56 protein-coding genes and 1 pseudogene (2 of these 57 running past the window's edge) are annotated in these 57,242 nt (G+C 60.9%); 36 read left to right on the top strand and 21 right to left on the bottom strand.

Annotation, left to right across the window (positions count from 1 at the left end):
- The 4 genes from K7G82_RS24645 to K7G82_RS24660 form a co-directional block, all read right to left on the bottom strand.
- Positions 1 to 613, bottom strand: the 5' end (the start) of a protein-coding gene (locus K7G82_RS24645) for a recombinase family protein (protein WP_222992616.1). The gene continues 1,058 nt to the left of window position 1, outside the view; the window shows 613 of its 1,671 coding nt (coding positions 1-613); its start codon is at positions 611 to 613; the stop codon falls past the left edge of the window.
- Positions 610 to 1,035, bottom strand: coding sequence for a DUF2924 domain-containing protein (locus K7G82_RS24650; RefSeq protein ID WP_222992617.1), 426 nt, complete (start codon positions 1,033 to 1,035; stop codon positions 610 to 612). Before K7G82_RS24650 ends, K7G82_RS24645 begins: the two co-directional genes overlap by 4 nt.
- Entirely contained in the window at positions 1,035 to 1,559 is a 525-nt protein-coding gene (locus tag K7G82_RS24655) for a DUF3489 domain-containing protein (protein WP_222992618.1), read from the bottom strand. Before K7G82_RS24655 ends, K7G82_RS24650 begins: the two co-directional genes overlap by 1 nt.
- Before the next feature lie 177 nt (positions 1,560 to 1,736).
- On the bottom strand, positions 1,737 to 1,943 hold the full coding sequence (locus K7G82_RS24660; protein ID WP_222992619.1) for a DUF5818 domain-containing protein: 207 nt from the start codon (positions 1,941 to 1,943) through the stop codon (positions 1,737 to 1,739).
- A 335-nt stretch (positions 1,944 to 2,278) separates the two neighbouring features.
- On the opposite strand from K7G82_RS24660, the gene K7G82_RS24665 reads away from it, so the two are divergent.
- A complete protein-coding gene (locus tag K7G82_RS24665; RefSeq protein WP_222992620.1) occupies positions 2,279 to 3,361 on the top strand; it encodes a carbohydrate kinase family protein in 1,083 nt (360 codons plus the stop codon).
- A 189-nt stretch (positions 3,362 to 3,550) separates the two neighbouring features.
- On the opposite strand, the gene K7G82_RS24670 is transcribed toward K7G82_RS24665, so the two are convergent.
- Genes K7G82_RS24670 through K7G82_RS24690 form a run of 5 tightly spaced genes read right to left on the bottom strand, consistent with a single transcriptional unit; the run spans position 3,551 to position 11,639 of the window.
- On the bottom strand, positions 3,551 to 4,612 hold the full coding sequence (locus tag K7G82_RS24670) for a hypothetical protein (RefSeq protein WP_222992621.1): 1,062 nt from the start codon (positions 4,610 to 4,612) through the stop codon (positions 3,551 to 3,553).
- A complete protein-coding gene (locus tag K7G82_RS24675; RefSeq protein WP_222992622.1) occupies positions 4,612 to 8,037 on the bottom strand; it encodes an Hsp70 family protein in 3,426 nt (1,141 codons plus the stop codon). Before K7G82_RS24675 ends, K7G82_RS24670 begins: the two co-directional genes overlap by 1 nt.
- 3 nt (positions 8,038 to 8,040) lie before the next feature.
- Positions 8,041 to 9,597, bottom strand: coding sequence for an FtsZ/tubulin family protein (locus K7G82_RS24680; protein WP_222992623.1), 1,557 nt, complete (start codon positions 9,595 to 9,597; stop codon positions 8,041 to 8,043).
- A 3-nt stretch (positions 9,598 to 9,600) separates the two neighbouring features.
- Positions 9,601 to 10,149 (bottom strand): hypothetical protein, encoded by a 549-nt coding sequence (locus K7G82_RS24685; protein ID WP_222992624.1) that lies wholly within the window; start codon positions 10,147 to 10,149, stop codon positions 9,601 to 9,603.
- 41 nt (positions 10,150 to 10,190) lie between these two features.
- Entirely contained in the window at positions 10,191 to 11,639 is a 1,449-nt protein-coding gene (locus tag K7G82_RS24690) for a hypothetical protein (protein ID WP_222992625.1), read from the bottom strand.
- Positions 11,640 to 11,828: 189 nt separating this feature from the next.
- Here K7G82_RS24690 and K7G82_RS24695 point away from each other — a divergent pair, with 189 nt between their 5' ends.
- The gene (locus K7G82_RS24695) at positions 11,829 to 13,211 is read left to right on the top strand and encodes a hypothetical protein (RefSeq protein WP_222992626.1); all 1,383 of its coding nucleotides are present in this window, start codon (positions 11,829 to 11,831) and stop codon (positions 13,209 to 13,211) included.
- Between the two features lie 76 nt (positions 13,212 to 13,287).
- Positions 13,288 to 14,643, top strand: coding sequence for a hypothetical protein (locus K7G82_RS24700; RefSeq protein ID WP_222992627.1), 1,356 nt, complete (start codon positions 13,288 to 13,290; stop codon positions 14,641 to 14,643).
- A 133-nt stretch (positions 14,644 to 14,776) separates the two neighbouring features.
- Here K7G82_RS24700 and K7G82_RS30245 read toward each other — a convergent pair whose 3' ends face one another.
- From K7G82_RS30245 to K7G82_RS24740, 8 genes and pseudogenes are all read right to left on the bottom strand, one after another.
- Positions 14,777 to 15,478, bottom strand: coding sequence for a sensor histidine kinase (locus K7G82_RS30245; RefSeq protein WP_222992628.1), 702 nt, complete (start codon positions 15,476 to 15,478; stop codon positions 14,777 to 14,779).
- A complete protein-coding gene (locus tag K7G82_RS24710) occupies positions 15,450 to 15,998 on the bottom strand; it encodes a hypothetical protein (RefSeq protein ID WP_222992629.1) in 549 nt (182 codons plus the stop codon). Before K7G82_RS24710 ends, K7G82_RS30245 begins: the two co-directional genes overlap by 29 nt.
- Entirely contained in the window at positions 15,995 to 16,747 is a 753-nt protein-coding gene (locus K7G82_RS24715) for a PP2C family serine/threonine-protein phosphatase (protein WP_222992630.1), read from the bottom strand. The genes K7G82_RS24710 and K7G82_RS24715 overlap by 4 nt, the downstream gene beginning before the upstream one ends.
- Positions 16,748 to 17,428 (bottom strand): vWA domain-containing protein, encoded by a 681-nt coding sequence (locus K7G82_RS24720; protein WP_222992631.1) that lies wholly within the window; start codon positions 17,426 to 17,428, stop codon positions 16,748 to 16,750.
- Between the two features lie 342 nt (positions 17,429 to 17,770).
- Positions 17,771 to 18,613 (bottom strand): hypothetical protein, encoded by an 843-nt coding sequence (locus K7G82_RS24725; RefSeq protein WP_222992632.1) that lies wholly within the window; start codon positions 18,611 to 18,613, stop codon positions 17,771 to 17,773.
- 162 nt (positions 18,614 to 18,775) lie between these two features.
- Positions 18,776 to 19,882 (bottom strand): hypothetical protein, encoded by a 1,107-nt coding sequence (locus K7G82_RS24730; RefSeq protein WP_222992633.1) that lies wholly within the window; start codon positions 19,880 to 19,882, stop codon positions 18,776 to 18,778.
- Positions 19,882 to 20,652 carry a hypothetical protein gene (locus K7G82_RS24735; RefSeq protein ID WP_222992634.1) on the bottom strand — a complete coding sequence of 257 codons (771 nt, stop codon included), beginning with the start codon at positions 20,650 to 20,652 and terminating at the stop codon, positions 19,882 to 19,884. The genes K7G82_RS24730 and K7G82_RS24735 overlap by 1 nt, the downstream gene beginning before the upstream one ends.
- A gap of 150 nt (positions 20,653 to 20,802) precedes the next feature.
- A pseudogene (locus tag K7G82_RS24740) lies at positions 20,803 to 21,171 on the bottom strand (IS3 family transposase); the annotation flags it as partial.
- 170 nt (positions 21,172 to 21,341) lie between these two features.
- Between K7G82_RS24740 and K7G82_RS24745 the strand changes: the two are divergent.
- The 6 genes from K7G82_RS24745 to K7G82_RS24770 all read left to right on the top strand — a co-directional run bounded on the left by K7G82_RS24745 (position 21,342) and on the right by K7G82_RS24770 (position 27,805).
- The gene (locus tag K7G82_RS24745) at positions 21,342 to 21,845 is read left to right on the top strand and encodes an insulinase family protein (RefSeq protein WP_222992635.1); all 504 of its coding nucleotides are present in this window, start codon (positions 21,342 to 21,344) and stop codon (positions 21,843 to 21,845) included.
- A 149-nt stretch (positions 21,846 to 21,994) separates the two neighbouring features.
- Positions 21,995 to 22,843, top strand: coding sequence for a hypothetical protein (locus K7G82_RS24750; protein WP_222992636.1), 849 nt, complete (start codon positions 21,995 to 21,997; stop codon positions 22,841 to 22,843).
- Positions 22,837 to 24,219, top strand: coding sequence for a hypothetical protein (locus K7G82_RS24755; RefSeq protein ID WP_222992637.1), 1,383 nt, complete (start codon positions 22,837 to 22,839; stop codon positions 24,217 to 24,219). The genes K7G82_RS24750 and K7G82_RS24755 overlap by 7 nt, the downstream gene beginning before the upstream one ends.
- Positions 24,219 to 25,400 (top strand): hypothetical protein, encoded by a 1,182-nt coding sequence (locus K7G82_RS24760; RefSeq protein WP_222992638.1) that lies wholly within the window; start codon positions 24,219 to 24,221, stop codon positions 25,398 to 25,400. The genes K7G82_RS24755 and K7G82_RS24760 overlap by 1 nt, the downstream gene beginning before the upstream one ends.
- Complete coding sequence (locus tag K7G82_RS24765) at positions 25,397 to 26,998, top strand: pre-toxin TG domain-containing protein (protein ID WP_222992639.1); 1,602 nt, start codon at positions 25,397 to 25,399, stop codon at positions 26,996 to 26,998. Before K7G82_RS24760 ends, K7G82_RS24765 begins: the two co-directional genes overlap by 4 nt.
- A gap of 84 nt (positions 26,999 to 27,082) precedes the next feature.
- Positions 27,083 to 27,805, top strand: a complete 723-nt coding sequence (locus tag K7G82_RS24770) for an IS6 family transposase (RefSeq protein ID WP_222992640.1) — start codon at positions 27,083 to 27,085, stop codon at positions 27,803 to 27,805.
- On the opposite strand, the gene K7G82_RS30345 is transcribed toward K7G82_RS24770, so the two are convergent.
- Together K7G82_RS30345 and K7G82_RS24780 are read right to left on the bottom strand one after the other, a co-directional pair.
- Entirely contained in the window at positions 27,802 to 28,065 is a 264-nt protein-coding gene (locus tag K7G82_RS30345; protein WP_222992641.1) for a DUF2924 domain-containing protein, read from the bottom strand. The genes K7G82_RS24770 and K7G82_RS30345 overlap by 4 nt on opposite strands.
- On the bottom strand, positions 28,065 to 28,589 hold the full coding sequence (locus K7G82_RS24780; protein WP_222992642.1) for a DUF3489 domain-containing protein: 525 nt from the start codon (positions 28,587 to 28,589) through the stop codon (positions 28,065 to 28,067). The genes K7G82_RS30345 and K7G82_RS24780 overlap by 1 nt, the downstream gene beginning before the upstream one ends.
- Before the next feature lie 336 nt (positions 28,590 to 28,925).
- Between K7G82_RS24780 and K7G82_RS24785 the strand changes: the two genes are divergently transcribed.
- Genes K7G82_RS24785 through K7G82_RS24805 form a run of 5 tightly spaced genes read left to right on the top strand, consistent with a single transcriptional unit; the run spans position 28,926 to position 34,227 of the window.
- Complete coding sequence (locus K7G82_RS24785; protein ID WP_246623842.1) at positions 28,926 to 29,195, top strand: flagellar biosynthetic protein FliQ; 270 nt, start codon at positions 28,926 to 28,928, stop codon at positions 29,193 to 29,195.
- Between the two features lie 10 nt (positions 29,196 to 29,205).
- Positions 29,206 to 29,958: a flagellar biosynthetic protein FliR gene (locus tag K7G82_RS24790; RefSeq protein WP_222992644.1), complete on the top strand. Its 753-nt coding sequence runs from the start codon at positions 29,206 to 29,208 to the stop codon at positions 29,956 to 29,958.
- Between the two features lie 2 nt (positions 29,959 to 29,960).
- Complete coding sequence (locus K7G82_RS24795; protein ID WP_222992645.1) at positions 29,961 to 31,040, top strand: EscU/YscU/HrcU family type III secretion system export apparatus switch protein; 1,080 nt, start codon at positions 29,961 to 29,963, stop codon at positions 31,038 to 31,040.
- Entirely contained in the window at positions 31,037 to 33,052 is a 2,016-nt protein-coding gene (locus K7G82_RS24800; protein ID WP_222992646.1) for a flagellar biosynthesis protein FlhA, read from the top strand. The genes K7G82_RS24795 and K7G82_RS24800 overlap by 4 nt, the downstream gene beginning before the upstream one ends.
- A gap of 50 nt (positions 33,053 to 33,102) precedes the next feature.
- On the top strand, positions 33,103 to 34,227 hold the full coding sequence (locus K7G82_RS24805; protein ID WP_222992647.1) for a tetratricopeptide repeat protein: 1,125 nt from the start codon (positions 33,103 to 33,105) through the stop codon (positions 34,225 to 34,227).
- Here K7G82_RS24805 and K7G82_RS24810 read toward each other — a convergent pair whose 3' ends face one another.
- Positions 34,228 to 35,346: a flagellar basal body P-ring protein FlgI gene (locus K7G82_RS24810; protein ID WP_222992648.1), complete on the bottom strand. Its 1,119-nt coding sequence runs from the start codon at positions 35,344 to 35,346 to the stop codon at positions 34,228 to 34,230.
- Complete coding sequence (locus K7G82_RS24815) at positions 35,346 to 35,885, bottom strand: flagellar basal body L-ring protein FlgH (protein ID WP_222992649.1); 540 nt, start codon at positions 35,883 to 35,885, stop codon at positions 35,346 to 35,348. The genes K7G82_RS24810 and K7G82_RS24815 overlap by 1 nt, the downstream gene beginning before the upstream one ends.
- Before the next feature lie 458 nt (positions 35,886 to 36,343).
- Here K7G82_RS24815 and K7G82_RS24820 point away from each other — a divergent pair, with 458 nt between their 5' ends.
- The 22 genes from K7G82_RS24820 to K7G82_RS24925 form a co-directional block, all read left to right on the top strand.
- Positions 36,344 to 37,042, top strand: coding sequence for a flagellar basal body protein (locus K7G82_RS24820; RefSeq protein ID WP_222992650.1), 699 nt, complete (start codon positions 36,344 to 36,346; stop codon positions 37,040 to 37,042).
- Positions 37,042 to 37,809: a flagellar hook-basal body protein gene (locus K7G82_RS24825; RefSeq protein ID WP_222992651.1), complete on the top strand. Its 768-nt coding sequence runs from the start codon at positions 37,042 to 37,044 to the stop codon at positions 37,807 to 37,809. Before K7G82_RS24820 ends, K7G82_RS24825 begins: the two co-directional genes overlap by 1 nt.
- A gap of 3 nt (positions 37,810 to 37,812) precedes the next feature.
- Positions 37,813 to 38,238: a hypothetical protein gene (locus K7G82_RS24830; RefSeq protein WP_222992652.1), complete on the top strand. Its 426-nt coding sequence runs from the start codon at positions 37,813 to 37,815 to the stop codon at positions 38,236 to 38,238.
- A 1-nt stretch (position 38,239) separates the two neighbouring features.
- Positions 38,240 to 38,584: a flagellar basal body rod protein FlgB gene (locus K7G82_RS24835; protein ID WP_222992653.1), complete on the top strand. Its 345-nt coding sequence runs from the start codon at positions 38,240 to 38,242 to the stop codon at positions 38,582 to 38,584.
- Complete coding sequence (gene flgC / locus K7G82_RS24840; protein ID WP_222992654.1) at positions 38,584 to 39,015, top strand: flagellar basal body rod protein FlgC; 432 nt, start codon at positions 38,584 to 38,586, stop codon at positions 39,013 to 39,015. Before K7G82_RS24835 ends, flgC begins: the two co-directional genes overlap by 1 nt.
- Complete coding sequence (fliE, locus tag K7G82_RS24845; protein WP_222992655.1) at positions 39,012 to 39,320, top strand: flagellar hook-basal body complex protein FliE; 309 nt, start codon at positions 39,012 to 39,014, stop codon at positions 39,318 to 39,320. The genes flgC and fliE overlap by 4 nt, the downstream gene beginning before the upstream one ends.
- Before the next feature lie 2 nt (positions 39,321 to 39,322).
- On the top strand, positions 39,323 to 40,588 hold the full coding sequence (gene fliF, locus K7G82_RS24850) for a flagellar basal-body MS-ring/collar protein FliF (protein WP_222992656.1): 1,266 nt from the start codon (positions 39,323 to 39,325) through the stop codon (positions 40,586 to 40,588).
- Entirely contained in the window at positions 40,578 to 40,925 is a 348-nt protein-coding gene (locus K7G82_RS24855) for a hypothetical protein (RefSeq protein ID WP_222992657.1), read from the top strand. The genes fliF and K7G82_RS24855 overlap by 11 nt, the downstream gene beginning before the upstream one ends.
- A 5-nt stretch (positions 40,926 to 40,930) precedes the next feature.
- Positions 40,931 to 41,608, top strand: coding sequence for a FliH/SctL family protein (locus K7G82_RS24860; protein ID WP_222992658.1), 678 nt, complete (start codon positions 40,931 to 40,933; stop codon positions 41,606 to 41,608).
- Complete coding sequence (locus K7G82_RS24865; RefSeq protein WP_222992659.1) at positions 41,601 to 42,911, top strand: FliI/YscN family ATPase; 1,311 nt, start codon at positions 41,601 to 41,603, stop codon at positions 42,909 to 42,911. Before K7G82_RS24860 ends, K7G82_RS24865 begins: the two co-directional genes overlap by 8 nt.
- 1 nt (position 42,912) lies before the next feature.
- The gene (locus K7G82_RS24870) at positions 42,913 to 43,359 is read left to right on the top strand and encodes a hypothetical protein (protein ID WP_222992660.1); all 447 of its coding nucleotides are present in this window, start codon (positions 42,913 to 42,915) and stop codon (positions 43,357 to 43,359) included.
- A complete protein-coding gene (locus K7G82_RS24875; protein WP_222992661.1) occupies positions 43,356 to 44,579 on the top strand; it encodes a hypothetical protein in 1,224 nt (407 codons plus the stop codon). The genes K7G82_RS24870 and K7G82_RS24875 overlap by 4 nt, the downstream gene beginning before the upstream one ends.
- Complete coding sequence (locus K7G82_RS24880) at positions 44,576 to 45,034, top strand: flagellar hook assembly protein FlgD (protein WP_246623843.1); 459 nt, start codon at positions 44,576 to 44,578, stop codon at positions 45,032 to 45,034. Before K7G82_RS24875 ends, K7G82_RS24880 begins: the two co-directional genes overlap by 4 nt.
- 1 nt (position 45,035) lies before the next feature.
- Complete coding sequence (locus K7G82_RS24885) at positions 45,036 to 46,211, top strand: flagellar hook-basal body complex protein (RefSeq protein WP_222992662.1); 1,176 nt, start codon at positions 45,036 to 45,038, stop codon at positions 46,209 to 46,211.
- Between the two features lie 65 nt (positions 46,212 to 46,276).
- Positions 46,277 to 46,957 carry a FliM/FliN family flagellar motor C-terminal domain-containing protein gene (locus tag K7G82_RS24890; RefSeq protein ID WP_222992663.1) on the top strand — a complete coding sequence of 227 codons (681 nt, stop codon included), beginning with the start codon at positions 46,277 to 46,279 and terminating at the stop codon, positions 46,955 to 46,957.
- Positions 46,954 to 47,238, top strand: a complete 285-nt coding sequence (locus K7G82_RS24895) for a FliM/FliN family flagellar motor C-terminal domain-containing protein (protein ID WP_222992664.1) — start codon at positions 46,954 to 46,956, stop codon at positions 47,236 to 47,238. The genes K7G82_RS24890 and K7G82_RS24895 overlap by 4 nt, the downstream gene beginning before the upstream one ends.
- A 6-nt stretch (positions 47,239 to 47,244) precedes the next feature.
- Positions 47,245 to 47,646, top strand: coding sequence for a hypothetical protein (locus K7G82_RS24900; protein ID WP_222992665.1), 402 nt, complete (start codon positions 47,245 to 47,247; stop codon positions 47,644 to 47,646).
- Positions 47,647 to 47,686: 40 nt separating this feature from the next.
- Positions 47,687 to 48,367: a flagellar type III secretion system pore protein FliP gene (gene fliP / locus K7G82_RS24905; protein WP_246623844.1), complete on the top strand. Its 681-nt coding sequence runs from the start codon at positions 47,687 to 47,689 to the stop codon at positions 48,365 to 48,367.
- 26 nt (positions 48,368 to 48,393) lie between these two features.
- Positions 48,394 to 49,116 (top strand): sigma-70 family RNA polymerase sigma factor, encoded by a 723-nt coding sequence (locus tag K7G82_RS24910; RefSeq protein WP_222992666.1) that lies wholly within the window; start codon positions 48,394 to 48,396, stop codon positions 49,114 to 49,116.
- Entirely contained in the window at positions 49,113 to 49,670 is a 558-nt protein-coding gene (locus K7G82_RS24915) for a hypothetical protein (protein ID WP_222992667.1), read from the top strand. The genes K7G82_RS24910 and K7G82_RS24915 overlap by 4 nt, the downstream gene beginning before the upstream one ends.
- A gap of 6 nt (positions 49,671 to 49,676) precedes the next feature.
- Positions 49,677 to 50,018 (top strand): UbiA prenyltransferase family protein, encoded by a 342-nt coding sequence (locus K7G82_RS24920; protein WP_222992668.1) that lies wholly within the window; start codon positions 49,677 to 49,679, stop codon positions 50,016 to 50,018.
- Positions 50,019 to 50,159: 141 nt separating this feature from the next.
- On the top strand, positions 50,160 to 57,242 hold the 5' portion of the coding sequence (locus tag K7G82_RS24925; protein WP_246623864.1) for an RHS repeat domain-containing protein. It continues 3,063 nt past the right edge of the window; only the first 7,083 of its 10,146 coding nucleotides appear in the window; it begins with the start codon at positions 50,160 to 50,162; its stop codon lies off the right edge, out of view.

A 57,242-nucleotide genomic window follows, 5' to 3' on the forward strand; every position in this document is an offset into this window, starting at 1 on the left:
CGAGTGCCTCCGCCACCAGCCGGACATTGCCGATCTCGAGATAGCGCCTGTAGATATCGCGCACGAGAGCCGCATGATCCTCGACGATAGCGAGGGTGCGGCCATCGGGTTGATAGCCCAGTGGTGGCGTGCCCCCCATCCACATGCCCCTGGCCTTGGAGGCGGCGATCTTGTCGCGGATACGCTCGGCGGTCACTTCTCGCTCGAACTGGGCGAAGGAGAGCAGCATGTTGAGGGTGAGCCTCCCCATGCTGGTGGTGGTGTTGAACGACTGGGTGACCGAGACGAAGCTGGTGCCGGCTCTGTCGAAGGCTTCGACGAGCTTGGCGAAGTCGAGCAGCGAACGGGTGAGCCGGTCGACCTTGTAGACCACGACGATATCGATCCTGCCTGCCTGAATATCGGCGAGCAGCCGCTGGAGCGCGGGACGGTCGAGCGTGCCGCCCGAGATGCCGCCATCGTCATAAATATCGTCGACAAGCGACCAGCCCTCGCTGGCCTGGCTCATCACATAGGCCGCGCACGCCTCACGCTGGGCATGGAGTGAGTTGAAGTCCTGTTCCAGCCCCTCCTCGCTCGATTTGCGGGTATAGATGGCGCAGCGCTGTTTCATGCCGCCTGCCTCTTCTGCTTCTGCTTGAGGCCGAAAAAGGCCGGTCCCGACCAGCGGGTGCCGGTGATCGCGCGGGCGACCTCGCTCAAGGAGCGCCAGTGCTTCTCGTTCCACATGATAACACCATCCTCGCCGATGGTGACGACATGGAGCTTGCCCTGCCATTCGCGGACCAGCCGCATGCCGGGTTGGGCATCTGCGGTGCGTGTCTTCGCCACAGCGATCTGATCCAGCCGCTGGCTGGTCTTGCGCGACAGGCCGCCATGGACTTTCTCCTGCAGCGCATAGGCGATGGCCAGCCGCAGCAGCCCCGCGCTGACGCGCGGGATCGGGCCGTCTGCGACCTCGGTCCAGCGGACACGCAGCCGCGCCAGCGACAAGGTCGCCAGCGCAGCCAGTTGCGCGTCGAGCGAGACCCGCATCAGCCGGCCTCGGCAATGCGGTAGCGGCGGGTGCCGTCCACCTTGTCGCTGGTCACATCCATGCCGCCTTTACGCAGGCCGGTCATGGCGGCGCGGGTGGTGTGAGGGAGCCAGCCGGTGGCGGCAATCATCTCATCGAGGGTGGCGCCGCCTTCGCGTTTGAGCAGGTCGATCAGCAGGCTGCGCTTGGTCACGCGCGGGGCGGGTTCTAGCTGGGGCTGCTTCGGCAGCACCTGTTCCGAGCCGCTCTCTCCATCCTGCTGCTCGGCGTTGATGGCGGCGCGGCCCGCATCGGTGATGATGGCGCCGAACCGGGTGTCGCCATCCTCGCGCCAGGCGCTCGCCTTGGTGGCGTCGGGCAACTCCGCAACCAGGCCTTTCCTGATGAGTTGCTCGACCGCCTTCTTCGCGCGGTCGGCCTGATCAACGATACTCTCGGGCAGCGGCATCAGGTTGCCGTCCTCGCGCTGGGCCGCACTCGCCAGCAGCACCAGCTGCATGTCGTTCAGTCGGATCTTCGTCATGTGGGTTTTCTCCGGTGTCCGGAGCGGCAACGCGCCGCTCCCACCACCCACAGCCCTGCCGATCGCCATCGGTCAGGGCACACAGCCCTCTCGGCCGCCGTTCAATGCAGCCACCAATGCTCGAATTGCAGCCGAAGTCGAATGGAATGTCGGAAGCTTGCCAAGAAAATTCGGGGATCAGTCGTCAGGCGCCACAGCGTCAACATCGATCAGCCCATCGGCCACGACCACCCCTGAGATGCGGACACGCTGCTCAGCAAAATCGGATGCGACGCGATGCAGATCCAGCATCCAGCGACCTCCGATATCGCGCCTCAGCATGAATCCCTCGTCCCCGCGCAGCAAGGCGCCTGTCTCCTCGACCCTCGTTCCGATGATGCTCATTGTGCTGATCTAAAAGGCGGCAATAACTCATGCCAGCGGCAAACAGCGTTATCCCCCAGATAACCAATCACGACGATATTGTGAGAGCAACCAGGCTGTGCACCTTCAAACGAAATCCCCTTCGTTTGACTTGGGATTCTAAGGCAGACGCTAGAATATCCGGGCGTCACCAAGTCCGTGAAGCGGGCGACGAGCTTGTCGATTCCGAGCGTGGAGAAGCGGTCGGCATCCGATCCGCTATCGCCAATGGCACGCGGCCGGATCCGCGAGCCCCGATTGACAGAAACGCAGGTCCGAACGATCATTTTACGCTGGCTGCAGCATAGGACACCCATATGCAGCGCAATGCGCTCGACATCCTCGCCATCGGTGCGCTCAACATCGACTATATCGCCGACATAAATGTCGATGCGGTCGAGCATAGAGGACTCGTCGAAGCGTTGCGCGCGCAATTTCGATGGGGCTCCGAGACACCGGTGGCCCCCACTATATTCACCGAATTACTGACCGTGCTGAACGCGCACATCGGATCGACGCGCCTCGGCGGGTCGGCATTCAACGCGATCCGGGCGGCAAGGGCGATCAACTCCGAGCTTCATCTGGGCTATCTCGGCACGATCGGGGATAGCGAGGATGCACGAGGGTTCGCCGACTGGTTCGATCGGCACATCATCGAGACGCCGTTCGTTACGGTCGCGTCGGGGACAGCGCCAGGCGCATGTCTGGCGATCACCATAGACGGCGAAAGGACGCTCGTCACGACGCGCGGCGCAAATGATCGGACCGCGCAGTCACTGCGGGACCAAGCCCCGCACATTGTGGGATGGGCTGCAGCCGCCGCATGGATTCATGTGACATCCTTTCTGGATGATGCAGCGCCCGCTGCACTAGTCCCGATCCTCGCCACCTGCTTGCGCCGCAACCCGGCACTCAGGATCAGCGTCGATCCGGGCGCAATTTGGGCGGCGCGCCACGCCACGGATGAATCGATCCGCCGGCTATTCGATCTTGCGGCACTCATTTTCGTCAACGTGGAAGAGTTCGAGATGCTCTGGGGGGATGGGGTGGTCTCGCCAGCGGACTTCACCCGGTGTATTCGGTCCAGCTTCGAAGGGAGCGCCGAAATCCTTCTCAAATCGCCCGATGGCCTGATGCTTTTCGGGGCGGACAGCCGGCTCATAGACGCGCACCGCCATCAGCGAATCGCAGCTTCGGAGATCACGGATCCGACCGGTGCCGGAGATGTGGTCGCGGGCGCCTATCTTGCCGCCATGCTCGAACCGGCAGTCTCGCCCGGCGCCGCACTGGCAGCGGCATCGGGAATTGCCCGCGCCGCGCTGAAGGAAGGGCATCAAGCGGAAGCAATTTATCCCCGTCTCTTCGCCAAAGCCCTGGCGGCTTCACATCGGCCGACATGACTTGCGGTCATCGGGATGCGGCGTCTATCCATCGGGATATCGTCCCCGGCGGACAGGGGGCGATTGGCCGGCCGGGACGGCGTGGCTGTGAATTAGCACAAGCACCTCGCTGCTAGCCGGAACACTCCCTTGTCGGGTATCCGGTTGCAATCCGGGTGATGCCGTTTTCCTCGGAGGCTCGAATTAGTCCTAGCGGATATAGCCGCTCAGCACTCCACGGACGATCCCATCTAGACGGGTGTCGTCGGCAAGCATGCCCCAGGCCAGCTGGTCGATCTGAAGAATACCCGTCCCGTCGTCACGGCAGTCGTAGATCGCCTTCACATCAGCGCCTGCCTCAAGGCTCTCCTTATAGGTCATGGAGAAATCCTTGAGATATTTACTGCTCGGAATGAGCGCCACACGACGGTCGTCGGCCAACCTGAGCGCATTGAGGCGCCGGTTTGGGTCGCTCGCCTGCGCCAGCAGGGTAGCGCTGCGCGCGTCGGCTGCAAGTACGACACCGAAAAGCGTACCGAACCTGGTCACAAGCGCGTCATAATCGCTGACGCGCATACCCGGGTCGCGCGCAAGGCGCGAAAGCGCTTCGCGCAGTTCGGGCAGCCGGTCCGGCACGGCGGCGAGTGGCAGCTTGGACGCCGCGGCCGATCGCTTCGTCCAGTCGTCCAGTCCCGGCCGTGGCTCTACGGCACCGCGATGGGAATCGTCGACGGATTCATGGAGCCACGATCCCCGGCGAGATGCGCCCGAGTCTTCACGCCCGGCTCGCCCAGTGCTCAGTTGTGGCGACTGTTCGCGCCAAGTCTCGGCCGCTCGGAAACGATCCGCCAGTACGTCGATCCTTACATTGAGGTCGCCGATGCGCCTGTCGAGATCGACCACCGCCTGTTCGAGCGCCCGTTGCGGCGCGCGCATCGCGACGAATATCGCGATTGAAGTCAAAATTGCCGCAATGAACGGCGCGCCAATCAGCGTCAGCCAGTATAGCCACCCTCCTCCGGCGGCGATCGGTGTGAAGTCGTCGCGAGGGCCGGAGAGACGTTCCGGCATTTCCACGAGTTGACCCTGACGGCTGTCCAGACCATCGGGCGCGAGCAGCCGCGCATCATTCTGCTCGGCGTCCGGTATACGCGCAGGCGCCACATCTTGCGCGACCGATCTCGCTTCGTTCGACTGATTTTGAGCGCCTGCTACGCCGAGCGGCATCGCCGCCAGCGACATGGCAAGCAGCTGAAGGATGAGCCTGCGCATCAATAGAAATCCATGCTGAGCTTCCCATTACGCTCCTTAGAGGGCGACGCCATTATGCCGATCAGGCTCCTGAGCGCGGTCACATAAGGCGATTCGAGCGCGAGTCGTTGGTCGGGCTTTTCCAGTAAGCTGTTGATCGCGTCGATCACTTCGGCGCTCATCGCGCTCAGCGTGCCCTGCTTGCTATCGGTCTTGAGATCGATCTGGATATTGGCAACCTCGAGCAAAGCCGCGAGCATGGCCTCAATCTCGCGCAGATCGACCTCGCGAACCCTCTCGATTACCGCACTCCGCTCGAGCTTGGCAGCCGCATCAATGGTTACCTCGTTTTCCAGAAACAGTCCGACACCACCCAGCGTGAAGGTTTCGGCATCCGCCTTGCCGCTCGCCGCGCTGATATCGACACGGCCCTCGTCACCGATCATGCCGCGAATGACCTCAAGCTTGGCATCCGCGGTGGTGAAGAGCTGCGGTCGCGGCAGGCCGTCGATCGCGGCACTTATTGAGAACACGCTGAGTGCCCGAGTCACCTCGCTTTCCGCATCGGCGTCGCGTTCGGCATGCATCTTCTTGAAGATGCCCGCACCCCGGCCGCATAGCGCGAAGGCCGGATTGACGAGTTGATCCTCACGCAACCGGCCATCGGCTACAAGCTGGCGCACGACGCGGCCCATATGCCAGGCAAGGCCGGCGAGAAAAGTAAGCGCGATGATTCGGAGATTCTTGCCGGTGTCGACGCGAAGGCGTGAATCCCAATGCGTGTCGATCGCATGCTGCAGTGCCGGGCCGCTGAACAGCATCTCCGCCAGATCGGGCACGTCTTCGATCCGCACCGGGCCATCCTTGGACGCCGACGCCTCGAAAAGCGAATGCCACAAGCCCAGCCCGATCGGCGTCAATATCTCGGGATTCTGGCTGATTGCACTGGTGAAGAAGTCCTTACCGGCCAGCTTGAACGAGCCTTTCCACTTTATCTGCCCGATATCCCAGATCGTGATGTCCGTGGTCCCACCGCCGATGTCGAAAACAATGTTGATCGAGCCGCGCGTAAAGCGGTCGCCCTGAAGGATGAAATTGGCCGCCGCCAGACCCTCGGAATAGAGGGGTTTTAATATGTCCGCGCTGGAGGCGATGTCAGTTGAGATTGACGCGGTGATCCGCTTCAGGTCGTCGTGGAATTTGAGCCGCATCTCTCCATCGAGCGAATCCGGAATCGAGAACCGCCATCTGAGGCGCCTGGGATCGCGCCCAGCGGCGGCCGCCTCGGCGGCGATCATCAGCGCGAACTGATGCAGGAAGTCGGTCGCGGCCTCGGCATGTTCGGGATCGTTCGACCATTTGAGATTGAATTTCGCATCGTCCTTCAGCCGCCGGAATTCCTTGAGCTCGTCGAGCGGAGCGTTGGCAACATGTTTCTGATGCGAATGGAAATAGATTACGTTGCGGAAGACATGGTGCGTGGCCTGGCTCGGAAATGCGAGGCGCTGCAGCGCGACCGTCGGCGTCGGGGTGTGACGCAGTTCGGGCGGGAAGAATTTGGTCATCTGCCACCGCGCATCGCTGAGCATGAGCGCCAGCTCCTCGGGATTGCGCAGCGTGACGGGATGCAGCAGCCGCCGTTCAAACCGGATGGGCTGGCGATTGTCGAAACAGGCGACTGAGTTGGTCGTGCCGAAATCAACGGCGACATCGGCGCCGCTGCCGCGCACGTCGATCACCGGCAGGTTAACCAGCGCCATGCCGGCCTGCGCATCGACGCGATCGCCAAACGCATCGACATAAAGGACAGCCTCGAACGGCAGCGTCGAGAACTGGACATCCTCATATTCGAGGCTGGCAGGTTTTTGCGAGTTCTTCCAGCGGGCGCTTTGAGCAAAAGGCCGGCCCGCATTGAGCTCACAGATGCGCGTCACCGCGCCCTGCGCGGTCGATTGCTCGGCGACATCCTGCGCGATCATCGCACCCGACATGGCAAGGGTCGGGCGCACCATATGGCCGCGCTTCTGCTCGGAATAGGTGATGCGCGCGAAATAGCTGCTCCACGCGGGCGACCTGAAATCCGGCCACAACGACGCGTGGTAGAAATTCCAGTTCTCGTCCTCGACGAGCAGGCTCTCGCCGGGAGCGGGTTTGGTCGAATAGTGACGGGTAAGCTGCAGCGGCCGGCCGGCATCTCCTTCGTCTCCAAGGACCAGCGACAGCGTAAACGACACGCGTTCGCGGGCGGACCGCGCAGTCAGGCGGTCACGGATATTACCCGGGAGGAGCAGCGCCAACGGCCGCACCGGCGCCAAGACATCTTCCATGCCATGCGGGTTGCCTGCGACCAGCGCGCCATTGTCGAACCGCGCGACGCGTGGAGTGAAAAGATCGTCCCCCGTCGCCAGCAACCAGCCACGCGACGCGGCCTCGGCCGCCACATCCTTGAAAATGGCGGGGGAGTCGAGCAATTCGCCGAGCGTCCGCGTACCCCACACCAAGGTGCGCCTCGTGTCGAACCGATCGTCCTTGGCCAGCGCCTCATCCACTAGGATCACGCCCCGGAACGCACCGAGATCGTGGCCCGCCTCCAGTCTGAGGCGTGTCTGGGATGTGGTCGACCCATCGCTGATCGGCGCGAGCGACGCGGTGGCGAACAGCAGCGAATATGGCCGCGGCAACTCGGCGTACAGTGTCGCACCGACATTGGCGGTCAGCGCGAGCCGGCCAGTCGCCGCGTCGCATTCGCCGGCATAGTCGAGCAGCAACTGGCGGATGCTGTCCGCGACACGCCCGGTCGTCGAGGCAAGCGCGGCATGGAGCTCACGCAGCCAGGCGGACAGCAGGAAAAGTTGGGTGACGGGCAGACCGCATTTGAGAGGGTCGCGCAAACCCTCGCGATACCATGGTACGGATTCGAGCGAGAGATCGGGCGTCAGGCGCCCAGGTGAGACGAGGCAGGCGGGATTGCCCATCGCGATCGCGCGCTCGGAGCGCCCGTCGTCGCTCATCATGAATATCACCGGCCGCGCCCACAAGGCAACATCGTCACCGATCGCCACCTGCGGCGAGAGATGCGCAAGCACGCGATCGAACAGTTTCTCTTCCGCCAGCGCGATGCTGCGCGGGACGATGTCATAATCCTTCGCATAGAGGTCGCGCAGCGCGAACAGCGCGAGCAGCCCGCGCCATTGGCCAAGCGCCTCGGCATGAAGCGAATGGCCGTTGCGGCCGGCGATCAGTGCTTCCGCGAAGGTGCGCGCCTGCGCCCATGGATCGGGAATCGCCCGGATCGGTTCATGCGGATCGCCCGAGGTCTTCGAACTGAGCTTGAGCGACGTGCCAAGATTCTGCAACGTGCCATCGGACAATTTCCAGTGTCCAGGCGACGAAGCCGCGGGAAACGGCGCATTTTCGCCAAAGTCGGGCAGGTTCCAGATTGCCATCGATTATCCCCTACCCTTCAGGCTGGCGGCCTTCGCGACCGTGTTGACGGCAATGCCCAGCCCCTTCGAGCCGTTCCTGACCTCGATCCGCCCCGCGGTGAGGTCATGGTGCAGGTCATGACCTGCGCGCGGGGCATATTCCCCGCTGTCGACGCGGATCAATTCGTCGAACCCGTCATAGATCGCGTCCTCGCCGAGCGAGCTAACGAGGCTGACCGGTTCCGTCGGACTCCCGGTCTCGCGCACGAAGCGGCTGAGATTCCAAGGTCCCTGCGCCCATTGCCTATCGCTGGTCTTCTGCACTGTAGCCGCCCATAGCAGGATACGATCGAGCACACTGCGCAATGCGTTCAGCTCATTCTCGGACTCGATCGCCTTTGCGCCCTTGGTCAGCTTCTGGATCCAGTTCTTGCCGCGTAGCAGCGAAGTCTTCTCGTCGATCATCCGCTCGGCGATGTAGCGCCAATAGACCGCGAACCGAATCAGCTGTCCCAGCCGCTGCTCGATAATCCCGCCATCGGGCATGCCGCGCCATTTGATACCCTGATCCTCGCGCGCGGAGACGAGCACGCGTGTGCCGCGCATCGCTTCGGTTGCTTCGCCGCTCATGAAGTCGATCACCGCGGTGGCGGCGAACAGTTCAGGCGCGAGCGCAGGATTGGACTGTTCCGCAGCACCCGCCTGGTGATAGCCCAGCGGGATCAACCGCTCCCAGCCCAGCGCGTAGAATGTGTCGAACGCCTGTTCATGCTCGAATAGATTGTCGTAATATTCGAGCGCGAGCTTCGCCTTGGGAAGAAGTTCATCGGGCGCGACCACGGCATGGCCATCGCCATCCTCGTCATTGAAGCTGAAATAGGGTAGCATCAGCATGCCGCCAATCGTAACCTTCCCCTGGTTCCTGAAGCCTTGGCTGTTGCGCAACCTGTGCAGCGCGCGCGCCAGTGTCGGGAAACCGGCGGCACCGGTCCCGCCAAAGGCGGAACCGACAATGAAGATGCGGATCCGGTTGCCGCCGGGGTCCTCCATGAGCTCGCGCAGGCGCTTGAGCAGGAGGCTTTCGGTCTCGAGGATCGCGGAGACCAGGGCTGTGGCACCGACATGGGCGCGCCCCCGATATCCCTTGCCGAGCGGGAGATCCTGTTCCTCGGGGCCACGCATGAACAACATGTCGAATAGATTCCGGCGGTCGCCGTCTAGATTGGCCCCGATGATCGTCCGCAGCGTGGTTTCGTCGCGCTCGGGACACCAGAGCGCATTCTGCGTCTCCGCGAAGAGCGGCGAGATCTCGATCGAGCCGAACGGCATCGCATCGTCCGTCGATTTCCAGTCGATGAAATTGACATCGGATTCGCGGCCCCAGAGCTGACGCAGCCGCTGCAGGCCGTCGAGCAGCGAACGCGTCCGCTCGACATTGCCGTTCGACTGGTCCTGATCGACCAGCCCGACATGGACCTTTTGCGGTCCCACCCCCGCCGCCATCAGGACGAGCGCGGCCTCGACCACCTTCGCGCCGGTGCCGCCAACACCGATCAGGATATGGACGTCGTCTTGTGCCATGATTTAGTTCCAGACGGTGGGGAGACGATCCGAAAGCGGGACCGAGGGACGCATGGTGATGGTCACCGTCATCGCGCTTGCGAGCCAATAGGCCAGGATGACCCCGATGAAGCCGGCACCCAGCGCGGTCGAGTAATTGCCGGGCAGGATCACGGTCCCCACCTCCTGCAGCGCGAGCAGGCGCCACCAGAAAAAGAGCGCGATGCCCAGAACGACGAGCAGGAGCAGCACCCAAGCGGCCAGACGCGCCCGCCCCTCGACGCGATTGCGCGCATACATGGTGTTCGTCACGAGGAGGAAGATCGTCGCGGCCACCCAGGATACCAAGAACGAGACCGCGTACCAGCTCCAGAGCTTGACGCGCGCGGTCGCCAGCAGGATCGCCACGGATTCGGGATCATAATCGGCCTGGGTCTTCTGGCTCGCCGCGTCGAAGCCCATGGTCATCCAATAGGCAATGCCCGCGACGACCAAGCCCACCAGCGCATGGATCACGAATGCCTTGCCCGACCGGATGATCCATGCCCCCGTCGTGCCCCGTTGTTCCGCCATCGAATCCACTCTCCCCATCGCGCGCGCGGGCGCGCGCAAAATCAATCCTCGACCTTCACCAGTGTCGCGAAGCCCGCGATCGGCTGGTCCTTCTTCTGCGCGGCGGCAGCCAGCGCGCCTTCCATGATCCTGCCGAACTCGCTCAGATTGAGCGTAGGAAAGACGCGGGGCCTTGCCTGCGCGACTGATTGTGCCTGTTCGGGTTCGAGATTCCAGTCACCCCGCATCCAGGCCGATGCCGGGTTGGGCTGGGAGACCGAGGTCCGCCGAACCTCTCCCACGACGAGATAGACACCCTTGCTCGAAAAGGCCGATACCAGCCGTGCCGGGTCGAGCGAGAATCGCCGCTGCCCCTCGCGCGCTGCCGACCAGCCCAGATCGCTCTCGCTGCGGCTGAGCCAGGAACTCTTCGTGCAATTCTCGTCGTTGCGCAGCCAGATCCGCGTCCTGCTTTCGGTAGGGCCGCTCCAGACGACATCCTTCAGGAAATCGCTCGACTTGGGCCCCGTCCATTGCGGCAGGTCCGGCGCCGCCGCGCCACGTTTCTCTGGCAAGCCACGGGTCAGCGCGAAACGCTGGATCTCCACGCCCTGCGGGAGCGGCAGATAGTCTGGACGCAACCGTGGATGTTTGCCGAGCGACAGGGGCGCCTTATCCGCGCGGACCTGCTGGCCAGGATCGATCGCGAACAGCGCCCGCCGGACCGTCCCGGCGGCAAGCCCCGTCGCCAGGAACTTCGGACCTGAGCCGGCCAGCTTGTCACCGAACTCCACCACCGACGCCTTGGAACCGATGACGAGCATATAGAGCGGATGGCGCCCGACATAAGCCATGGTGGTAGCACCGAGACCCGGCTGCGGGAGATCGTAAATCTTGCCGGCGAACGGCGAATCGATTCCGTAGATTGCGACGACGCGGCCGGAGAGAAGAATTTCGGTGAGCAGCGGCTGAAGCGCGGTGATGCCCGTCGTCTGGATATCCGAGTTGGAGAACCAGAGGTCGGAAATGACGACCGCCAGTTCGTCCTTGGACTTGACCGCTTCGAGGACGACGTCGAGCCGGGACTCCTTGTTGTCGCACGAACCCGCAGCGCCCGGCGCACAGGTGAACGCAGCGCGTCCCGCCAGTCCCGCGCCGTTGTCGAGCGGTGCGCTGATCGCGGTTCCGAACGAGCGGAACGCGCTCTTGTGGCCCATCAGCCTTAGCGTCGCGGGCAGGGTCGTGATCAGATCCTGCAGCGGGCGCTCGAGATTATTGGCGCCGTCGAGATAGCCGACCATGCTGCCGGAGCGATCGACATAGACCGTCGCATTGCCGCCGGCCGCCTGCGCCGCCGCAGCGAGTGATTTCGGCTTTTCGGAAATGATCCAGGGCTGGGCGGCCTCGGGAAAGCATTGCGCCGCAGTCTTTACAGAGGGCGCGGCCTCGCATCCGCCCAGGCAAGCGATCGCAATACCCAACTGAACAAAGACAAAGCGCTTTTGCCGCACATTTATCCCCCCATCACCCGATCTATATCTTTATGGCGATGGCAAAGCTTGTCCAGTATCTATCGTCGGACCGGCATGACCCAATCAGGCCCATTTTGAAGCTGTTTGCGTTTTGCGTATGAATCGCGGACATGTTTTCGCTAGGCAGCGAGACTGGTGCGAGCCGAGGGGCAGACTGGCGGGGGAGCGATGTACCGGGAGTGGCAGCGGGCCCATTATGAGCTGCGCGGAGAACGCAAGCTTCTGAGGACATGCGAGGCGGCCGCGACGGACGTCGAGCGCGGGCTGCTGACGCCCGCCACGATCATCACGCTCGATCTTGCGAACGGCGACCGCAAATCGGCGCGCGCCGACGAGATCGATCAGTTCGCGCCGCTGTTCGGGCAGGATCGCGACGATGGGCAAGCAGACGATCCCGCCGTCGATGACATGGTGGTGGTCGAGACCGGAGAAGGCGCGGAGACAGACGACGGATCCGTCGGCACGCAGCAGAGTGCTCAAGCCGGGGAGTACGCCAAGGAGCCCCGGACGAACGAAAGCGGCAAGCCGCCAAAAGACCGGTCCGGCACCATCCGTCTCCCGCAACGCCCTTCGGGGACAGACAATCGCGGTGTTGCGGCGCCGCAGCCCCACCCCCTGCCCCGCTGGATCATTCCGCTCGTCGTGATCGTCGCGGCCGCGCTGCTCGGCCTCGGCTATCTCGCTCTGCCCGGCCAGCGGCAATCGCTCTTCATCGTCGGCGACACCGCCACCTTCGCTAATCCGGCGCCGATGTCCGGGCGATCGGGGACTTTGGTGCAGGGCAGCATGATCAGCGTCGAACCCACCGATGACCGAAACTGGCTCAGGATCGTGGAGGGACAGTATCAGGGCCGTTTCCTGCCGGCGGTGCTCCTCGACAAAGCACGGCCACCCGCGCTCGACCGCAGCGCCGCGGGCACGGTATCGCTTGCCGCGCCGATCGTGCTGCGCGCCGCGCCCGACCCTTCGAGCGCGGAGGTCGCGCGGTTCGGGATCGAGAGCCATCTTCTGCTCGCCGGGCTTGTGACCGGCGTCGACGGTCAGATCTGGCACCAGTTCACGATCCGGACCGCCGATGACATTCGCCGCCCCGCCTTCGCGCTGATCACCGCGCGCCCGCCCCCGCCCGCGCGGAGCGACGCCCCGCCCGAGCTGGAGCCGGTGCAGGCGCCGGAGCCGGAGCTCACGACGAATCCCGGACAGGTGCCGGCAACGACCTCCGCCGCATCGGGTTCCGCCATGACGACCGCGCCCCCCGCCATGCCCCGCACGCGCCCGGTGCCGCCTCCGCCGTCCGGTCGGGAAAGCTGCCGCGCGGCGCGATCGGGCCTCGAACGCTTTTACTGCCAGTCGCCCGACCTGCGCGGATATGAGGCGCGGCTCGCCGCTTCGCTGGATGCCGCGCGACAATTGCGCGTGACGGTCCGGCCGCTCGCCGAATACCGGTCTGTCGCGAGCGAATGCCGCGACATTGCCTGCGTGCGGACGGTTTATGAGGAGGGCATCGTGACCGTATCGCGGGCGCGACGCGAGCGGCTCGCGGACCAATGAGACCGCCCGCCCCTGTGCCCTCACACTCGGGGCAAGGGCGCGGCCCCGCACGGCGGCGCAATCGGGCGGCATGCCTATGAAGCCTATCAGTTACGAAGCGAACGGGTTCCCTGAATTCCTGCGCACCGAGGCCGCATGCCAACGCGCGATCGAGAAGGGACAGGTCCGAGCTGAAACGCCAATCGTCGCTTATGGTGAGGATGGTGAACGGCTACGGATGGCGGCTGGCGAACATCCGCTGCTACGGGAAATGCTTGGGCTGGGCACCACTGCAAGCGAGGAGAAGCCCCACGCTCCTGAGGACCCGGCGAATGGAGGCAAATCATCACAGCCTGTATCCACTGCCGAAACAATCGCACCGGACGTGATCGTGACGCCCGAGGATGCGGCAAATCCGGAGACGAGGCAGCCGCTACCCGCCTCCACAGGTCCAATCCGAAGTCGCACGCCGACCGATCCGGCGCCCAGCTTGCGGAAGATTTTCGGCTGGCTCATCGCGGCTCTGGTGGTGAGCATGATCGCGATGCGCGGCTGCGCATCCGACTCCCCGGTCGCCAACACTAAGGGATCGAACGAGTCGAACACCGTCGCAGCGGCAGTGGACCCTGACGCTGGCCTCGTCGAGGAGACTTTTTACGCCGTGCGCCAGATCGCGGTGCGAGCGAAGGCCAATTCCGGTTCCGTCGAAGTCGGGCGACTGGAGCGTGGTGCTGAACTGGTCGGCGTGGTGGTTCCGGCCGAAAGCAACGCCAATTATCGTTGGCTGAAAATTAAGCAGGGTCCATTTACCGGCAATTTTGTCTCGATGCTGAATCTATCTGAGACCCAGCGCCCTGTACTGGACGCCGCACAAGCCGGCACCTGGTACACTCTCGAGGCGCTGACGCCACTCCAGGCTCCGAACGATTCATCGCCACAAATGACCAATGCTGCATGGTCACTCGCAACCGGGCAGAAACTCGAGGTCGCGGGCGTCACCGGTGCAGGTACGTTCACCAAGGGTTGGGCTGAAGTGATGATGGAGAAGCAGACCGGCGTCGGCTACGTCCCATTCGATCGCCTGACCCAGAACGGCGACCTTGCGCTTGATGGTCCAATGGATTCGGTGGAAGAGCCGCGAGCGCTAGGCTTGGTCAACCAATGCGGCGAGCCGATCACTCTACTGCTGCGATTCCAGGACCATTATGGCTGGCAGACTGTCAGGACCAGGCTGCCGGACGGGATCGAACGCGACCTTGGACTCAATGGCGCGCGCGCGCAGCTGGTTTCCGGCGAGGTTTATTTTGCATTTCTCACGATCGGCGATGTGCCGGTTGCTTATCGCGGCACCAAGCTTACCACAATGTTCGAAGGAAAATCCTACGATCTGAACCGGCTATCTTTCGACGTAGTCAGGGACGACCGATATCGAGCGACATTCACCTGCAAGTGACAGTGGCGCTGTGGTGGAAGCGATTCGGACCAACGTTTGCCGACAATATCCGCCGGCAGCGGGTGTACCGGATGCAGGACTTCGGGCACTGGCGGCGGCGCCTCAACGAAATGTACGCAAATCTGGTGAGCAGTCAAATTACAGACTCAACGCCACTCACACACGCTTCAGCTCGCGGCAACCGCACAATGAGCCTGAATCCACTTGGTTCTTCAGTCGACCAGGCATCTCCGCCATGGCGGCGTGCCACCATCCGGACGACATAGAGGCCGAGGCCATGCCCTCCCTTCGTCACACCGCGCTCGAATATCTGGTCGCGCAGATCAGCGGGTACTTCCGGACCACGATTGGCGACCTCGAGCAGGACATCGGAATTATCGTGCCGGAGCGAGATCGAAACGGTCGAACCACTGTCGGCAAACTTCAATGCGTTTTGTAGGATATTGTCGACAAGCAGCTCGAACATGTCGAGAAGCTCCGATAGCTTGGCGAAGTACCGCCGGTTTGGCCGGCGGTGCCCGCCCCGCAACAGCGCGTCGATCAGAAATGCGCGCATTTGCGAAACTTCCCCGTCGTCCGGATGGAAATGCTTGATGGTGCCGATCGTCACATCGTGAAGGGTTTGTTTGACGCCTTCGTCAATCCGGTTGGACATCACGACCGTCGCCAGGACGCTTCCCAAGGCTTGCGCGGCGGCGTGCGGCACAGTTCCAGGATATTCCGGCCGATCGGGTGGCGTGCGATGGACGGCGCCTTCCGGCAAATGCCGAAAGATCTCCGTCCAGCTCGTTAGATGTCGCGTTAGATCATAGAGCAGATGCGCACCGCGGGTCACCTATCTCGATGCGATCATGGCACGCAATTTCGGTGCTATCGCACGGCTCACCGTCGACTACCAGCGCATTGTCGGCGATCAGGACCCCGCTATGATTGATGTCGCCGATGATGCAGCCGGTTGCATGAACGGCACCCACCGCTTTTGCAAAATTAAGCGCGCTCTGGACCAGGAACGAATAAGTCGCGGCTGGAAAATTCGCTTTGCGCTCGCCGGGCGCATAGAGCTGGAACAGCGGCTTATGGCCGCTGATGCGCCGCATGACGAAACCTGCAAAATCGCCGCCCTTGTTGCGAACAATCTCGATTGGAAAGGCCGCGAGCGGGGTTCGCTCGAAGAGACGTGCGGCGACCATTGCCACGATCTTATCACGGCGCTCCGCGCCGCCGCCGGTGTAGATCTTGACGGCGACCTTGTTGTCGTTGGCGACGGCGTAGACAATTCCCTCGCCACCACAGCCAATCGGGTCAGCGACAGCGAGCGGAGAACCGTCTGACCTGAATATCAACGGCCTTGTCATCGGCGAACGGCCAATATGAGGCTCTTGTCATCGTCGGTGCGCGCGTTGACGGTGTCGCCGTCGAGATACGCGGCCAATGCCCGCGACAGAGCTGCGTCGCGCCCGTCCCCCGTCGATGACCGCAATGGCGCGATCATCCCGTTGAAGAATGGGTCATGCGGAATTTTGCAGGAGAAGTTCAGCGCTAGACGTTCAAGCCCATCGCTCATCAAAGCAATCGCATTGATGGGATCGGCGACACGCTCGATCCGCACTTGAGGTTGAGAATCATCAGTCACAAAATAGGTCGCCGAGGCATATTCTCCGTGCGCCGGCCAGAGCGGAACGGACCAGCCGCCCCCAAAATCACCTAGAAGGGCAGCCACGCCGTCACCGACTTGAATGATGCTGGTCTCCTTTTCGCCGATGAGCACTGCCACGAGAGTTGCAGAGAAATCGCGTGGCACCAAGCCACGCACTTCGGCCGCCAGGCCAATGCGGTCGCGCGTATCGTCGATCCAGCTCCAGACCACGTCGTCGCTTGGAGCGTCCCGGCTTCGCTCGAAATGCACACGGGCATGACGCATCAAGGTCCGGCAGACCAGTTGAGCACCTTGGCCACCATAGCTCGCACTTCCGGCGCCGTCGGAGACCATGGCGCAAAGGCTCTCGCCCACGGCAGCGACCGCGTGCGCGTCCTGGCACCGTGTTCCGGTCTTGGCATGCGAGGTGCCGCGGACGCCTGCCGCCGCCCAAGTCCAAACGCCCACTTAGCCCGCGATCGCCCAACCGTCGGGAGCCGTGGGATTTTGTAGTGGAACACTGTCGTCGACATTGGAGCGCGAAACCGATCCCAACGAGCTTGACAGCCAGGCGAACAGTTCGCGAAAGGCCAGCCCCTTGAGTTTGAGCGGTGCGCGGACCGACAACTCCGCCAGGATGTTCATATCCGCATTCTCGACTCCCACCGGATAGAACATGAACTCCTTTCGGTCCTCGCCCGTACGGATCAGATCGGCGGCACGGCGCCATTCGTCTGTCGGCTCCCCATCCGTGATCATGAAGATCCAGGGCCGAAAATAGCTGATGCCGTGCGACCGATACTCGTTCTTGCGAGCGCGCAACATTTCGATGCCGCGTTCGATCGCCTCCCCCATGGGAGTAGCCCCCGAAGGGCCAAGATGGGGTGGGTAGAAACCGGTCACGGTGCTGAAATCGCTGCGTATCTCGACCGGGCCGAACGTGACGAGCGCGACTTCCACCCGCTTGGCCGCCAAAGCATCCGAATTCAATTCGTCGCGAAAGGTCGCGAGGCCGTTATTCAACTCCTCGATGGGACGTCCGCTCATCGAGTGAGAAGTGTCCAGCAACAAAAGACAAGGGCATCGCGGCTCCGGATTCTCGGCAAATTCTGCGCCGCCAAATGCAACTTGTTCGAAATATCCCGGCATATTTCTCCCTGAGATGAAAGGCACATGACGTTATGACCATCACTGGACTCGCTGCCCGTTTCTGCCCTGGCCGCGCCTCTCACATTGTCTCTAAAATTTAACAAAGTCTACGACTCGAGCCGACAGAATATGCGACAATGGCACCGATTGGCGATTTCGATAAGTTTTCCCCTCGCTGCATTGTTTCAACAATGCGCCGCTCCACGACCTCTCTTTGTCTGAAGCCCTTTCGATCGTTTTTCACACGCAAGGAAACCGATCGAAATCGTCTCTTCGGGATCTTGGCGGAATAGCCTTGGCCCTGCGCGCCCTCTTCACACCAGCCCACCCGGAAAACCGGCTCTAGCAGTTGGGAGCCGGCTTGAGCGCCGCCATCGCACCTGCCTGCAATGCCCGGCAATGCTTGTCGGCGGCGGCCGCGAATTTGGCCGACTCGCTTATGTAAGCGACCGCCATGAACCCCAGGAACATCGCGCGCATTCGATCGGCGTCGGCACCGCCGTAACCGCGCGAATATTGCTGCGCCTCGAAAGCGGACAGGGCTTGTCTCGCGGCGTCCGGGATACCCGGCGTCGTGCTTTGCTGGGCGATGGTGAAATGCTTCTTGGCGCGCTGCAGCAGCACTTCGATCTCGGGGTCGAAGTAGCGGGTATTTTTCCGATAGAGAGTTTCGGAAGCGACGATATCCTGCACGCCGCGTTCGAAGTTCGCGTCGGGATGACCCGCCTTGGCTGCCTCCGACAGGAGAAAATCACATACCCGGTCCGGATCACGCGAAACTGGCATCCGTCCGCCACCCTCAAGGTCGATTGCTTCGCCAAGGGACTGGCTCGGCCGGTCGCAAAGGCTGTCGGTCTTCAGCTGCTTGTAAACGTCGAACACCTTGTCGGGTTCAGCGCGCGCGGCGGCCTCGATACGGTCCGAGACTCCGCGCTCGGCAAGAATCTCGATCGGCAACAGCCCCTGATCGTCCTTGAGAGCCCCGCTCATCTCCCGCTCGAACGCGGACGGGACGGCGGGGAAGTGCGAACCACCCGAAACCTCGCTCGCGGCAGCGGTTGCAGAGGCACCGGGTTCACCAGTCGCCGATCTTTCCTGGCCGCAGCCTGAGAGCATCAAGGTCGCGGCGGCGCAGGCCAGCGTAGCAGTGCGAGCCATCATCCCGCGGCTGAGCAGTTCATTCATCGATCGACCTCTTTAGATAGGCGCAAGCCAAAACATGTGGATCAATTCGGGATTTACAGTCCGCTTCCAGGCGCACCATGGGCGCCCGCCCCAGCATCATCCTCGGCATCATGTGCGCCAGAAGGCCGATCTCACCGGGGATCATGCGGCAGAAAACGGCATTCAGCAATTGAGCGACATGGACGCATACATGCTGCCTACATCGCCGTTATAGGCGTTGGAAATAAGATGCGTGCATTCCAGCCAATTGCCACGCACCGGCGTCGATGGCGCCGCCGAGAACATCTCATCCATTCGCCGGGCATAGGCCCCGCTCTTGATGTCGTTTTCCATCAGCACCAACAAGGTTCCAATAGCCGCCGCCATTTGCCGGTCACCGCGGGTTTCGATCTCTTCGATCATCTCTTTCGCTCTCGCAATCCTGGCGGGCTCGATGCCGCCATCGATGGCGGTCTGGATACGGCGCTTGGCACGCTGAAGCGATTCATGCGCGCCATATTCCCGGAAGATCCCGCCGCGCCGATAATCATGGTCGGCGTCGGAAATGAATTTCTCCGCCTGGACCATCGCAGCATCTGGATGTTTGCCATTCGTTGCCGCGGCTTCGAGCATGGTCAGATAAGTGAGCTGAAAGGCTTCGGGAACACGAAATTGCTGCGCCCTGGCGGTCGCCCGCATGTCCATCGCCAGCCGGAACAGGACCTCCGCATACCCCCTGCCCGCCGCCTCATGAAGAGCGCGCCCGGCACTTCCGAAACTCGTGATTCCTTGGGGCTTTCCGTCAGGATAGATCATGACCGTAAAAGCGTACCCGATGCGGCCATCATCATGGCCGGCTTCATTCTTCCTCGAAAATCCGGTCAATGCACGCTGGAGATAGAATCGGGTGTTCGGCTGATCATCGATCCTCGCCGCAAGTAACCCCAGTTGATAATCCGCCAACGGATAGCCAAGCGCGCTAGCGGCCAGATAGCTTTTGGCAGCCGCCTCTCCATCCCCCGACGCCTCCTTGGCGCGTGCGAGATGGAAATGCGCGGCGGGATCCTTTGGGCGCGCCGCGACGTCCTCAGCGCACGCCTTCTCGGCTGCCGCGGCATCGAGATCCCGCCCCCAAACGCCTTTTTTGGGACCATCGAGCTCCAGAGGGTGCGTTGCCAGATCAGCGCACCCCTTTGGCGCACCTCCGAAGATGGTCGCACTTCCGGTCCGCCCGTCACATCCGCCGAGCAGAGAGAGCGCAACAAAAAAGCTCAATTGTGCAGTTTTCATTATCGCGCTCGCGGTGCTGGAGGGCTTTTCCGAAGTGCCTCGACGATCGCCAGTGTGTCGCGCTGATCGTCGATCGCAAGGCTGTAGGACAGAGCCTGCCCAGTCTCGCTCGAGCGGATCGAATAATTCACTGTCGCGCCGCAATAGGCCTCATTGCTGTATTTGAGGATGTTGAGCTCGCACTTCGTCGGGATTCCGGGATGTTCGTCAAACGCCTCGGGCGCGGGCTCCTTGCCGTTCACGCCATAAACCGTACCGAATTTCGTAGCATAATCCGTGACGCCGAACCTCACTTTGAGCTGAGCTTTCAGTTCATCGACCTTTACAATCTGCCCCTGCGGATAGCGGACCTCCTGCTCGATCCTGATGACCCGCTCCTGATCCGGCTGTCCTGCATAGTAGAGCTCCACGCTCGTTTGGCCGCGCCGTGCGGTAACGCTGTAGAACGGATTGTTCGCGAAGGTATGCTCGCTGTAAAATGGCTCGCCAACGTCAAAACCCGCACAAGCGAGAATCGATGTGGCCGCATCGATCGGCATGCCCCGCACCACGCCCTCGACGGCAAATGGCGGTGTATTCTTCGGCAGGCAACCTGCGCCTGGTGCCTGGATCCCTGCTCCGGCGGGCGGCAACTTGTGTTGCGCTTCGGTGAGCAGCCGGCTGATCGCGGCGGCATTCAGTGTTCGCGCAGCAGGTTGCGCATTTCGGGCGTTGGAATCCGCCGCATCGGATGCGCTTCCCTGCGGCGAACAGGACGTACCAAGCAACATCAATGCGCATGACAACCGCATCCATATCCTCCCCCGAAGATGCATGGATCATAACCTACTTTAGAATCCGGGACAGTCCAGAGCCCTCCAAGGCACAGCTGGGCTTTGCCTGGCCTGCTGCCGGTTTGGCGGACACCGAGATAGGCTCGTTCAGGCTACACCAGCTTCCATTTCGAAGTCGATGGGGCTGAGATAGCCCAGGGTCGAGTGTCGCCGGGTCGGGTTGTAGAAGCATTCGATGTAATCGAACACGTCGGCCTTCGCCTGGACCCTCGTTCGGTAGACCTTCTTCCCGATCCGTTCGGTCTTGAGCGAGGAGAATAAGCTTTCCATGGCAGCGTTATCCCAGACATTGCCGGACCTGCTCATTGAACAGGTGACGCCGTTATCGGCCATGAGCCGCTGGAACTGCTCGCTGGTATACTGGCTGCCCTGATCCGAGTGGTGCAGCAGGGCATCGGGCTTGCCGCGCCGCCAGATCGCCATGATGAGCGCGTCGGTGACGAGCTGGGCGGTCACGCTCGAATGGGTCGACTGGTTCAACAACCGCCGGCTCCTTGCACCCATTGGCAATATACCACCTGCCGAAGCCGAGGAACGCTACTACCCATGCTGGACGACACTCCCATGGCCGCATAATTTAAGCCGAATGGCCTCCGGCAATCCCGGGGCGGTTCAGTTCCGAGGGCGTGGTCTCGACATTCACCGCTTGCTTCACCAAGCGGCTCACCGAGCGGCTCCGTGGCCAGGGATGGACCTATGGTGTGTCCTGTCAGGCCCATATGGATCGCGATCTGGGATTTCTGCAGATCACGACGTCGGTCCAGGCCGATCGCACCATGGACGCGATCGAGGCGATCGAGGCGGAGATTGTCGCGCTGTCGTCAGCCGCTCCGATCACCCAAGACGAGTTCGCGTCGGTGCACGACGCGCAAGTCCTGGGTCTCGTCAACATGTGGACAACGAACAATGAGGTGCTCAACAGCTTGCTGCACGAGGATGCAATGGGGCATCCGGAAGGATATGCCGCGGATCTCGAACGGCGACTGTGCGCCATAACGGTCGATCAGGTAAATGAGATCGCGCCAATGTTCGGCGATCCTGGCAAATATGTCTGGGTTGCGGCAGGCGATCGCAAGCACCTGTCAGCTGGCCGGTTTGTCATGGTCGACCGCGACGGGCTGCCGGTCTAATCGACGAAATAATGGCCAGATCAGCCAAGGCGAAGATCAAAAAGTTGTTCACAACAAATCCCTGTCCATAACAGTCCAAGATATCGACTTTGAAGCTGGTCAATCGAAACTGCGGACGGTAGCCTTCATATCAGCTTGGGGGAGCCGATATGGATGGCATGTCGTGGCGCGCGGCGTTTGTCTTTGCAATGCTTTCGGCCGGTTTGGGCAGCGCCAGCGCTCAGCCTCAATCCGGCGTGATCGAGTTTAGCGACAAAGCTCCACCACCCAGCGAGCAGGATAAGCAGGAGGCAAAGACCTTTGGAGATCGCGCGGCGGTCCTCGCCGAGCAGATACAGCGAATGACCGCAGCGATACTGGTGACGGATCAGATCCTGTCCGCGCTTGCAGGCAATCTGGAGTCGACAGACCGTGCCGGGCCAATCGAATGGACGATGTGGCGGAGTGCCGGCAACGCGGTACTCATCTTTTCCGGTGATCAGCCATCCTGGACATTCAAGGCGGATGCGGTTGCCGACTATATCGGCGCATCCCTGACCCTCGTCGCGACGATCTCGCAAACGCCGTCATCATTCCGGACGCATGAGCTTGGTGTGGCTGTCGCCGGCATGAAGGACAGTCTCAGTCTCGCCTTTGACGAGCTGGTTGCTGAGCATGGCCTGCTGAACGCCCAGCTTCGCAATTATCCCTTCAGTGTCCTGACATCCCAGGCGCCGCTCAACTGTTCGACGATCAACCGTTATTCCCGCGATTTCCGGTGCATGTCGAAGTCCGAAATCGACATGCCCAAAACCGGCCACTGGTTGTTCAACCGGGATTATGTACGCGCCGACTGGTGCCTCGCGCCTCGGGTCCAGAATTTCAACAAAGATCTGGGACCCGATACCGTCACTCTCGTTCGCAAGGCGTCTTTCACGGATCATCTGATGTCGCAGGCCAATACCGAAACGTTGATCGCGGCACCGCATGCCAGCAGCAGCATCAGGCCGGAATGTTGAGGGCAGGTTGGCATCGCACGGTTGCGGGCGCTCTTGGTGTGGTAGCCATATGCGCAACCACGTATGCCCATGCTGGCCCCGCCGAACTGGCCGACGCCTATGCCGACGTCGTCACATTCGGAGCATGGGGCCGGTCTCGCGACCTGAACGAAGCAAGGCTGGAGCGGCTGAAGGCGCAGTATGAGCTCCAATTGCAACGAGAGCGAAATCTGGCTTCAGCCCAGATCTATTCGACCAGGATAGTTGCGACCGCGGAAGATGTCGCCAACTCGCAGGATGTCGGTCAGCAGATGCTGCAGGGGCTGGCGACGATCAAGATATTGGAAGCGCAGCTCAAGCAGATCGTCGTGGAGCGCTACCAGTCTCGATCGAACATCTCACGCTTCTCGACCTGGTTTGACGGGTTCGTCACGGGCAATGACAAAAAGCTTGTCGCCATTCTCGAACTCCTGCGCGAATTGGACCCGGACGACGACAAGACCGTCAAAGCATTGCTCGTCGCCGCCAAGCTGGATGCCGCGCAAACGAGGGAAGATGCTGCAATTGCTTCGGAATATCTCAAATCGGCATTGCAGGCCGCGAGCTCTGGTCGCGCGCGTGAAACGCTTGCGACGGTTGCAATGCTCCGTACGAGACTGACCGGCGTTCTCGAACGGCAGCGTGAGCGCATTCGACGACTCGTCAACAGGATGGCGGCCGACGATGCCGCGCGGAGGACATTGTGCGACCCGCCCTATGTTCTTTCCGTGAATTGCGACGATAAGGGTGCCTGTTCCTATTATTCGGCAGACCCATCCATGCCTTTGCCATGTCAGGGCCTAACTTATTTCGATGTGTTTCCGGTGAGCGCCGTCCAGTCGATCGTCGCTCATCCTGAGAATTATGCGGTCAATGCCGAATTTTTCGTGGACCTCGGAAAGCTGGCCACCCCAGGAAAGATCACCAAGGAGCGGTTTCGCTCGACCACCGAAATATTCGGCGATGAACTCAAGCCGGAGGCGTTGTTGCCGGCGGCATTCATTTTTCCCGACCGCTGCTCCAATGCCGAACGTTATGCCCAGCGCCTTCGCGAGGCATTCGATTATGTGAACATTTTTGCCGCTTCGGATGAAACCACGCCGGCCACCCGCGCGAATATCAACCGGCTGAAGGCGCAGCGCCCCATCATCGATTTCTGGTTGGAGTCGCTGCACGATATCATACCTGACGCGCAAGATTGCGCGTCCATGACCGCCATTGCCCGGCGCCGATCGACGATGCTGGTTCTTGCGGTCGCTGCCGCGGAGGCCTTCAACACTGCGCTTACGGCAGGGGATCGGAGCAGCGAGGATCCGGCAAAGCTGGCGCCGATCGACATATTGACCCAGGACTTTTGATGCTTGTCGCCCGCCTGATAGTCGCAACCAGGGGACTAGCTGCAGCGCTCGCGCTGAGCTGCGCGGCGCCTTGTGCCGCAGACGATGAATTGCCGGAATCCGTTGCACGGGCCTTTCTCGAAGCCGAGGCCAAGAATTACGTCAAGGTCTGGCTCGATGCGCATCCGCCGGTAGCGGGCGTTACGTCGTTTGGCGCCAAGACATTGTTCGTGCTGGGTCTGCTCATGGCGGCTGACGATTATCGCCGTTCCGACACCGACAAGCAGAAATTCCATGCAGTCGCCAACGGCGCGGTGGCATTTGTGGCATATAGCTATGCGGCGACGCCGGTTGTGGGCCTTATTGTCACCGGGGTCTGGGCGTGCGCGCAGATCGTCGAATCCAGCGTCACCGGATCCTATGGCGAGGCCATGCTCGCCATCCAAAAGGATATCATTCGTATCGAGCAGCAGCGCGAGGAGCTCGTCTTCAAATCCTCGCTCTCGCGCGCCTACCGGATCCTTGTTCTTGTCGACGGCGTGCGCGATTTGATGGACCGCAATATCGAGCTGGAAGCCTACTTCACCGCTGACTGCGCGCAGCGTGCCGGCGACTACGATAGGCTGGCCAGCTGCATGGAAATGCTCAGCCGCATCGTCTCACAGCGTGAGGGTCTTGTCAGGGCCCTGGATGGCTTGCTTGCCTTGCCGGATGCCGATCTTTCCCTGCTGGGCGAGGTTGCCGATCCCGGACAGGCTGCGCCAAAGGGACTGCGCGAACGCCTCCAGGATGCAAGAGCCAAGGCGCAGACTGAAACCGACAAAGTGAATGCCGTCTACACGCCGATGTCTCGAAACTTCGCGAAGCTCGCGGCCGCCTATATGGAAAGCGAAGCGATCGAGGAGGACCAGCGATTGAGCGCGGTGACTGCGGTTGAGGCAAGCTGCAGGGCGCGGCGCACGCTGATGTCGAATCAGGCAGTCGCCAATATCGCCGATCTGGCGCGGGTTTCGCGGCAACTTAAGAATGACACACCGCGTGAGTTGCTGTTGACCCAAAGCCGGGAGATCCGATCGGCCAGCGCAGACCTCATAGCCGACCATGCACAGATCTCGCTGGCCTGTCCGATCATTGCGAAGGACCAGCGAACGAAAAGATTGATCGCGCTCCTCAGGCAGGCCGCGGCTCGTCCCATCTCATGAAGCGACGGGACCTCGTCGCGTCGCTCGCATGCAGCGCCTTTCTTGGCCCCGGCGTCGCGTTCGGAAAGCCGCACAAATGGCGGACTGATCCGAAAACCGGCCGGCAATATTGGGACGAATATGTCTTCGTGCCCGGCTCAAGCGTGGGCAGCTTGAAGGGCGGCAAAATCCGGCATTGGAAGACTAAGGCAGTCTATATCTCGTTTGAAACGGACGTGAATATCGCAGCCAAGCCCCAGCCGTCGGGTCCGGAGATCCAATCGGAAAGCGACGCCACGGCGGCCAGGGCTGCCGCAAAAACCGACAATCCCGAGATGGTGGTCGATACCGTAGGATATGCCTTTGGGGCGGCCGGCGTGAACGCGGCCGGGACTGCGCTCGCCTATGGCGTCGCCTCATCGATTGCTGGCCTGGGCGATCAGGCCGGCCGCATTGCGGCGCTTCAGCAGGATATACGCGCCCTCCAGGACGGTCTCGCCGCCCAGATTGCCGAGCATGGCGATATTCTCGACAGGGCAGCGGCGATCGTCGCTGCTCGTGGCACCACGATCCTCAATTCGACGAGCGAGCCCTCGATATTGCCGGTCTCGGCCTTCGACGACATCCTGCGCACGACCGATCAGACCTATTTGTTCGCAACGCCGGATCCCTATCTCGCAACGAGACTGCACAGGATCGTTCTTGCGCTCGAGCAGTCCGATCCCGCGACAACACCCAATGCCGTTGCCGACCTCACCCGCGCGATGGTCCGGCAGGCGGATGCGACGAGCGCCGTCGGCAACGACGCTGAAGCCGAAGCAATCTATGCGATGGCCCGCAACGTTGCGGACCTGGCGGTGGGCCTGGATCCGGTCAGCGGTGTGGTGCGCGGCGCGTATGAACTGGCGACCGGTCAGAATATGATCACCGGAGCCGCCTTGTCGCAAGGCGAACGCGCTTTTGCGGCAGTCAATCTGGTGCTGCTCGGCGGCTTTGGCACGATCGGCCGCGGCATGACGGCAACAGCCAAGATCGGACATATTCTTGGCGGCGCTCGCGGCACCGCGATCGGCAAGGCGGTGGTTGAGATCATCCAGCATTGGCCGACCAAGACCATCGAGAAGTTGATGGCAGGCTACGCGGCTCGAATGCTCTCGAGCTCGACCGAGCATGTGGCCTTGTCGGCCAACAAGGCTCTGGTACCCGTTGGCCCCGTTAATGGTGTCTACGCACGCGTCATGAGTGCGTCCTATGCAGAGAAGCTCTTCGACGGTGGTCGCCTGGCTGTTGACGAGTTCGCTTTCATCACCGATTCCAAGGCGATCGAGGGCCTGACCAAATGGGATGAGGTCCGCCGCCGCCTGAGCTTGATGGATACGGTGAATATCGGTGAGTTCCGCAAGTTCGCCGACGATGTGGTTGTCGAGTTCAAGTTCAAGCTGAACGAACCGTTGGTGTATCTGCAGAGCCCTTTTGGCGAGGCGGGACGATACGGCCCGGCGTTTCTCCCTGGGGGCTACACGTCCGGCGGCGCGCCGGAATGGGTTGTGGACGCACTGGCGGTCGAAAAGAACATGATCGACATTGGAAGCATCACGATCCGGCCGCTTTTTCCCTGACGCCGATATTAGATTGGGTCACCAACTTTGGGGTTCTGTCAAAAGGATGCGGCAGCGGCAGGGACTGGCTGGTAGCGGTGGTGAATGAGCCGCAAATCCCGCGCCAAGCCACCCTGCCCGTTCCGCTATTTCCACTCCGCGCCCGAGGTCATCCGCATGGTGGTGATGCTGTACGTGCGCTACCCGCTATCGCTTCGGAACGTGGAGGACCTGCTGTTCGAGCGCGGCTATGATCTGTGCCACGAGACGGTGCGGCTGTGGTGGAACCGCTTCGGTCCGATGTTTGCCGGCGAGATCCGCCGCCAGCGCGTAAGCCGGATGCACAGCTTTCGGCACTGGCGCTGGCATCTTGACGAAATGTACGTTCGGTTGAACGGCGATATGGTCTATCTCTGGCGAGCTGTCGATCACGAAGGCGAGATCCTTGAGAGCTACGTTACCCGGACCCGCGACAAGGCTGCGGCCGTGGCGTTCATGAAGAAGGCGCTCTGGCGCCACGGATCACCGCAAGCCATCGTTACGGACGGCCTGCGCAGCTACGGCGCCGCGATGGACGAACTGGGCAACCGGAAAAAGCAGGAGGTCGGTCGCCACCTCAACAACAGGTGCGAGAACAGCCATCTTCCCTTCCGACGACGCGAGCGCGCGATGCTAAGATTCCGGCAGATGAAGTCGTTACAGAAATTCGCATCCGTCCACGCGTCGTTGCACAACCATTTCAACTCCGAACGCCATCTCGTCAGCCGTGAAGTCTACAAGGAGCGCCGCTCAGCCGCACTGGCCGAGTGGCAGATCCTCGCGAGCTAGACCGGCAATCTCATAGGCCGGATTCCGCCAGGTGGAGAACGGTTCGCATCCGACTGACAGCACCGTTCCAGCCGCTGGCTGGTCCTGCGTGACAGGCCGCCATGGACTTTCTCCTGCAGCGCATAGGCAATCGCTAGCCGCAGCAGCCCCGCGCTGACGCGCGGGACCGGGCCGTCACAGACCTCGGTCCAGCGGATACGCAGCTGCGCCAACGACAATGTCACCAGCGCAGCCAGTTGCGCGTCGAGCGAGACCGGCATCAGCCGGCCTCGGCGATGCGGTAGCGGCGGATGCCGTCCACCTTGTCGCTGGTCACGCCCATACCGCTTTTACGCAGGCCGGTCATGGCGGCGCGTGTGGTGTGGGGCAGCCAGCCGGTGGCGGCGATCATCTCATCCAGGGTGGCACCGCCCTCGCGTTTGAGCAGATCGATCAGCAGGCTGCGCTTGGTCACGCGCGGGGCGGGGTCTGGCTGCGGCTGTTTCGGCAGCACCTGTTCCGAGCCGCTGTCACCGTCCTGCTCCTCGGCATTGATGACGGCGCGGCCCGTATCGGTGATGACGGCACCGAAGCGGGCATCACCATCCTCGCGCCAGGCGGTCGCCCTGGTGGCGTCGGGCAACTCCGCAACCAGGCCTTTCTTGATGAGCTGCTCGACCGCCTTCTTCGCGCGATCGGCTTGGTCGCCGATGCTCTCGGGCAGCGGCATCAGGCTGCCGTCCTCACGCTGGGCCGCAGTTGCCAGCAGCACCAGCTGCATGTCGTTCAGTCGAATCTTCGTCATGTGGGTTTTCTCCGGTGTCCGGAGCGGCAACGCGCCGCTCCCACCACCCACAGCCCTGCCGATCTCCATCGGTCAGGGCGCGCAGCCCTCTCGGCCGCCGTTCACTGCAGCCACCAATGCTCGGATTTCAGACGAAGTCGAATGGAATGTCGGAGGTTTACGAAGAAAGGAGATCAGGCATCCGGTTCGATATCATCGCCATCGATGACCTCGGCACCGGGGGGCCAAGCCCGAGCCACGAGGGAAAATTGCATCCATATCGGATGGATGCCTCATCCCCGCCGCTGGCCAGCCTATAAACTGCGGATCAGTATAGAATCTCAAAAGGACGAGCCGTTGGGTGCGGATCGCGCGATTTCGATGCTCGACGGAATGCTGTGGCGAGCGGCCCTTGTATCCGCGCCATTGTTGTTCGCGATTCTGTTGGTGGGCGTGATCATCAGCATCGTGCAAGTCGCCACGCAGGTCCAGGAAATGACCCTCACCTTCGTACCCAAGCTGATCGTGGCCACTCTGGTGCTCGTATTTCTCGGTTCATGGATGATGCGCCAGGTCAGCCAGTTTGCGGAAGCGCTCTTCCTCTCGATTCCATCGCTGGTAAATTAGGACCGCGCCAGTGATCGAGGAGTTGGCCGGGTCGTACATTCTCGTATTGCTGGGTGCCCTCAGAATCGGGCCGGTTTTTGCCTTTGCGCCCCCGTTTACCCTGATGCGCATTCCTGCGACGATCAGGGTTCTCCTCGCGATTGCTCTCGCAGCGAGCTTCATCGCCTCCCACACCGCGACACCGCCGAGATGGGAAATCGGCGAGCTTCTCGGCATGGCGGCAGGCGAACTCCTGCTCGGGTTGAGCATGACATTGGCGCTTCAGCTTGGGTTCGCCGCGATCGCCGTTGCCGGACGAGCTTTGGACATTCAAGCGGGCTTCGGATTCGCGTTCCTGGTCGACCCAACGACCAAGGCGCAAACACCCTTGATTGGTGCGCTGTTCACCTATGCCACCGCCGCGATATTCTTTGCCACGAGCGGACCGAGCGATCTCGTCGCCGTGTTCGCTGCGTCGTTCACCCAGATACCGGTGGGCGGTTTCACCATGTCGAATGGTATCGGACCAATGCTGGCGTTCTTCGCCACCGTCTCGATCCTGGGGTTCGGAACGGTCGGAATCGCACTGCTGGTGCTCTTTCTCGTCGATCTCGTCATTGCGATGATGTCGCGAACATTGCCGCAAATGAACATGCTGGTGCTCGGCTTCCAGGTGAAAGCGATGGTCACCCTCGTCTTGCTGCCCGTGACGCTGGGGCTGGCTGGCGGCGCTATCATGCGCATTCTCCGATTGACCACCGAAGCCATGCTGGCGCTCGGCTGACCATGGCTGAACAGTCGGAAGAACAGGACAAGAGCGAGAATGCGACACCGTTCAAGCTGGATCGCGCCCGACGCCGCGGCATGGTCGCGCGGGGGACGGATCTCGGCTTCTTTTCCGCCCTCATAGGCTTCGTGATCGCGGCCCAACTGACGGGCATGGACCTGCTCAACGCACTGAAAACAGGCATGTGGCGCCAATTCAGCGTCATCATTCCGCGCGGCGCCGAGCCGCTGGTGGTCGAGACCGCCGCCGGCCGGGCGGCGGTTGCCGTTGCGACAACCCTGATTGTACCGGGTATCGTCATTCTCGTGATCATCGTCACGATCGAAATCGCCCAGCTACGTGGGCTCGTCTTCAGCGCCACACCCCTAAAGCCCGACTTTTCACGCCTTAATCCTGCCAAAGGCCTGAAGCGTCTGATGTCGCTCAGAATGCTCAAGGAATTGGCCAAAAGTATCTCCAAAATGGTCCTTTATTCGATAGCTGCCTTTCTCCTCATCCGGTACGAGGCCAGCAATCTGGCACTCCAGGCAAGCGATGGCCGGCAACTGGCAGGAGCGGTGGCTGGCGCGGCAGGACGGTTGCTGCTCCTCTTCATCGTATTGGCGGCTGTGGTGGCGCTTGGAGATCAGCTGCTCGCGCGCGGCGAGTTCGCAAAGCAGATGCGCATGAGTCGGCGGGAGGTAACCCGGGAGAATCGCGAGAGGGAAGGCGAACCGCGCCAGAAGCGCAAACGTCGTCAGATTCTGGCGGAGATCCTCCAGCAGGCCAGTGCCGGATCCGATGTGAAGGGAGCGGATGTTCTGATCGTCAATCCTACCCATTACGCCGTCGCTTTGCGGTACAGAACCGATGGCCCTGATGCGCCCGTCGTGCAGGCCCGTGGCCGCAATCTCTATGCAAAGCGCATGCGTGATACAGCCCGCCGGGAAGGCATCGCGATTATTCGCAATCCAAGGCTCGCGCGCGCCCTTTATCATGAGGGCCGGATTGGTGACCCGATCGGCAAACGGCATTTCGTCGCCGTCGCGGACATCTACATCATGCTGCGCAGAGCCTTGCAGGACAACACTCGCAAATGATCAGCCGACTCTATCGCCAGAATCGCGATCTCGTTCTGGTCGGCGGACTGCTCGCCATCCTGCTGATCCTGTTCGCTCCGATACCGCCGGCGGTCGTCGACCTGGCGATCATCACCAATTTCGGCTTCGCACTGACCATCCTGCTGATGGCCTTTTATGTGCGCCGACCCGTCGATTTCTCGACATTCCCCTCATTGCTCCTCATGGTCACGCTGTTGCGGCTCGGCATCAATGTCGCGGCGACCCGCCTCATCCTGACCGAAGCGGAGGCGGGCGACGTCATTGCCGCGGTTGGCAATTTCGCGGTTGGCGGAAATTACATCGTTGGCATCGTAGTGTTCAGCATTCTGGTCGTCGTCCAGTTTGTCGTGGTGACCAGCGGTGCCCAGCGCGTTTCGGAAGTGGCAGCGCGCTTCACGCTCGATTCAATGCCGGGTCAGCAAATGAGTATCGATGCTGATCTCAACATGGGACTCATCGATCAGGCGGAAGCGCAAAGGCGGCGCCATGAGATCGAGCAGGAGGCTTCCTTCTATGGGGCGATGGATGGCGCCAGCAAATTCGTAAAAGGTGACGCCATCGCCGCGATCATCATCCTGCTGATCAATATCATCGCGGGCTCGCTGATCGGCATCCTGCAACTCGGCTTGAGCTGGTCCGAATCCCTCAAGCACTTCACGCTGCTCACAATCGGCGATGGTATCGCCGCGCAGCTTCCAGCGCTCATCGTCTCGGTGGCGACAGGCATTATCGTAACCCGGTCGTCCGCCGATCGAGATCTCAGCACGGAAGTGTTCGCCCAGCTCTCATCCATCCCCAGAGTGTCATGGATCGTGGCGGCCGCGTTGTTTGTCCTCATGCTCCTTCCGGGCATGCCCAAATGGCCGATCGCAATCCTTTTCGGGATCGTGGCGCTGATATGGTGGCAATCACGCAACGCGGAGCCTGAGGAAATGCCATCCGAGATGACGGTCGCGGCAGCCGACGATCTCGCTCAGGAGACGCGCGCCGATGGTCCGGAGATCCTGCTTGGCGCCGATCTCGCGGAAGCCTGGAAGGAGCACCGAGGCCTTTTGCTCGATCGCATCTCGGCGGTGCGCAGAGCGCATATGCAGGAGTTCGGCGCCCCTCTCCCGCCGGTTCGGGTCGTCGACGGCGAAGGCCTGGGCCTTTCGGAATATGAAATCCGGTTGTTCGGGACGCGGTTCGGGCTGGGAACCAGTCATCCCGACATGTTGCTGGCGATATCGGCAAAGGATCCCAATGCCCGCATCGAGGGCCTGGAAACAATTGAACCGATGACCGGCCAAAAGGCGTTCTGGATCCAGCCAGGGCAAACAGATGATGCGAGGGATCGCGGCTTCTCGGTGGTGGAACCAATCGTCGCACTGACGGCGCATTTTGCTGACATCATCCGCGCGGAAGCGGCAAGGCTTCTCTCGCGACCGGTATTTACCGAGATGGTCGAAGCAGCCCGTCAGCGACAGCCGAGTCTGATCGAGGATCTTATCCCGACCATCCTGTCACTCTCGGATGTGCAGAGGGTGATGCGCAACCTGCTCGGCGAGGGCGTTTCCATCGCCAATCTCGACCTGATCCTGGAGAACCTCCTGGACCTGGCCCGCAATCAGCGAGACCCTGACGAGTTGTCGGAATTGCTGCGGCAAAGGATCGGCTTTGCCATCTGCAACAAGCTGCGCGGGCCGCATCGCGAACTTTCGGTGATGAGCCTCGATCCAAGACTGGAGAATGAAGTGACGGCCAATCTGGGAACCGTCGGGCGCGGCCTCGATCCTCGCACAGCCGAAGGGTTGGTGCGTCGTATCGCGCCAATCGCTGAGCAGATGTTCCGCCAGGGCAGAAATCCGGTCCTCCTCTGCGCCACCGAGATTCGCAGGGCGATGAAGCTTTTGACGCAGCGCGCCATTCCGCGACTGTCAGTCATATCCGTCAATGAAATCCCCGAGCGAATCGATCTGTCGTCGTTCGATGTGGTAAGGATCGACGGCTAATCCATGCCCGCATTCCCAAGCTCCCGGAATTCTCAAGAGGAAACCGCATCATGAATGCGACTGACAGCGACAAGCTGGCCCGACTGCTGACGTATCTGGAAAGCGATCCATTCAACGCCGACCTACTGACCGATGCGGTCCAGACATCGCTCGATACTGGTGATCTCGATCGGGCGGAAACCCTGAACGAACGACTGATCGAAGTTCTGCCGATCGACTTTCGAGGTCCCTATTACAAGAACATGATCGCAATGAAGCGCGGCGAGTTTGCTAAGGCCGCAGCCGGGCTTGCACGCTTGCTCGAGGAGCATGACTATCCGAACGTTCGCTTCGGCCTCGCCTGGTCGGAAGCCATGATCGGCAAGAAGCATGAGGTTCTTCCGTTGCTCGATGACAGGACGGTCGAGGCCATTCCTGCCGCCGCGATGCTGAAACTGCAGGTGATGCACGAGAATGGCGATTTCGATGGTGCATTCGCATTCGCTCATCAAGCAATGGAACTGCATCCGGCCGACCAAGGCCTCATGGCGGCGGTCGCCACGCTGGCGACCGATATGGAAGACATGGAGTTAGCCCGGCATTGCGCCGATAAGGCCGGAAATCATCCGGAAGGTCTCGCGGTTTCCGCGTTGGTCCAACTTCAGAATGGCGATCCCGTCTCTGCTCGAGACTTGTATGATCGATCACTCTCGATCCGCGACCATAATCCACGCGCCTGGGTCGGACGTGGATTATCGGCATTGATGGACCACGCTCCGCAAGAGGCCGCACGGGACATCGACAAGGGCGCGCAGCAATTTGGCGATCACATCGGATCCTGGATAGCCGCGGGCTGGGCACACTGCATTGCCGGGGACTTGAACGCGGCGCGCCAGCGATTTGAGCATGCCCTGGCGATCGATCACAATTTTGCCGAGACTCATGGCTCACTCGCCGTAATCGACATACTGGAGGGCAATCAGGACGCAGCGCGCCGCAAGGTCGCAACCGCTATCAGGCTGGACCGCGAATGCTTTGCTGCGGCGCTGGCGCAAGTGCTGCTATCCAGCGACGATCCAGCCAGGGCGAACCAGATTGTCGAACAAGCCATGCAGACGCCGCTCAACGAGAAGGGGCTGACGATCGCTGGCTATCTCGCGGGCCTGTCCGGTCGGTCAGGCGCCACCATACATTAATTATTGCACGACAAGATCCGCGTGGAGCGCGCCAGCCGCCTTTAGCGCCTGCAGAACGCTGATGATGCGCCGGGTATCCACACGGAGGGTTGTCAGACCCTGGACAAGGTCCCCGATCGTGGTGGAGCCAAGCCGGATCGTGGCGTCGTTGCGCCCCTCCTCGACATCGAGCCTGGTATTGGAAATAACCAGGCTCGAAACATCAGTGGCAAATCCCGAGATGTAAGAGGGTTGAGACCCTTCGTTTCGCGTCTCGACCTTGACCCTGATATCACCCTGCGCGATCGCGACAGGAGAGATAGCCACGTCCGCGCCGGCCACCACCGTCCCCGTCCGCTCGTTCACGACCACCCGATACTGTCGTGGAGGACGGATCTGCAGCTTCTCGATGGCCGCGACATAAGCAGCCAGTTCCCGGCGATCGGACGGGGCCCGAATCTGAACGCGATCGGCGTTTTGCACCCATGCGGCCCCGGGGCCATAAAGTCCCTGGACGAGTTGGGCGATATTCTGGGCGGTCGCGAAATCAGGCTCGGCCAAAAGAAAGGAAATCTCGCCATTGCCCTGGACGATATTCGCGTCGACCGAACGCTCGATCGTCGCGCCCTCCACGATCCTGCCCGTCGTCGGATGATTGCGCTGCATCATGTTGAGCTGCGCATCGAACTGATAGCCGCCGACGACCAGGGCTCCCTGCGCGAGGCTATAGACCTGACGGTCAGGGCCCTCCAGAGCCGTCAAAAGCAAGGTGCCGCCAACAAGGCTCCGAGCGTCCCCGATCGACGAGACGGTCGCATCGATCTTGTCGCCGATATTGGCGGACGCAGGCAAGGTGGCAGTGACGATCACCACCGCCACGTTACGGCTGCTGATATCCTGGTCGGTCACAGTGGTCCCGAGTCGGGAGAGCACATTGCGAAGGGCCTGCCTCGTCACCGCGTTGCTGCGGGTATCGCCGGAGCCGGCCAGGCCGGTAACGAGGCCATATCCAACCAGGGCATTTTCGCGCCAGCCATCGAACCTGCCCAGCGCATGAAGTGGCACTTCCTGCGCGCTTGCGGTCGTCGACGAGATAAACAGGGAAAGGCTAAAAACCAGAAGCGAGAGAATAGGACGCATCAACTCAGTCCGAGAAAGCTGAAAAGGCGCTGGATCAGGCCGGGTTTCGCGCTTCGCGAGACGAAACCCTTGCCGTTATAGTTGATCTGGGCATCGGCGATCCTGTTCGATGCGACGCGATCTTCTCCGTCGATATCGGCGGGGCGAATACGCCCGCGAACCTCCACGAGGGTTTCCTCGCCATTGATTTTCATCCGCTGGCTGCCGTCGATCATGAGATCGCCATTCGGCAGCACCTGCACGATCGACGCACTCATCTGCGTGACGAACTTTTCCGAGCGCCGAACTTCCCCGCGACCGTCATAACTCCCGCCCAGGGCCAGCTCCGCGCGTTCGTTGATCGAACCCGCGGCAAAACGACCATTCAGTGCCGAGCTTTTCCGCGAGCCATTGAGCATCGTCGAACTCGATTCCGCGGCCTGGACAATCACGACGGTCAACAAGTCACCGACGGCCGTGGCCCGGCGGTCGGTGCCCAGGGATTGGGTTACGCCATGCTTATACAAGTCTTCGGCAAATGCCGGGCCCGAGACTATCATTAACGGAATCAATATAGCGCGCCGACGAGAGGCGCAAAATCCCCGCACTGCCGTTGCGGCAGCAGATATGAATGACATCTCGCTTCCCCTCGCCCACATCATCTAAATCGGGGCGCGCGCAAGCTCACCTGAAACAGCATCCATTATGGATAGTATTCGTGCCCTATATCGGACCATTTCCCAGCCGAAACAATGACATCCAAACTGATCTGAGCGGGGGTGGGCGCTAGAAATTTAGGTCCATTTATCAATGTGCTGACCAGACTCACGCAGCAACCCATTCTGATCAAGGCGGTAGCGCCAGCAACGCTCCCAAACTCACACCGCGGCGCCTGCTTGCCAGAAAACAGCCTCAATCCGCCGTACTCGGGAATCACTCCATTCTGGATCCATCTGCAATTGCGCGGCTGAACGGGCCTGTCCATGAACTCCTTGGGAACAGGGCGCGGGGGATATGAATGGCTGGAGTATCAGAGCTGGCCATTGCTACAATTCAGTCCGCGCAGCACCGAATCGAGCTCATCGCCAACAATGTTTCCAATATCAATACGCCCGGCTTTCGAAGCAGCCGGGTGTTCCAGCAGGTCGTAGACAGTCGATCTGGCATTCCTGAAAGCATGTCAGCCACGGTCAGCCCGGCCAATTCGCCAGTCATGAGAACAACAGACCGCCCGCTCGATATAGCGGTTGCGGGAAGCGCATTCCTGCTGTTACGACAGGGAGATCGCTTGATTCCGGTCTCATCGGCCCAACTGCATCTGGATGCCAACAAGCAACTGGTCGATGACCATGGCCGCATTCTGCAATCGGTCGGCGGCGGAGATCTTGTCGTTTCGGCAAGCAATCCGCAGATCCTGCAGGACGGAACCATTCTGGTCGGCGGACAGCCCGAAGGGCGCGTTGGCCTGTTTGTCATCGACCCCACTGAAGCCGCCAATGGCGCGAGCAGACTCGGACTAAGCGTCGATGCCGCGCCGCCTCAATCCGAAGATGCGATCGTGCGCCAAGGCATGATCATCCCGTCGGACGTGGATCTTTCAGTGGAGATGGCAAACCTCACTCAGGCCTCACGCATGGCCGAAACCGGTGCGCGCATTTTCAAGGTAGCGGACGAACTCCTGGGAAGTGCAGCAAGCAAGCTTGGAGATCTGAGATAATGAGCGGCGCGTTGGAAATTGCTGCCATCGGGATGCGTACGCAGCAGCGTGCCCTGGATGCGATCGCGAATAATGTTTCGAACATGAACACTCCGGCGTTCAAGGGGTCGGAACTGCGCTTCTCCGAGTTGATCAGCGCCGCAGCGACACAGACGGCCGATGCACGTTCATCGCGGATCGATCCCATTTCGGGCGTCGAGCTCCTTCTCAGTCCTTTGATCGACGCACAGGGAAAACTGCAATCGACAGGAGATCCGCTCGACATCGCTATCGACGGCACCGGCTTCATGGAATTGATGGGACCGGCGGGCCAGACCATGCTCTGGCGCGGCGGCAAGCTGAAAATCCTTGAAGACGGCACCTTGGCCACCGCGGCGGGATTTCCGCTGAAAGCCAACATCTCGGTTCCCGAGGATGCGGCCACGTTGCGCATCGACCGGTCAGGCAAAGTCATGGTGACGCTTGGCGATGCACCTGATGAAGTCGAGTTGGGTATAATCAATCTGGTCAAGATCAGCGATCCGACGTTGATCGAGCGGCTGGCCGGCGGCGTCTATTCGGTCCAGGATGAAACGATCGTCACCGAAGGGGGGGCCGGGGAAGACGGGCTGGGTCAGCTCGTACAGGCGTCACTCGAGCAGTCGAACGTCGACCTCAACCGGGAGATGGTCAATCTGATCGTGACGCAGCGCGCCTATTCAGCCAGTGCGCAAATGCTCAAAGCCGCGGATGAGCTTTACAGCATCGCCAATAATCTGCGCAGCTGATCGATGAGTCTGGCGATCCTGCTGCATGCCCTGGCGGCTGTCACGCCTGCCGGCTCCCCAGATCACCAGATCTGCAGGGAAATGACGATGTCCGTGCCGGCAGGAGCGATTCTCGACGCCGACAATACGCGAACCGTCATCTGCGCCGATACGGTGGAAACCGGCAAGGTTGCGTATGATCGCCGTGTCGGCGTCGTGCGTGCCCGGATATCGCTGACGCAAGACGAACCGATCGGAAGAGTCTGGCTCCCGCTGAAGCCAAGAGTGTTGCCGGGGGACAAGCTCATGCTCACAGCCCGAATAGGCGCAACCACGGTATCGCGCGACGTAACCGCATTGCAATCGGCTGCCGATGGTCATCGCTTCTTCGTGATTGACGCGGACGGCCAGGTTTTCGCGGCCCCCTCACTCGCCACCTCGGAGAATTGAGATGTCCCAGGTGCTCCCGATCATGATCGCGGCGAAGGCGCTCGACGGACTTTCAATGCGAATGACGGCGATCGCGCAGAACCTTGCCAACGTGAACTCGCCAAGGTTCCAACCGGTAAAGGTGGACTTTGAAGCTGCGCTCAGTCGCGCTGCAGCGCAAGGGCCGGAAGCGGTAAAGTCGCTGACCTTCGATTTCGTCGCCGACAAGGCTTTTGGCCCTGGCGACGATCGACGGATCGACCTCCAGATTGCCGATGCCGCGGCTACTGCATCGAAATACATGTCGCTGGTCGATCTGATCGGCCGCCGCATGGCGATCCATCAAGCCCTTACCGGAGGCAGATGATGCCCGTCGACGCAATTGGAATTGGCCGAAGCGCGCTTGATGTCGAATGGCAGCGGCTTCAGATCATCGCCCAGAATCTTGCCAACCAGAACACCTCGCGGATCGCGGGCGGTGGGACATATCGGCCGCTCCGCGTCATATCCGGCCCGGCAGGCGACTTTTCGAGAATGATCACAGCAGGCCAGCCTGTCGCCACGCCGCAGGGTGTGCGCGTGATTTCGATCGAGGCGGACGGAGGCAATGTCCGACGGATATATGATCCCGGACATCCAGATGCCGGAGCCGATGGTTTTGTCGCATATCCGGGCGTCGATCTGGCCAGCGAGATGACCCTGCTGAGCAAGACGGCTCGCGTCTATGAAAGCAACCTGACGCTCATCTCCCTCGCCCAGCAGATGAACATGCGCGCGTTGGAGCTTGGAAAACGATGACAGGGATCGAGCCCCTTGCCGCGATCACATCGTCCGCCCTCCAGCTTGCCGGACCGATGTCGTCCTCCACGCCGGTCGCGGGAGCGAGCGGCTTCGGAGATCTGCTCGTACGCGGCTTGCAGAATGTCGACGCAAAGATCGGGAAGGCCGATGCGCTCATGCAATCCTTCGCCAAGGGCGAGCCTATTCCTCTCCATCAGGTCACGCTGGCATTGGAACAGGCACGGATGTCGGTCGACCTCGCGATGGAAGTGCGCGCCCGGCTGGTTGAAGCCCATCGCGACTTCATGAGCATGCAGGTGTAAGCGTGGATGGCAAAGTCCAGCCAGGTGACACTCCATCCCCGCGTGCAGATATCACGGCACCGCGGACCTTCTGGATTGTGGGCGCCCTCATCATAGGGTTGCTGGTCGCCGGCTATTGGTTCTTCATCCGCAACGATTATGCGCCGGTCTTGACAGACATAGCGCCGGAAGAGGCGGCCGAGGTCGTCAAGGTCCTGGACGCCAAGAAAATCCCCTATCATCTGGCGGATGGCGGAACCACCATCCTCGTCGAAAGGGGGCAGGCCGACAAGGCCCGGCTCGAGTTGATCGGCTCGGAACTGCCGATACGCGGACAGGTCGGCTTTGAGCTTTTCAACCAGTCGGATATGGGCCTGACCGAGTTTGCCCAGAAGATCAATTTCCAGCGCGCGCTTCAGGGTGAACTTGCCCGAACGATCCTTTTACTCGACGGCATCCGTTCCGTTCGGGTCCATCTGGGGCTTGCCGAGAACCGCCTTTTCCGAGGCGAGCAGTCTCCGCCAAAAGCCTCCGTCACTCTCATCCTGGCACCCGGAGCGAGCCTGACCGAAAGCAGGGTGAGCGGAATCCAGCGCCTCGTCGCGGGCGCTGTGCCCGATATGACGCCAGAGGCAGTCGCTGTCCTTGATGGCACCGGAAAAGTCGTCAGCACCGATGCAGTCGACCAAAGTGGATTGCCTGGCTCCAGTGACGCGGTCCTGGAGAATTACAGGCAGCGCGTAACCGCCGCTATCAGAACGAGCCAGCCCTGGCTGCGTTTCTCGGTGAATATCAGCCTGAGGCTGCGCCAATCATCGCAAATTCCGGTCGATACGAACCCGGCAACGTCTCGCGCCATCTCGCCAAGGGGTGAACCAGATTATGTCGTGAACGTCCGCGTGACGACACCGACGCAACTGGACGAGCAGGTTCGCCTGGAATTGATCAGCACTATAAAATCAGCGGCTGAAATGGACGCAGCCTATGGCGACTCCCTCGTCTTCCTTGTCGGCGAACCAGCACTGCCCCCCGTCAACCCAAGCCCCGCCGCCCGCAGTGACCGCGTTGTCGCCAAGACCGCCAATCTCGATCCCGCCCCCTCCTCGGGCATGCTGTCCATGCCCTGGCTGCTCGCGATCGGAGCAGGCTTGGTCGCGATCTTCCTGGCGACGGTGGTGATCATCGAACGACGTCGACGCGGTCGCGCGAAGGACGACGAGCTCGAAAGTTTTGCCGATCAATTGAGAAGCCGTCTGACCGGCTCGCCGGAGGTGCCGCATGGTGGATAATGCGGACCCGGCACTGGCCGTTATGCTACGCCGTTTCTCCGAATTGCGGCCCGCCGATCGTGACCTGGTCATGGATCTGCTGGGAACGCCGGCACGGGACGAATTGCAGGCCCTTTTGGCGAAGAGCGCGGGCGAGCCGGCCTCACCCGCGCTGCGAGAGCTGATCGCGTCCTGTCATTCACGCATTCCTTCACCGCTATTGACCCCGAGAGCGGTTGAAGCATTGAGCGCGGCCGCGAGGATGGGAACTCCACGCTTTTCAGCCGAAGAAGCAATTGATGGCGCCGCGGCCATCTCGGCAAGATCGAAGCCGGGCGTACGAGGGCCGGGGCTGTGACGGGCATGCTGTTCAAGAAGAGCAGCGATGTTGCGCGTCTCGCGACGCTGCAACTGGCTGTTCCAATCGAAGATCTGCCGCCGCCTGACGTCGTGACAGAACCGGCGGCGCCAAGTCTCGAAGCAGTCGAGCTTGCAAGGCTCCAGGCCGAGAATGCGGAACTCAAACGACATGTGCAGGCGATGAAGGCCGATCATGATGTCGAAGTCGAAGCCGCCTATCGCAAGGCACTGGTGGAGGCCGAGAGCCGCCATGTGCGCAATGACAAGCAATTGCTCGAAACGCTCGACCGCGCGCTCGCCTCGGCAAGCCGCCAATTCGAAACCGTCCTGTCCACCGCCTGCGGTCCAGCAGCGGTGAAGCTGGCCGCGGCCGGATTCGGCAAGCTTGTCGAGCTGCGGCAACAGGACGAGGATTGGCTTGTCCGGATCGTTGTGCAGCGTCTGGCGACGATTTCCACACAAGCCAGCGTCATACTGCATGTCTCCCCCGATATCGGCCAGTCAGCTCAAGAGGCGCTCGCCGCCAGCGGCCGAACCGATGTAGCGCTCAAGCTCGACAAGGCAGTTCCCGCAGGCACGGCGCGCATTTCACTCAAGCTCGGTGAGATCGTGATCGATCCTTCGCAGGGTGTGGCCGCGATCATGGCGCTGTTCGAAGACCGGGAGGGCGAAGATGAATAGTCTCGCGCTCATCGACCGCGTCCAGGCACTTGATCTGTTCCCGTCAACCGGGGCGATCCAGCGCCTCTCCCCAGGAGAGATAGAGGCGAATGGCCCGGACGCACCAATCGGCGCGCATTGCGAGGTTCTTTCGTCAAGGAACGGCAGCGTCCTCTTTCGCGCGCAAGTCGCTTCGGTCTCGTCGGATGCCATCACACTGGTTCCATTTCAGCCCGTTACCCGAGCCCATATCGGAGACCAGGTGAGGCTTCTTTCTGGCCGGGGCGGAAGCGCGGTCGGCAATGACCTGGCAGGTCGTGCCATCGATGCACTGGGTCGGCCGCTTGACGGCGGCGGCCCGCCCAATCTCAAGCACCGCAGCAGCGGCATGACCGATGTTCTTGATCGTATCGCGCCGACCCGACCGTTCGCGACAGGCGTGCGCGCGATCGATGGCCTTCTGACCATTGGCCTTGGGCAGCGGATCGGTATTTTCGCGGCAAGCGGTGTGGGCAAGACAAGGCTCATCGAGCAGGTCATTCGGCAGGCAGATTGCCAACGGATCATCATCTGCCAGATCGGTGAGCGCGGCCGCGAGGTCGAGGCGCTCTGGTCGGAGTTGAAAGGCTCAGGAGAGCTCAGCCGGGTCAGCATAGTCGCCGCGACGTCCGACGAGAGCGCCCCCATGCGGACGCTCTGCCTTGAGCAGGCGCTCGGCATGGCGGAATTCTGGCGGGACCAGGGGGAGGATGTGCTCCTGGTCGTGGATTCGGTCACGCGTTATGCGATGGCCTTGCGCGAGATCGGCCTGATCGCAGGCGAGCCGCCGATGTTACGCGCCTATACGCCGAATGTGTTGCGAGAACTCCCGCGCATCGTGGAGCGCTGCGGCGCCGTACGATCGGGCGGGTCCATCACCGGCTTGTTCACGGTGCTGAGTGAAGGAGACGATGTCGACGATCCGATCGTCGAGGTGATGAAGTCGCTGCTGGATGGTCATATCCTGCTGTCGCGAAAGCTTGCCGAGGCCGGGCACTTTCCGGCAATCGATGTCGGCCGGAGCATCAGCCGGCTGTTCGATCAGCTGGTCGAAGACCGCCAAGTCGCGGCTGCCCGCATCATACGCGCCAGGCTCGCCCGCTACGAGGAAGCGCGGGTGCTTGTCGAAAGCGGCATGTATAAACAGGGTTCCGACCCTGCCATCGATGTCGCGATTTCAGCGAGGGCGCCGATCGCCGAGTTCCTGCGCCAGTCCGATCGGCACAGCGAAACACCCTCTCGGACGCTGCAGCATCTGTTGAGCCTGTCCGGAGGTGCTTCCTGAGATGCGGAGCCGGAACAGCCTCGAAACCCTGCGTGACATCACAGCACTTAGAACGGCACAGGTCGATCTCGCGACCCAGGCGCTTCAGCAGGCCGACACGTCCTGGACGAACGCACGTCGTCAACGCGACGACGCATGCCGCGAACGCGACGCTGCCGCGGACAACTGGTTGACCGTGCTGCAATCCCGTTCGCTTGATCCAAGCCTGGCGTCACTATCGGGCCAGTGGCTGGTCGATCGTGAAGCAGCGCTGCGTTCGGCAACGCTCAGCGAGACCATCGCCCAGAGCAATCGCGACACGGCAGCCTCAACGCTGGCCCAACGCCATGCGGAGCTCGACACCAGCAGGGAGATCGCAACACGCGTCAAGCGCGGCATCGACAAGCGCAATGAAGAGGCTCGCGCGCTGGAACTGGCGGACAGCCATCTGCGGAAACGCTCGATATGACTCTCCAGATCGCGTACTCCGCGCTTCCCTTCCTTCCCGCCGGCCCGCCCGCGCTCGCGCAAGCGCCGCTTTCGCCCGAAGCGGACACCGGCTTCGCTCAACTGCTCGCCGCGCGCTCAGTTGCGCCGGCCACCAGCGAAACCCCAGGTGCCCTCTCTCCAGCCGAAGCGGCGATGGGCAAGTTGGTCGCAGCATCTCTTTCCGCGCCGAAAGAGATGCTGAAGAACGACCAACATGCTCGTGGCGAATTTCGTGACGTCGACGCGCCCGCGCTCTCCCCAACACTTCCAGCGCCGATCCAGCCCGATGCGTCACAGCCTGAGCCAGCGACGATCTCGACCGTCGAGCATCGCACGCTGCCGCCGGATCGATCGGAGAATCTGGCCGTCCGCGCCGATTTGCCAATCCGGGAATCGATCAGTCCCGATGAGCATATCGTCCACCAGCAGCCTGCGAACGACAAGCCCCTGGCCTCGCCCTCTCCTGCAAGCGCATTAGGGCTCGCCGGCTCGGTCGAACGGACGATATCGAACGCAGACATGCGCAAGTCGGCGGACCGGGAAGCTGCTCCGCTCGCCATCGCGTTTGTCGCGGCGGGCATCTTCGAATTGCCAGCGCCCGATGTCGATGGACTGGTCACGCTCTCGCCCCTTGAGCCCCTGCATTTGCCTCGTGGATTGGACAGGGCGCCATCCATCCAGTTATCGGGCCGAAGCGCTCACCAAATATCGCATCCACTATCGCCCGTAGTTGGTGGCGAGATGCCGACCGCGCTGTTGGCACCTCCTCGATCCTTCACGCGCCATATGCCGGTGATCGCGGCAGGAACAGCAAGCAGCAAAGCGCCCTCCTCCACAGCCGACGACGCGGCGTCGGTTCAGAGTCCGCCGATCGACCAATGGCTGACCTCCGTTTCGGGGGAGCCGGGTGCTTCAGAGCCCGCACTCGCCGAGCCTCTCAATGCCGAGCCTCGCCGAAATGTAGGCGCGCATTCTCAACGCTCGGAATTCGTCGCGTCGCTTCTTCCGGTTTGCGTCACGCTCCATGCCATGGGCGAAAGCGTGAAACTTACGGTCCGAATGGCGGCGAACCAAAGCAGTGACGATCCCGCAGAGTTCGAGAGGATGGCTGCCAAGTTGCTCTCCTCGGAGGGCTTCGATCTCAGGACCGTCATCATGAACGGAAATCAGGCTCATACCGCGCGAGGGAATCAGCGATGAACATCATGCCTCTTATGGCGGGGCAGGCCGTGACGCCGGCAGCGGGTGCTGCAACCAACACCGATTCGACCGCGAAGTCGGTGACCGACGCCTTTGGACTAAGCTTTGAATCGCTCCTCAAGATCGTGCTGACGCAGCTGACCTACCAGGATCCGCTCAAGCCGATGGACAATTATGAGTTCGTCTCGCAGCTCGCGCAATTTTCTCAAATTCAGCAGGGCCAGAAAACCAATGACAGCCTGGACACGCTCGTTCGCGCCCAGGCGACCTTGCAGGCCACATCGCTTCTTGGCCGGCGGGTCGACATCGACGCGGGATCGACCACGCTGACCGGCAAGGTGAAGGCGATCACATTCCGTGACGGTGAAACGAAGCTCACCGTTGAGACCACGCAAGGCCTCACCATCAACGATCTATCGCTCACTTCTGTTGTTCAGATCAGGGAAGGGAATTGACATGCTTGGATCAATCTATGTCGGACTGAGTGGCTTGCAGGCCTATTCAAAGGGCCTTCAGCAGGTCAGCAACAATGTCGCCAACCTGAATTCGCAGGGCTTCCGGTCATCGGTGGTGACCTTCTCGAACCTCCAATCGTCGCGCGAGTCGGGGGGGATCGGTTATTCCAGCGTCTCGGACAATCCGAGCGGCGGTGTAGCCCTCGGCCAGTCCATGCTCGACTTCACCCCGGGCCAGTTGCGGCAGACCACGCGCGATCTGGACCTTGCAGTCGATGGATCCGGTTTCCTGGTCCTGATGAGGGGCAGCGAGATTCGTTACGCACGCACCGGGAGTTTCGAGGTCAATGAGGACGGCTATGTAACCCTCCAGGGAACCGATTGGCGCCTGGCGACGCTCGATGCCTCGGGACGCGCGGTCTCGCTTTCGGTCGATAACGCGCGAACCAGTGCGCCCGAAAAGACCACGAAAATCGCGTTCGCCGACAATCTCTCCTCCACCGCGACCACCCACAGCATCAACAACATCAAGGTCTATGGTGCAAATGGCGAAGAGCATGTCTGGAAGATCGATTTCAGCCGCGAGGAAACCTCCACTGACTGGACCGTAAAAGTCACCGACGAGAAGGACCGCGTTATCGGTGAGAAGACCCTGAGCGTCAGCGGCAGCGCGCCGACAAGCGAGACCAACAAGCTGCTCTTCGCCGATGCCGATAACGGCCTGTCGGTCGAGTTCGATTTCAGCGGAAAAGTCACCTCCTATTCCTTCGGCACTGTCTCCTCGCTGCGCGCCTCTTCGGTCGATGGACAAGGCACCGGGGCACTCTCCTCGATTGCGGTCAATGAGAAAGGTGAACTGGAACTCGCCTATTCGAACGACAAGAAGGCTTCGTTCGGCGCGGTCGCTCTGGCGACCTTCCGCGATCCGCAGGCGCTGAGGCAGGAAGCTGGCGGCCTCTTCACCTTTGACGGCAGCACTGAAGTGCAGATGCTTTCAAGCAGCGATCCGCGCGTCGGCTCGGTGGTCTCCCGGCGGCTCGAGGCGTCGAACGTGGATCTTTCGCAGGAATTCGGCGAGCTCATTCTCATCCAGCGCGGCTTCCAGGCCAGTTCCCAGATCGTCAGCGTCGCCAACGATATGATCCAGCAACTCTTCGGCATCCGTGGGCAGGGATGACGCTAAAGCCTACCGCCTGGCTTCCACCTGAACAGCCCGGAGAAAGTCTGGACATATTGAACAATATGTTCAGCAACTGGCTGAGCGAATGGATTGTCGAGCCTCCGGTCCACCACGTTGAGGAATCGGCCTGCGAAGGCAGGAAGTTCCGGTGGTGGGGCGGTCCGCTCTTCGCCATTGGCATTTCGGAGCAGGATCGTATCGCGCTCGGAAAGTCGGTGCTGGGCGGGGAAGGCGATGTTTCGCACGAAAGGGACCGCCGGATCTTCGAGGCGGTCGCCATTTCCTCCCTCTCGGCGCTGGCGGAAACCATGCGCCAGGCTATCGGAAGCGAAAGCCCCGCCTTGGAAAGCACCGCGCCCCCGACGATCGGAGAGAGCCGCACATATCACCTCGCTTGTCCAGAGAGCAGTTGGGCAATCGAGTTGGCGATCACGCCCGGCGCGGCCATTGCCTTGCGAAAACATCGCGCCGGGCGCCGGACGGTTCCTGAACTCACAACGCTCGGCGCCGCGCTTGCCGATGTCGAGGTCGATCTGGGATGCCATCTTGGCGGCGCATCGCTTTCCGCGGGTCAACTGGACGATCTGGCAGTGGGCGATCTGATCGTCCTGGACGGCCGGTTGAAAGACACCCTCCCCCTGACCCTCGGCGGCGAAATCACCCGGCACGGCAGGGCGGAGATCGGCGTGGAAGGCGCGTCCCATCATCTGCGTATCACCGAAACCCCGGATCTATATTTATGACCATCGCTGAAAAATTCCTCGACCAAACGGCTGCGTCCGCCCGCGATGTGGTGCGCACCGCCATTGATGGTCTGCCGGTCAGGGTCGAGGCCATTCTGGGCGCGGCCAGCGTGAAGGTCGGCGAACTCTCCAGCCTGAAGCCTGGAGACACACTGCCGCTCGAAAATCTGCTTGGCGATCCGGTCTCGCTCCGCCTTAATGGCAAGACGATCGCCTATGGCGAACTCGTGTCGATGGGCGACAATTTCGCGGTCCGCATCCAGGCCATCGCGCAGGAATAGTTCCGGATGCGCGCAACCAGTGTGATCCTGGCCATCGGTGGCGCGCTGTGTGCGCTGCCGGGCATCGCGCATGCACAGCGTCTGGCGGGCGGTGAAGCCGCCAATGTTTCGATCATCCGCGTGGCAGCCGCGCTTGCAGTGAGCGTCGCAGCCGCTTTCGCGCTGATCATATTGATCCGGAGCCGCATGGCGAATGGACGTAGCCGGACAATGCCGGGCTTCCTGGGCGGGCTCAAGCAAAGCCGGCGACTGTCGGCGATCGAAGTGCTCAGAGTCTCGCCACAAGCCGAACTCGCGCTCGTCGATTGTGACGGGACCGAATATCTTCTCTTTTACGGGCAATCCGGAATCGAGATTCTGTCGCGCCGCGAGCGCAGCAATATCGATGCACAGGGCGGGGTCGACTAAGATGCGCCGGCGCCTGCCACTGCTCAGCGCGGCTCCCGCGATGATGCTTGCTTTCATGCCGCAGACCGCGCTTGCAAGCCCATTGGCCGCTGTCGGATCGAGCGATATCGTCCGAACCGCCGTCATCCTGACCCTTCTCGCGGTCTTGCCGACACTCATCATCGCCATGACGAGTTTCACGCGCATCGTCATCGTGCTGTCTATGGTCCGGCACGCTTTCGGCATGCCGGAGACGCCACCCAACGCCGTCCTCGTCAGCCTGGCGCTGTTCCTCACCATGTTCAGCATGAAGCCCGTCGCCGAGGAGATGCACAAACAGGCCTTGCAGCCCTATCTGGCCGGGCGAGTCACGCTGGAAGCCGCAATGGAAAAGGGCACCGCGCCGCTGCGCCGCTTCATGCTCGCCCAGACCCGCGACGAGGATCTGGCGACGATCTATCGCGCGTCCCGCACGCCCCTGCCATCGACGCCAGATCAGGTGGAACTGGCGAAGCTGGTGCCGGCGTTCATCATCAACGAATTGCGCGTAGCCTTCACGATCGGCTTCGTGATCCTGCTACCCTTCCTGCTTATCGACCTAGTGGTATCGGCGATCCTGCTTTCGCTGGGTATGATGATGGTGCCACCCACCACGATCTCGCTCCCCATCAAGCTGCTCATGTTCGTGCTGGTCGATGGCTGGTCGCTGATCATCCTGGGGGTCCTGGGAAGTTTCCGGTGACGCGGCGGCAGCGGCTTCCAACCGGCATGGACCTACTGGTTCGCCCGGACCGGGCCGAAGCATCGCTCTGGCGGCGTTTCAAATCTTCGGGACATCCGCGGCTTCGAGAAAGCCTGTTTGAGCGATATCGTCGCTTTGCCCGCTCCCTGGCACGCCGCCATGCGCGCCGCAGCGCTCTGGGCAACGATGTCGTCGCCGATCTGGAGCAATGCGCCTATGGCGGCTTGCTCGAAGCCATCGACCGCTATGATCCAGCCAGAGGCACCTCGTTCCTCTCATTCGCAACTGCGCGGATCGCGGGAAGTATTGTCGATGGTCTTGGCAATCTGGACGAGCACAATGCGCAATACCGGTTTCGACGGAGGGCTGAGCGCGAAAGACTCGATTCGCTCATCGGCGACGAAGCCAGGACCGGACAGGGAAATGCGATCGGGCAGTTGACCGACCTGATTGCCGAACTTGCGCTTGGGCTCATCCTGGCGGCTGAGGAGAACGAGGCCAGCGGCCCTTATAGTGGAAGACCTGACAGCGGTTTCGACACTCTCGCCTGGCGGCAAACGAAAATCCTGCTCCACCAGCGGGTTGATTCGCTGTCGGAGTTCGAGCGCATCGTCGTTCGGCAACACTACCAGAACGACCTGCTTTTCTCGCAGATAGCCACTATGCTTGGCCTATCGCGTGGCCGGATATCCCAGATCCATAAAAGTGCACTCGGGAAACTGCGAAAAACGATGAGGTTCATACAATGACGGATTCGCTCTGCGCCGAAGATGCGCTCCAGGATATCATCCTGACCGCGCAAGCTGATTCCGCCCGCGCGGTCGACAAGATCGATCAGCTTTTGCAAAAGCACCCTGGGGATGCACGTCTGCATTTTCTGAAAGGCTCCTTGCTCGTCGAGCTCAAGCGCCATTTTGAGGCCCATCGCGCGATGTCGCAGGCCATCGCGATTGCGCCGGATTTCGAGATCGCCCGCTTCCAGCTCGGTTTTTTCGAACTGACATCCGGCGAGGCGGATCGCGCCATCGAGACCTGGAGGCCATTGAAGGATCTCCCGATCGAACATTATCTGCGCCGGTTCGTCGTCGGGCTCGAACATCTGATCGACGACCGTTTCGAACAATGCGTGACCGAACTCGGCGCTGGCATCGCCGCCAACACCGAAAACCTGCCACTCAATCGCGACATGGAACTCATTATCGCAAGATGCGCGGAGATCCTGACGCCGAACGCCGATGCCACGCAGAAGGAGAGTGATGTGGTTTCAGCCACATCGTTCCTGCTTGGCAGCAAGTCCCGGTAGATTGCCGTGACTTCGATCAATCGTGTCGACCAGGCGATCCTGCTGCTCCAGGATCGCCTGAAGCGACTTCAGGAGCGTAACGGCAGCAAGGCGACCGATCCTGGCAAAGCCCAGAGATCGGACAAATCTGACGCCCTGGCACCACTGCGCCGGATGACCCGGCAGGGCGGCATCAGCGAGGAAGATTTGCGGCGCGCCCTGGTTCGGACGCTGCTCTCGAACGCGCTGGGCGGGGAGCAGGTGTCGAGCCTGGAATTCAACTCGATCGCGGATCAGGTGTTGCGCATCCTCGAGAGCAACGATGCCGGCCGCGACCTGTTGCAACGCGCCTTGTCCGACCTCGAGTAGATCAACACCAACGGCCCGCTGGAGGGCGGGATCGGGCGCAATCGCGCTTACAAAGATTCTTCTAAACAGTTCCCGAAGCCGCCCGACACTTGTTCTGAGTGGGGCAAATCCCCGCGTTCATTGCGACAACGGGTGATCGAGATGGTTGCGATTTTTACGGGTACCGGCGCTGGGTTCGACCGCGGTTCGGGTTCGGTGCTGGGCAGCATGGGCCTTCTGGGTTCCGCGTCGCAAGGACGCGGCAACGAGGGTATCTTCGTCAATGCGGCAAACGGCAACCTGTTGCTCAGCAAGCAGGACGAAGTTCTTATCGGCCGAGGCCCGGACGCTATTGTCGCGCGGACCTACAACGACATTCTGACGCCTGAGGAAAATGGCGATCGCTGGCGCTATGCTTATGATCGGCGTGTCTATGGCCTGACAGGCACCGTGAATACCATCAGTAGCACCGTCAAGCGCCTGTCAGCCGATGGCAGCGAGATCACCTATTATTGGGACGGGACCAGCAAGTACAAATCCTATGATGGCGGAGGTGCACACGACACTCTTGAGTGGGATGGCACGACCTGGATCTGGAGGGACGGAAACAGCCGTATCAAGGAGGAGTACGAATCCTACGGAACCACCAATGGAACGCCATCCTTCAGGCTGAAGAAGCAATCCGACACCGACGGAAATACGGTAACATTCACCTATAGCGGTGCAAGGTTATCACGCTCCACGACGCAGGATGGCGGATATATAGAGTATTCGTGGGACGGGAATGGCAATATTTCTAATGTTGTCACAAATTTCACCAACTTGGAAACGAGCGCGGCCTCCACAATAACCCGTACCAGTTATGAGTATGAAAGCTATATCGATGGCGGCGTCACAAAATATCGCCTTAACAAGGTTAAAATCGACCTTACACCAGAGAATGGGTCAGATAACGTCGTTTATATAACGACGTACAGGTATGATTCTTCAAATCGAATCGACCTTATCACCCAGAGCGATGACTCGTCCTTGGCAATAACCTACAATGTATCTGGAAAAGTATGGAAGCTAGAGCAGACATCGACCTCAGGAGTAACGAGGAAAACCGAGCTTACATATTATACGGGATACACAACAATTGAGGACCCGACCGGCCAAATCACAACTCTTGAATATTACACTTCCGGAACTATCGTGGCCGGAAATCTGAAAAAAATCACGGCCCCGGCCGCCTACTCTGGCGCCCCCCAACAGACGGTTGAGTTCACATATTATACAGACGGAAACATTTCCACCATCAAGGATTCTCTTGGGAACACCACGACCTTTGACATCTATGACACGAGAGGCATGGCAAACCGCATATATGACAGAGAAGGCAATGCGGTCGTTCGCACATACGGCTCCAACAGCGAGCTCGTGCTGGAGCAGTTTGTTGCAGCCGATCAGGACAGCGGCGCATCCAACCTTGCTTCAAGATATGTATATGATAGCGAGAATCACCTTCGATACATGATCAGCGCCGACGGAAGGGTTACCGAGTATCGATACCAATCTTCTGGTGAAATTTCTTTCAAAATCGAATATCCGGAACATTATTACTCCGTTGGGTCGACAGTTCTCAATGAAACGACGATGGACAGCTGGCGCGATGGCCTGACGGACCGCTCCAGTACAAAAATTACTAAATATAATTACGACGCACGAGGTAACCTCACATCTCAATTTTCCTACGGTATCGCGAACACCTCAGGTATCGAGAGCAACAGCGAAGGCTATTCTCAGACCAACTTCATTTACGATCAGGCAGGTCAGCTACTGAAGCGGCAGATCGTGGGCGAAGGGCTTGAGACATTCGTTTACGACGGCATGGGACGCCTTACATCAGTTACTGATATCAATGGCGGAACGACGACCTTCGTCTTCAATGACCCCAATACGACCACGACTGTGCAACTGGCGTCCGGTTACGTGACGACCAAGACCTATAACAAGGCCGGTGATCTGCTGACCCAGATCGACAGCGGCAGCTATGTCACTGGGGGCACGACGACGAACCAGTACGACAAACTGGGCCGGTTGCGGGTGACCACGGACGCGAGCGGTCGCAAGACCTGGTTCGTTTACGACAAGGCAGGCCGCAAGGTTGCCGATATCAAGTCGTACGGCACCCACGGCGAGGTGGTCGAATATCGCTACGATGCGAACAATCGCGTTATCGCGACGCGACGCTACGCGACCCATCTTACGCCCACAGAACTGAGCACCACCTTCGACAATCCCGATGCCGTATTCGACTTTGCCGATAAGGATCCGGCAGCACATGCCGACGATATCTGGAACTGGACGGTCTACGACAAGGAAGGCCGGGTTCTGCAGTCCATTAGCGGCGATGGGAGCACCGTCGTCTATGCCTATGACAAGTCCGGCAGGTTGGTATCGACAACGAACTATACCGGAAAACTGACTGCAGGTCAGATCTCCACCCTGATGTCCACGCCACCCACGGTGGTGACCCTGCCGACCACGCCCGGCGATGTCAGCGTGGCACGCAATTTCTACGATCGTGATGGGCGAATGATCGCGGTTCTGGATGGCGAGGGCTATCTCTCCCGCACGATCTTCGACGGCGCCGGGCAGAAGGTGAAGGAGATCGCTTACGCCAACGCGACGGGAAGTGCTGGAACGGTCAACCGTGCGACCGCGAGCCTGACCCAGCTGATAGCGAGCATCACCGCCTCCGCGACCGCGGACCGGACGATGAACTATGTCTATGACGGTCAGGGCTTGCTCCGTTACGCCGTGGACGGCCTCGGCCAGGTCACCGAATATGTCTATATGGGCAGCACCGCATCGACCGCGGTCGGCCGCGTCCGCTCCACGGTCCGCTATGCTGGCACGATCAGCACAAGCGATTTCACCTATGACAATGTGAAATCACTCGTCACGCCCCTGGCGTCGAACACCGACAATCGGAAAAGCTGGGCGGTTTACGACAATAAGGGCCGATTGATCTACTCGATCAATGCCAGTGGCGCCGTCACAGGCTTCACCTATGACAATATGGGCCAGATCACCCGCCAGGTCGAATATGCGACGCTCCGTTCGACCACCAGCCTGCCCGATCAGACGACGATGGACAGCTGGCATAGCAGCAATATCGGCAACGCCGCCAATCGGATCACGCGCACCTGGTATTCGGCGCGCGGCGAGGTCCGCTTCACGGTCGACGCCGAAGGCTATATCGTACGCAACGGCTACAACGCGGCCGGCGATCTGGTCACCGTTACAGCCTGGGATAATCCGGTCACAGCGACCGACTCGACCACCATTGCGCAGGTCGATACATTGGCAGCAGGCGCCGGAACGTCCCGGGCACAATCCTTTTCCTACGATGTGCAGGGCAGGCTGCTGCTCGCCCAGGATGCCGAGGGCGTAGAGACTGCCTATGAATATTATGCGACCGGCCTGCTGAAAGCGCGCTGGGTCGCCTACGGTACTGCGGATGTCTCGGCCACCACATTCGGCTATGACCTGGCCGGGCGGTTGATCAGTCAATATGATGCATATGGCACCACCGAACAGACGTTGACCACATATGCCTATGACGGCCTCGGCAACCTGACATCCACCACCAACCCGCGCAACCAGACCACCACCTATACATATGACAAGCTCGGTCAGGTGAAGACGGCTGTCGATGCAGCGGGCACGACATCGTATGATTACAATGCGTTCGGGGAAGCCTGGAAAGTTACCGATGGGCGGAACAACGCCACCTATAGCTGGTTCGACCGGCTCGGGCGGGTCACTCACGTCCAGGATGCCCTCAACTATGTGACGACGACAAGCTACACCGTCTTCGGCGAGATCCTGAACGTCAAGAGATGGGCGACGGCCGTTGTCACCACCCCCGCCATAGGCACGCCGCCCAGCCCGTCGGGAACGGTGGCGACCACCGCCTTCACCTATGACAAGCAAGGCATGGTGCTCAGCAGCACCGACGCAAATAGTCAGACGGAGAGCTATGCCTATAACGCCTTTGGCGACCGGACGACCGTCACCAACAGGCTGACCCTCGCCACCACCTACAGCTATGACCGCCTGGGCCGGTTGACGCGCACGAGCTACGATGCTGCCACCGTCAATCACAATGCGGGCGGCACCGTCGTAACCGGCAACCAGATCGTCAAAACCTACAGCTATGACGCATACGGCAACCGCAAGCAGATGGTGGAAGGATTCAGCACCACTGCGGGTGGGGCAGTCACCGCGCTAAGGACCACTGATTACACCTATGACCGCACGAACCAGCTGACGGAAATCAAGCACGACAGCGTCACGGTGATCGCCGACGACATGGTCACCACATCGTCGACTATCCCGAAGGAAACCTATGCCTATGATAAACGCGGCAATCTCATCAAATTTGTCGATGCAGGACTCGCTGCAACCTTCAGCTATTACGACGACCTCAACCGCAAGATCGCCGAAATCCGCCAGCTGAACGGAACGCAGGGCGCCTATACCAGCTACACTTATGACAATAACGGGAACATAAGCTCGACCAAGGTTTATGAGACGATGGTCACATTACCATCGTCGGCAGGCGGCACGCCGCCCACTGTTCCATCCGGCGTGTTCCGTGAGACCGCGTTCACATATGACAATGCCGATCGCATGCTCACCAGCACGATCGTCAGCAACACCGGCAATGTCATCACAACGGGCAACTGGAACGGTTCCAGCTACGTCACGACGACGGGCAATCTGCAGACGCAATATGAGTACGATGCGAACGGCAATGTCGTTAAGCTGATCGACGCGAACACCAACGCGGCCTGGAGCTGGTACGACAAGCTCAATCGCAAGACCCATCAGCTCGACGCCGAAGGCTATATCACGAAATGGGACTATGATGCCGAGGGCAATGTCCTCGTTGAAACGCGATATGCGACAAAGTTCACAGGCACGCCCAATGTCTCCACCCCACCCACGGTCAGCACCCATGGCGATGATCGGATCACCACCTACACTTATGATGCGAACGGCAATCGTCGCACGGAAACGCGTTCGAACGTTACCGCATGGACGGTCAACGCCTCGACCGGAGCGGTCAGCGCCGCCGGCACCAGCGCGGTCATCGAGTATACCTATAACGCCCTGAATCAGGTGCTCACGAAGACGGTCGCCGGGGCGGTGATCGCCACCTACACCTATCATAATTCCGGCCGGCTCGAGAATGAGCAGCGCGCCTCCTATTCGGATGCGAATAGCACAACCGGCAGCCCGACGACCGTCACGCCCACGACCATATATGCATATAACGCGACCGGAGACCTGACCCGACAGACCCAGTCGGGGAATTCGGGCACCTATTCCGCCGCGGATCGGGTGACCAATTATCGCTATGGCGAGGGTGGCCGCCTGATTTCGACGACCGATGCCGAGGGCAATGTCCACAATTATTTCTACGACGCAGCCGGGCGCCTGAAGAAGGACGGCTATACCCGCATCATCAATGCCAGCACCGCCTCGAACTCCGCGACGACCAGCACCGTGACGGAGGCGATCACCACCAGCTATGACATGGGCGGGCGGGCTCTCAAGAAGGGCGTCTACAGCACGATCGGCGGCACCTTCAAGCTCGTCGATTATATGAGCTTCCAGTATAACGTCTTCGATCAGGTCACCCAGCAGGGGCAGGGCAGCAATTCGTCGACCGACATCAACAGCGGTTCCGCGCTGTACCAGGTCACGAATGTTTACGACGCCGCAGGCAACCTCGTTGCCAGCAATGCCGGCGACGGCATCTGGGATTTCTATAGCTACGACAAGGTCGGCAACCAGACCGGCGTGATCACCTCGGCCGGCGCCAGCGACACCGGCACCAATTTCGCGACCGCGCTTGCAAAGACTATATTTGCCGACGTCAACGGCACCTGGACCGTTTACGACAAGCGCGGGCTTGCCAGGCAAGTGATCGAGGAAGGGCGGGATCGCATGCTGGGCGGATCTAGCGAAACGCTGACGACCAGCCGCGCCTATAATGCGTTTGGCGAGAAATCGAGCGAGACCGACGCGCTCAACAACACCATCACCTATACCTACAACACGATGGGCCGGATGATCCGTTCCGAAAGCCCGGCGATCCGCATCAAAGACGAAACCGGCGCCGAATATTGGGTGAAGCCCTCGGAGGATTATTATTACGACCTGGGCGGTCGCCTGGTCGCCACGCGCGATGCGAACGGGACCTATGCGAAGACCGGCACCGCCCCGGGCACCGCAACGAGCAAGGCGACAAACACCGGCAATCTGCTGAGCTACGATCTGCTGGCGGGCACCGGCTACGATGGAAGCCAGTCGCTGATCTCAACCGAGTTCCATAGCGACGGTGGCAAGAAGCAGACGCTCTACGATCGCATGGGCGACGCGCGCGTGCTGCGCAGCGAGATCTTCGACTATGCCAACGTCGGAACGACCACACTCGCATTCACCGAACAGTCCTTCAACAAGCTGGGCCAGCTCACACAGGTGAAGCACGCGCGATATGAAGCGGACACGGGCGACAGCAAGCGGCTCATCGACAACTACCGCTACGACCAGTTCGGCCAGCGCATCCAGCATACCAACAATCTCTATGGAAGCTCGGTGGTCGAGAAGACCGGTTATGACGCCATCGGTCGGGTCACGAGCCAGACCGACATGGAGAACCACCTCACCACCACTGCCTACGCATGGGATGGTACCCTGGCGACAGGCGGATTGCTGACCTTTGGCGGCTGGGCGGAAACGACCAGCTACTCCCCGGACTCGTCGCTGACGTCGACGATCAAGAGTGATATCTACAATCGCGAGGTCTACAAAAGCGATCTTGGCGGGCACGTGTTCACGACCACCTATGACAATGCCGGTCGCATGACGACGCGCTCCGCCTCCCCGACGGCCACCCAGACCTGGTATTGGTACAATACCGGCCTTCTGTACCAATCGGCCGGTCTCACCGGTATTGCCACCTTCAGCTACGACAAGGTTGGCAACCGGTTGACGGAGAAGCTTGAGAATGTCGGCACGACGATCAAGGACGCAAGCGCCACTTATGATGCGCTTGGCCGACTGACGACCTTTACGCAGGCATCCGCCTACTACTTGAATGGTTCCGCCAGCTACACCAACCCGGATATCTACAACGAATATTTCTACGATGCGAATGGCAACATCCGCCAGACGATCAGCACGTAC

This window comes from Sphingomonas colocasiae (assembly GCF_019880585.1).
Lineage (GTDB): Bacteria > Pseudomonadota > Alphaproteobacteria > Sphingomonadales > Sphingomonadaceae > Sphingobium_A > Sphingobium_A colocasiae.

Excerpts from the sequence above, each read along its gene's own strand:
- K7G82_RS24650 (WP_222992617.1), bottom strand. The coding sequence starts at position 1,035 with ATGCGGGTCTCGCTCGACGCGCAACTGGCTGCGCTGGCGACCTTGTCG.
- K7G82_RS24655 (WP_222992618.1), bottom strand. The coding sequence starts at position 1,559 with ATGACGAAGATCCGACTGAACGACATGCAGCTGGTGCTGCTGGCGAGT.
- K7G82_RS24660 (WP_222992619.1), bottom strand. The coding sequence starts at position 1,943 with ATGAGCATCATCGGAACGAGGGTCGAGGAGACAGGCGCCTTGCTGCGC.
- K7G82_RS24665 (WP_222992620.1), top strand. The coding sequence starts at position 2,279 with ATGCAGCGCAATGCGCTCGACATCCTCGCCATCGGTGCGCTCAACATC.
- K7G82_RS24670 (WP_222992621.1), bottom strand. The coding sequence starts at position 4,612 with ATGCGCAGGCTCATCCTTCAGCTGCTTGCCATGTCGCTGGCGGCGATG.
- K7G82_RS24675 (WP_222992622.1), bottom strand. The coding sequence starts at position 8,037 with ATGGCAATCTGGAACCTGCCCGACTTTGGCGAAAATGCGCCGTTTCCC.
- K7G82_RS24680 (WP_222992623.1), bottom strand. The coding sequence starts at position 9,597 with ATGGCACAAGACGACGTCCATATCCTGATCGGTGTTGGCGGCACCGGC.
- K7G82_RS24685 (WP_222992624.1), bottom strand. The coding sequence starts at position 10,149 with ATGGCGGAACAACGGGGCACGACGGGGGCATGGATCATCCGGTCGGGC.
- K7G82_RS24695 (WP_222992626.1), top strand. The coding sequence starts at position 11,829 with ATGTACCGGGAGTGGCAGCGGGCCCATTATGAGCTGCGCGGAGAACGC.
- K7G82_RS24700 (WP_222992627.1), top strand. The coding sequence starts at position 13,288 with ATGAAGCCTATCAGTTACGAAGCGAACGGGTTCCCTGAATTCCTGCGC.
- K7G82_RS24710 (WP_222992629.1), bottom strand. The coding sequence starts at position 15,998 with ATGACAAGGCCGTTGATATTCAGGTCAGACGGTTCTCCGCTCGCTGTC.
- K7G82_RS24720 (WP_222992631.1), bottom strand. The coding sequence starts at position 17,428 with ATGCCGGGATATTTCGAACAAGTTGCATTTGGCGGCGCAGAATTTGCC.
- K7G82_RS24725 (WP_222992632.1), bottom strand. The coding sequence starts at position 18,613 with ATGAATGAACTGCTCAGCCGCGGGATGATGGCTCGCACTGCTACGCTG.
- K7G82_RS24730 (WP_222992633.1), bottom strand. The coding sequence starts at position 19,882 with ATGAAAACTGCACAATTGAGCTTTTTTGTTGCGCTCTCTCTGCTCGGC.
- K7G82_RS24735 (WP_222992634.1), bottom strand. The coding sequence starts at position 20,652 with ATGTTGCTTGGTACGTCCTGTTCGCCGCAGGGAAGCGCATCCGATGCG.
- K7G82_RS24750 (WP_222992636.1), top strand. The coding sequence starts at position 21,995 with ATGGATGGCATGTCGTGGCGCGCGGCGTTTGTCTTTGCAATGCTTTCG.
- K7G82_RS24755 (WP_222992637.1), top strand. The coding sequence starts at position 22,837 with ATGTTGAGGGCAGGTTGGCATCGCACGGTTGCGGGCGCTCTTGGTGTG.
- K7G82_RS24760 (WP_222992638.1), top strand. The coding sequence starts at position 24,219 with ATGCTTGTCGCCCGCCTGATAGTCGCAACCAGGGGACTAGCTGCAGCG.
- K7G82_RS24765 (WP_222992639.1), top strand. The coding sequence starts at position 25,397 with ATGAAGCGACGGGACCTCGTCGCGTCGCTCGCATGCAGCGCCTTTCTT.
- K7G82_RS24770 (WP_222992640.1), top strand. The coding sequence starts at position 27,083 with ATGAGCCGCAAATCCCGCGCCAAGCCACCCTGCCCGTTCCGCTATTTC.
- K7G82_RS30345 (WP_222992641.1), bottom strand. The coding sequence starts at position 28,065 with ATGCCGGTCTCGCTCGACGCGCAACTGGCTGCGCTGGTGACATTGTCG.
- K7G82_RS24780 (WP_222992642.1), bottom strand. The coding sequence starts at position 28,589 with ATGACGAAGATTCGACTGAACGACATGCAGCTGGTGCTGCTGGCAACT.
- K7G82_RS24795 (WP_222992645.1), top strand. The coding sequence starts at position 29,961 with ATGGCTGAACAGTCGGAAGAACAGGACAAGAGCGAGAATGCGACACCG.
- K7G82_RS24800 (WP_222992646.1), top strand. The coding sequence starts at position 31,037 with ATGATCAGCCGACTCTATCGCCAGAATCGCGATCTCGTTCTGGTCGGC.
- K7G82_RS24805 (WP_222992647.1), top strand. The coding sequence starts at position 33,103 with ATGAATGCGACTGACAGCGACAAGCTGGCCCGACTGCTGACGTATCTG.
- K7G82_RS24810 (WP_222992648.1), bottom strand. The coding sequence starts at position 35,346 with ATGCGTCCTATTCTCTCGCTTCTGGTTTTTAGCCTTTCCCTGTTTATC.
- K7G82_RS24815 (WP_222992649.1), bottom strand. The coding sequence starts at position 35,885 with ATGATAGTCTCGGGCCCGGCATTTGCCGAAGACTTGTATAAGCATGGC.
- K7G82_RS24820 (WP_222992650.1), top strand. The coding sequence starts at position 36,344 with ATGGCTGGAGTATCAGAGCTGGCCATTGCTACAATTCAGTCCGCGCAG.
- K7G82_RS24825 (WP_222992651.1), top strand. The coding sequence starts at position 37,042 with ATGAGCGGCGCGTTGGAAATTGCTGCCATCGGGATGCGTACGCAGCAG.
- K7G82_RS24830 (WP_222992652.1), top strand. The coding sequence starts at position 37,813 with ATGAGTCTGGCGATCCTGCTGCATGCCCTGGCGGCTGTCACGCCTGCC.
- K7G82_RS24835 (WP_222992653.1), top strand. The coding sequence starts at position 38,240 with ATGTCCCAGGTGCTCCCGATCATGATCGCGGCGAAGGCGCTCGACGGA.
- flgC (WP_222992654.1), top strand. The coding sequence starts at position 38,584 with ATGCCCGTCGACGCAATTGGAATTGGCCGAAGCGCGCTTGATGTCGAA.
- fliE (WP_222992655.1), top strand. The coding sequence starts at position 39,012 with ATGACAGGGATCGAGCCCCTTGCCGCGATCACATCGTCCGCCCTCCAG.
- K7G82_RS24855 (WP_222992657.1), top strand. The coding sequence starts at position 40,578 with ATGGTGGATAATGCGGACCCGGCACTGGCCGTTATGCTACGCCGTTTC.
- K7G82_RS24860 (WP_222992658.1), top strand. The coding sequence starts at position 40,931 with ATGCTGTTCAAGAAGAGCAGCGATGTTGCGCGTCTCGCGACGCTGCAA.
- K7G82_RS24865 (WP_222992659.1), top strand. The coding sequence starts at position 41,601 with ATGAATAGTCTCGCGCTCATCGACCGCGTCCAGGCACTTGATCTGTTC.
- K7G82_RS24870 (WP_222992660.1), top strand. The coding sequence starts at position 42,913 with ATGCGGAGCCGGAACAGCCTCGAAACCCTGCGTGACATCACAGCACTT.
- K7G82_RS24875 (WP_222992661.1), top strand. The coding sequence starts at position 43,356 with ATGACTCTCCAGATCGCGTACTCCGCGCTTCCCTTCCTTCCCGCCGGC.
- K7G82_RS24880 (WP_246623843.1), top strand. The coding sequence starts at position 44,576 with ATGAACATCATGCCTCTTATGGCGGGGCAGGCCGTGACGCCGGCAGCG.
- K7G82_RS24885 (WP_222992662.1), top strand. The coding sequence starts at position 45,036 with ATGCTTGGATCAATCTATGTCGGACTGAGTGGCTTGCAGGCCTATTCA.
- K7G82_RS24890 (WP_222992663.1), top strand. The coding sequence starts at position 46,277 with ATGTTCAGCAACTGGCTGAGCGAATGGATTGTCGAGCCTCCGGTCCAC.
- K7G82_RS24895 (WP_222992664.1), top strand. The coding sequence starts at position 46,954 with ATGACCATCGCTGAAAAATTCCTCGACCAAACGGCTGCGTCCGCCCGC.
- K7G82_RS24900 (WP_222992665.1), top strand. The coding sequence starts at position 47,245 with ATGCGCGCAACCAGTGTGATCCTGGCCATCGGTGGCGCGCTGTGTGCG.
- fliP (WP_246623844.1), top strand. The coding sequence starts at position 47,687 with ATGATGCTTGCTTTCATGCCGCAGACCGCGCTTGCAAGCCCATTGGCC.
- K7G82_RS24910 (WP_222992666.1), top strand. The coding sequence starts at position 48,394 with ATGGACCTACTGGTTCGCCCGGACCGGGCCGAAGCATCGCTCTGGCGG.
- K7G82_RS24915 (WP_222992667.1), top strand. The coding sequence starts at position 49,113 with ATGACGGATTCGCTCTGCGCCGAAGATGCGCTCCAGGATATCATCCTG.